The organism is Streptomyces achromogenes subsp. achromogenes (assembly GCF_000720835.1).
GTDB classification, from domain to species: domain Bacteria; phylum Actinomycetota; class Actinomycetes; order Streptomycetales; family Streptomycetaceae; genus Streptomyces; species Streptomyces achromogenes.
The window spans coordinates 57,672-112,319 of sequence record NZ_JODT01000012.1; the positions used below are offsets into that span (position 1 = coordinate 57,672).

Annotated in this window: 56 protein-coding genes and 1 tRNA gene (2 of these 57 running past the window's edge); 29 read left to right on the forward strand and 28 right to left on the reverse strand. The window is 73.6% G+C overall.

Annotated elements, in window-relative coordinates; translation table 11 throughout:
* Together IH25_RS0113890 and IH25_RS0113895 are read right to left on the reverse strand one after the other, a co-directional pair.
* On the reverse strand, positions 1-11 hold the start of the coding sequence (locus IH25_RS0113890; protein ID WP_030608397.1) for a chaplin. The gene continues 223 nt to the left of window position 1, outside the view; the window shows 11 of its 234 coding nt (coding positions 1-11); the start codon lies at positions 9-11; the stop codon falls past the left edge of the window.
* A gap of 188 nt (positions 12-199) precedes the next feature.
* Positions 200-1,525, reverse strand: a complete 1,326-nt coding sequence (locus IH25_RS0113895; protein WP_030608400.1) for a M20/M25/M40 family metallo-hydrolase — start codon at positions 1,523-1,525, stop codon at positions 200-202.
* 217 nt (positions 1,526-1,742) lie between these two features.
* On the opposite strand from IH25_RS0113895, the gene IH25_RS0113900 reads away from it, so the two are divergent.
* A tRNA-Leu gene (locus tag IH25_RS0113900) sits at positions 1,743-1,830 on the forward strand.
* A 157-nt stretch (positions 1,831-1,987) separates the two neighbouring features.
* Here the strand turns inward: IH25_RS0113900 and IH25_RS0113905 are convergent.
* Genes IH25_RS0113905 through IH25_RS0113915 form a run of 3 tightly spaced genes read right to left on the reverse strand, consistent with a single transcriptional unit; the run spans position 1,988 to position 4,757 of the window.
* Positions 1,988-3,127: a CapA family protein gene (locus IH25_RS0113905; RefSeq protein WP_030608403.1), complete on the reverse strand. Its 1,140-nt coding sequence runs from the start codon at positions 3,125-3,127 to the stop codon at positions 1,988-1,990.
* 9 nt (positions 3,128-3,136) lie between these two features.
* Positions 3,137-4,441: a phosphoribosyltransferase family protein gene (locus IH25_RS0113910; protein WP_030608406.1), complete on the reverse strand. Its 1,305-nt coding sequence runs from the start codon at positions 4,439-4,441 to the stop codon at positions 3,137-3,139.
* A 16-nt stretch (positions 4,442-4,457) separates the two neighbouring features.
* Entirely contained in the window at positions 4,458-4,757 is a 300-nt protein-coding gene (locus tag IH25_RS0113915; protein ID WP_387876169.1) for a dsRBD fold-containing protein, read from the reverse strand.
* 113 nt (positions 4,758-4,870) lie between these two features.
* Between IH25_RS0113915 and IH25_RS0113920 the strand changes: the two genes are divergently transcribed.
* Both IH25_RS0113920 and IH25_RS0113925 read left to right on the forward strand, forming a co-directional pair.
* A complete protein-coding gene (locus IH25_RS0113920; RefSeq protein ID WP_030608411.1) occupies positions 4,871-5,248 on the forward strand; it encodes a YchJ family protein in 378 nt (125 codons plus the stop codon).
* 156 nt (positions 5,249-5,404) lie between these two features.
* Positions 5,405-6,424 carry a hypothetical protein gene (locus IH25_RS0113925; protein WP_157846972.1) on the forward strand — a complete coding sequence of 340 codons (1,020 nt, stop codon included), beginning with the start codon at positions 5,405-5,407 and terminating at the stop codon, positions 6,422-6,424.
* 12 nt (positions 6,425-6,436) lie between these two features.
* On the opposite strand, the gene IH25_RS0113930 is transcribed toward IH25_RS0113925, so the two are convergent.
* Complete coding sequence (locus IH25_RS0113930; RefSeq protein ID WP_030608416.1) at positions 6,437-7,138, reverse strand: FadR/GntR family transcriptional regulator; 702 nt, start codon at positions 7,136-7,138, stop codon at positions 6,437-6,439.
* A gap of 140 nt (positions 7,139-7,278) precedes the next feature.
* Between IH25_RS0113930 and IH25_RS0113935 the strand changes: the two genes are divergently transcribed.
* Positions 7,279-7,806 carry a gluconokinase gene (locus IH25_RS0113935; RefSeq protein ID WP_030608419.1) on the forward strand — a complete coding sequence of 176 codons (528 nt, stop codon included), beginning with the start codon at positions 7,279-7,281 and terminating at the stop codon, positions 7,804-7,806.
* A gap of 36 nt (positions 7,807-7,842) precedes the next feature.
* Positions 7,843-9,240 carry a GntP family permease gene (locus IH25_RS0113940; protein ID WP_030608421.1) on the forward strand — a complete coding sequence of 466 codons (1,398 nt, stop codon included), beginning with the start codon at positions 7,843-7,845 and terminating at the stop codon, positions 9,238-9,240.
* Between the two features lie 133 nt (positions 9,241-9,373).
* On the opposite strand, the gene IH25_RS0113945 is transcribed toward IH25_RS0113940, so the two are convergent.
* Positions 9,374-10,351, reverse strand: coding sequence for a hypothetical protein (locus IH25_RS0113945; RefSeq protein WP_030608424.1), 978 nt, complete (start codon positions 10,349-10,351; stop codon positions 9,374-9,376).
* A gap of 394 nt (positions 10,352-10,745) precedes the next feature.
* On the opposite strand from IH25_RS0113945, the gene IH25_RS0113950 reads away from it, so the two are divergent.
* Genes IH25_RS0113950 through IH25_RS0113965 form a run of 4 tightly spaced genes read left to right on the forward strand, consistent with a single transcriptional unit; the run spans position 10,746 to position 12,942 of the window.
* Entirely contained in the window at positions 10,746-11,642 is an 897-nt protein-coding gene (locus tag IH25_RS0113950) for a DMT family transporter (RefSeq protein WP_037654932.1), read from the forward strand.
* A gap of 47 nt (positions 11,643-11,689) precedes the next feature.
* Positions 11,690-12,205: an NUDIX hydrolase gene (locus tag IH25_RS0113955; protein WP_030608430.1), complete on the forward strand. Its 516-nt coding sequence runs from the start codon at positions 11,690-11,692 to the stop codon at positions 12,203-12,205.
* A gap of 21 nt (positions 12,206-12,226) precedes the next feature.
* On the forward strand, positions 12,227-12,619 hold the full coding sequence (locus IH25_RS0113960) for a YidH family protein (protein ID WP_030608433.1): 393 nt from the start codon (positions 12,227-12,229) through the stop codon (positions 12,617-12,619).
* Positions 12,616-12,942: a DUF202 domain-containing protein gene (locus IH25_RS0113965; protein ID WP_030608436.1), complete on the forward strand. Its 327-nt coding sequence runs from the start codon at positions 12,616-12,618 to the stop codon at positions 12,940-12,942. Before IH25_RS0113960 ends, IH25_RS0113965 begins: the two co-directional genes overlap by 4 nt.
* Positions 12,943-13,029: 87 nt before the next feature.
* On the opposite strand, the gene IH25_RS0113970 is transcribed toward IH25_RS0113965, so the two are convergent.
* Positions 13,030-14,196 (reverse strand): esterase-like activity of phytase family protein, encoded by a 1,167-nt coding sequence (locus IH25_RS0113970; protein ID WP_030608438.1) that lies wholly within the window; start codon positions 14,194-14,196, stop codon positions 13,030-13,032.
* A gap of 141 nt (positions 14,197-14,337) precedes the next feature.
* On the reverse strand, positions 14,338-15,288 hold the full coding sequence (locus IH25_RS0113975; RefSeq protein ID WP_030608442.1) for an NADP-dependent oxidoreductase: 951 nt from the start codon (positions 15,286-15,288) through the stop codon (positions 14,338-14,340).
* Positions 15,289-15,373: 85 nt separating this feature from the next.
* On the opposite strand from IH25_RS0113975, the gene IH25_RS0113980 reads away from it, so the two are divergent.
* The 6 genes from IH25_RS0113980 to IH25_RS37535 all read left to right on the forward strand — a co-directional run bounded on the left by IH25_RS0113980 (position 15,374) and on the right by IH25_RS37535 (position 21,627).
* Positions 15,374-15,673, forward strand: a complete 300-nt coding sequence (locus tag IH25_RS0113980; RefSeq protein WP_030608444.1) for a hypothetical protein — start codon at positions 15,374-15,376, stop codon at positions 15,671-15,673.
* A gap of 143 nt (positions 15,674-15,816) precedes the next feature.
* Complete coding sequence (locus IH25_RS0113985) at positions 15,817-16,839, forward strand: phosphotransferase family protein (protein ID WP_030608447.1); 1,023 nt, start codon at positions 15,817-15,819, stop codon at positions 16,837-16,839.
* Positions 16,840-16,845: 6 nt separating this feature from the next.
* A complete protein-coding gene (locus tag IH25_RS0113990; RefSeq protein WP_030608449.1) occupies positions 16,846-18,060 on the forward strand; it encodes an acyl-CoA dehydrogenase in 1,215 nt (404 codons plus the stop codon).
* 111 nt (positions 18,061-18,171) lie between these two features.
* A complete protein-coding gene (locus IH25_RS0113995) occupies positions 18,172-19,839 on the forward strand; it encodes a PucR family transcriptional regulator (RefSeq protein WP_037654919.1) in 1,668 nt (555 codons plus the stop codon).
* A gap of 214 nt (positions 19,840-20,053) precedes the next feature.
* The gene (locus IH25_RS0114000) at positions 20,054-21,409 is read left to right on the forward strand and encodes a type III PLP-dependent enzyme domain-containing protein (protein ID WP_051753920.1); all 1,356 of its coding nucleotides are present in this window, start codon (positions 20,054-20,056) and stop codon (positions 21,407-21,409) included.
* An 11-nt stretch (positions 21,410-21,420) separates the two neighbouring features.
* Positions 21,421-21,627 (forward strand): hypothetical protein, encoded by a 207-nt coding sequence (locus IH25_RS37535; RefSeq protein WP_037654920.1) that lies wholly within the window; start codon positions 21,421-21,423, stop codon positions 21,625-21,627.
* 19 nt (positions 21,628-21,646) lie between these two features.
* Here the strand turns inward: IH25_RS37535 and IH25_RS0114010 are convergent, their stop codons facing one another.
* From IH25_RS0114010 to IH25_RS0114020, 3 genes are read right to left on the reverse strand one after another with little or no spacing between them, the layout of a single operon-like run.
* Entirely contained in the window at positions 21,647-22,240 is a 594-nt protein-coding gene (locus tag IH25_RS0114010; RefSeq protein WP_030608457.1) for a TetR/AcrR family transcriptional regulator, read from the reverse strand.
* A 26-nt stretch (positions 22,241-22,266) separates the two neighbouring features.
* On the reverse strand, positions 22,267-23,928 hold the full coding sequence (locus IH25_RS0114015) for a class I adenylate-forming enzyme family protein (RefSeq protein WP_030608460.1): 1,662 nt from the start codon (positions 23,926-23,928) through the stop codon (positions 22,267-22,269).
* Positions 23,925-24,695: an SDR family oxidoreductase gene (locus tag IH25_RS0114020; RefSeq protein ID WP_030608462.1), complete on the reverse strand. Its 771-nt coding sequence runs from the start codon at positions 24,693-24,695 to the stop codon at positions 23,925-23,927. Before IH25_RS0114020 ends, IH25_RS0114015 begins: the two co-directional genes overlap by 4 nt.
* Positions 24,696-24,813: 118 nt before the next feature.
* On the opposite strand from IH25_RS0114020, the gene IH25_RS0114025 reads away from it, so the two are divergent.
* On the forward strand, positions 24,814-26,034 hold the full coding sequence (locus IH25_RS0114025; protein WP_030608465.1) for an exo-beta-N-acetylmuramidase NamZ family protein: 1,221 nt from the start codon (positions 24,814-24,816) through the stop codon (positions 26,032-26,034).
* Positions 26,035-26,063: 29 nt separating this feature from the next.
* On the forward strand, positions 26,064-27,365 hold the full coding sequence (locus tag IH25_RS0114030; protein WP_030608469.1) for a hypothetical protein: 1,302 nt from the start codon (positions 26,064-26,066) through the stop codon (positions 27,363-27,365).
* 23 nt (positions 27,366-27,388) lie between these two features.
* Here the strand turns inward: IH25_RS0114030 and IH25_RS0114035 are convergent, their stop codons facing one another.
* On the reverse strand, positions 27,389-30,178 hold the full coding sequence (locus IH25_RS0114035; RefSeq protein WP_030608473.1) for a penicillin acylase family protein: 2,790 nt from the start codon (positions 30,176-30,178) through the stop codon (positions 27,389-27,391).
* Between the two features lie 208 nt (positions 30,179-30,386).
* Here IH25_RS0114035 and IH25_RS0114040 point away from each other — a divergent pair, with 208 nt between their 5' ends.
* Positions 30,387-30,989 (forward strand): hypothetical protein, encoded by a 603-nt coding sequence (locus IH25_RS0114040; RefSeq protein WP_030608476.1) that lies wholly within the window; start codon positions 30,387-30,389, stop codon positions 30,987-30,989.
* A 111-nt stretch (positions 30,990-31,100) separates the two neighbouring features.
* Positions 31,101-31,853: a 3-keto-5-aminohexanoate cleavage protein gene (locus IH25_RS0114045; RefSeq protein ID WP_051753921.1), complete on the forward strand. Its 753-nt coding sequence runs from the start codon at positions 31,101-31,103 to the stop codon at positions 31,851-31,853.
* Positions 31,854-31,859: 6 nt separating this feature from the next.
* Here the strand turns inward: IH25_RS0114045 and soxR are convergent, their stop codons facing one another.
* The gene (gene soxR / locus IH25_RS0114050) at positions 31,860-32,318 is read right to left on the reverse strand and encodes a redox-sensitive transcriptional activator SoxR (RefSeq protein ID WP_030608482.1); all 459 of its coding nucleotides are present in this window, start codon (positions 32,316-32,318) and stop codon (positions 31,860-31,862) included.
* A gap of 113 nt (positions 32,319-32,431) precedes the next feature.
* On the opposite strand from soxR, the gene IH25_RS0114055 reads away from it, so the two are divergent.
* On the forward strand, positions 32,432-32,893 hold the full coding sequence (locus IH25_RS0114055) for a MaoC family dehydratase (RefSeq protein WP_030608485.1): 462 nt from the start codon (positions 32,432-32,434) through the stop codon (positions 32,891-32,893).
* A 45-nt stretch (positions 32,894-32,938) separates the two neighbouring features.
* Here the strand turns inward: IH25_RS0114055 and IH25_RS0114060 are convergent, their stop codons facing one another.
* The 3 genes from IH25_RS0114060 to IH25_RS0114070 all read right to left on the reverse strand — a co-directional run bounded on the left by IH25_RS0114060 (position 32,939) and on the right by IH25_RS0114070 (position 35,133).
* On the reverse strand, positions 32,939-33,562 hold the full coding sequence (locus tag IH25_RS0114060; protein WP_030608488.1) for a TetR/AcrR family transcriptional regulator: 624 nt from the start codon (positions 33,560-33,562) through the stop codon (positions 32,939-32,941).
* Positions 33,563-33,635: 73 nt separating this feature from the next.
* Complete coding sequence (locus tag IH25_RS0114065; RefSeq protein ID WP_030608491.1) at positions 33,636-33,923, reverse strand: YiaA/YiaB family inner membrane protein; 288 nt, start codon at positions 33,921-33,923, stop codon at positions 33,636-33,638.
* A gap of 58 nt (positions 33,924-33,981) precedes the next feature.
* Positions 33,982-35,133: an acyl-CoA dehydrogenase family protein gene (locus IH25_RS0114070; RefSeq protein ID WP_030608493.1), complete on the reverse strand. Its 1,152-nt coding sequence runs from the start codon at positions 35,131-35,133 to the stop codon at positions 33,982-33,984.
* Positions 35,134-35,236: 103 nt separating this feature from the next.
* On the opposite strand from IH25_RS0114070, the gene IH25_RS0114075 reads away from it, so the two are divergent.
* On the forward strand, positions 35,237-35,872 hold the full coding sequence (locus IH25_RS0114075) for a TetR/AcrR family transcriptional regulator (RefSeq protein ID WP_030608495.1): 636 nt from the start codon (positions 35,237-35,239) through the stop codon (positions 35,870-35,872).
* Positions 35,873-35,915: 43 nt separating this feature from the next.
* Positions 35,916-36,629: an ArsR/SmtB family transcription factor gene (locus IH25_RS0114080; RefSeq protein ID WP_030608498.1), complete on the forward strand. Its 714-nt coding sequence runs from the start codon at positions 35,916-35,918 to the stop codon at positions 36,627-36,629.
* 9 nt (positions 36,630-36,638) lie between these two features.
* Here the strand turns inward: IH25_RS0114080 and IH25_RS0114085 are convergent, their stop codons facing one another.
* The 8 genes from IH25_RS0114085 to IH25_RS0114120 all read right to left on the reverse strand — a co-directional run bounded on the left by IH25_RS0114085 (position 36,639) and on the right by IH25_RS0114120 (position 45,029).
* Positions 36,639-37,721, reverse strand: coding sequence for a Zn-dependent alcohol dehydrogenase (locus IH25_RS0114085; RefSeq protein WP_030608499.1), 1,083 nt, complete (start codon positions 37,719-37,721; stop codon positions 36,639-36,641).
* 13 nt (positions 37,722-37,734) lie between these two features.
* The gene (locus IH25_RS0114090; protein ID WP_030608501.1) at positions 37,735-39,123 is read right to left on the reverse strand and encodes an aldehyde dehydrogenase family protein; all 1,389 of its coding nucleotides are present in this window, start codon (positions 39,121-39,123) and stop codon (positions 37,735-37,737) included.
* A 221-nt stretch (positions 39,124-39,344) separates the two neighbouring features.
* The gene (locus IH25_RS0114095) at positions 39,345-40,001 is read right to left on the reverse strand and encodes a class F sortase (RefSeq protein WP_030608503.1); all 657 of its coding nucleotides are present in this window, start codon (positions 39,999-40,001) and stop codon (positions 39,345-39,347) included.
* A complete protein-coding gene (locus tag IH25_RS0114100) occupies positions 39,988-40,680 on the reverse strand; it encodes a hypothetical protein (RefSeq protein WP_030608506.1) in 693 nt (230 codons plus the stop codon). The genes IH25_RS0114095 and IH25_RS0114100 overlap by 14 nt, the downstream gene beginning before the upstream one ends.
* Before the next feature lie 101 nt (positions 40,681-40,781).
* Positions 40,782-42,020 (reverse strand): MFS transporter, encoded by a 1,239-nt coding sequence (locus tag IH25_RS0114105; protein WP_030608507.1) that lies wholly within the window; start codon positions 42,018-42,020, stop codon positions 40,782-40,784.
* A gap of 23 nt (positions 42,021-42,043) precedes the next feature.
* Complete coding sequence (locus tag IH25_RS0114110) at positions 42,044-43,423, reverse strand: CitMHS family transporter (protein ID WP_030608509.1); 1,380 nt, start codon at positions 43,421-43,423, stop codon at positions 42,044-42,046.
* Positions 43,424-43,564: 141 nt separating this feature from the next.
* A complete protein-coding gene (locus IH25_RS0114115; protein WP_030608511.1) occupies positions 43,565-44,182 on the reverse strand; it encodes a TetR/AcrR family transcriptional regulator in 618 nt (205 codons plus the stop codon).
* A gap of 295 nt (positions 44,183-44,477) precedes the next feature.
* Positions 44,478-45,029, reverse strand: a complete 552-nt coding sequence (locus IH25_RS0114120; RefSeq protein ID WP_030608514.1) for a hypothetical protein — start codon at positions 45,027-45,029, stop codon at positions 44,478-44,480.
* Positions 45,030-45,179: 150 nt separating this feature from the next.
* Here IH25_RS0114120 and hmgA point away from each other — a divergent pair, with 150 nt between their 5' ends.
* From hmgA to IH25_RS0114135, 3 genes are read left to right on the forward strand one after another with little or no spacing between them, the layout of a single operon-like run.
* Positions 45,180-46,526: a homogentisate 1,2-dioxygenase gene (gene hmgA / locus IH25_RS0114125; RefSeq protein ID WP_051753922.1), complete on the forward strand. Its 1,347-nt coding sequence runs from the start codon at positions 45,180-45,182 to the stop codon at positions 46,524-46,526.
* Positions 46,527-46,572: 46 nt separating this feature from the next.
* On the forward strand, positions 46,573-47,322 hold the full coding sequence (locus tag IH25_RS0114130; protein ID WP_030608520.1) for a GntR family transcriptional regulator: 750 nt from the start codon (positions 46,573-46,575) through the stop codon (positions 47,320-47,322).
* Positions 47,323-47,346: 24 nt separating this feature from the next.
* On the forward strand, positions 47,347-48,501 hold the full coding sequence (locus tag IH25_RS0114135; RefSeq protein ID WP_030608523.1) for a type ISP restriction/modification enzyme: 1,155 nt from the start codon (positions 47,347-47,349) through the stop codon (positions 48,499-48,501).
* Here IH25_RS0114135 and IH25_RS0114140 read toward each other — a convergent pair.
* The gene (locus IH25_RS0114140; RefSeq protein WP_030608527.1) at positions 48,498-49,037 is read right to left on the reverse strand and encodes a nucleotidyltransferase domain-containing protein; all 540 of its coding nucleotides are present in this window, start codon (positions 49,035-49,037) and stop codon (positions 48,498-48,500) included. The two genes, IH25_RS0114135 and IH25_RS0114140, sit on opposite strands and share 4 nt — an antisense overlap.
* A gap of 124 nt (positions 49,038-49,161) precedes the next feature.
* Between IH25_RS0114140 and IH25_RS0114145 the strand changes: the two genes are divergently transcribed.
* Positions 49,162-50,358 carry a CaiB/BaiF CoA transferase family protein gene (locus IH25_RS0114145; protein WP_030608528.1) on the forward strand — a complete coding sequence of 399 codons (1,197 nt, stop codon included), beginning with the start codon at positions 49,162-49,164 and terminating at the stop codon, positions 50,356-50,358.
* Between the two features lie 41 nt (positions 50,359-50,399).
* Here IH25_RS0114145 and IH25_RS0114150 read toward each other — a convergent pair whose 3' ends face one another.
* Together IH25_RS0114150 and IH25_RS0114155 are read right to left on the reverse strand one after the other, a co-directional pair.
* Positions 50,400-50,669, reverse strand: a complete 270-nt coding sequence (locus tag IH25_RS0114150) for a hypothetical protein (protein ID WP_030608531.1) — start codon at positions 50,667-50,669, stop codon at positions 50,400-50,402.
* Positions 50,670-51,295: 626 nt separating this feature from the next.
* Positions 51,296-52,102: an SGNH/GDSL hydrolase family protein gene (locus IH25_RS0114155; RefSeq protein ID WP_030608535.1), complete on the reverse strand. Its 807-nt coding sequence runs from the start codon at positions 52,100-52,102 to the stop codon at positions 51,296-51,298.
* A gap of 305 nt (positions 52,103-52,407) precedes the next feature.
* Between IH25_RS0114155 and IH25_RS0114160 the strand changes: the two genes are divergently transcribed.
* From IH25_RS0114160 to IH25_RS0114170, 3 genes are all read left to right on the forward strand, one after another.
* Positions 52,408-52,839: a hypothetical protein gene (locus IH25_RS0114160; protein ID WP_037654925.1), complete on the forward strand. Its 432-nt coding sequence runs from the start codon at positions 52,408-52,410 to the stop codon at positions 52,837-52,839.
* Positions 52,840-53,065: 226 nt separating this feature from the next.
* Positions 53,066-54,160, forward strand: coding sequence for a DUF5925 domain-containing protein (locus IH25_RS0114165; protein ID WP_030608540.1), 1,095 nt, complete (start codon positions 53,066-53,068; stop codon positions 54,158-54,160).
* Between the two features lie 46 nt (positions 54,161-54,206).
* Positions 54,207-54,648: the 5' portion of a DUF72 domain-containing protein gene (locus IH25_RS0114170; protein ID WP_030608542.1), read on the forward strand. The gene runs 329 nt beyond the window's last position; the window shows 442 of its 771 coding nt (coding positions 1-442); the start codon lies at positions 54,207-54,209; the stop codon falls past the right edge of the window.

Consider the following 54,648-nt stretch of genomic DNA (forward strand, 5'->3'; position numbering starts at 1 on the left):
TTCTTGATCATTCTTCCTCCTAGTTGGCAATGCGACCCCAAGGCGCGGGATCACATCAGATGCAACGAGGAGGAACTAATGAAGCTACGAACTGATCGTCGCATTCACCCGTCTCAGCGCGTCTCGTACGATTGCCCGAATTACGACTGCCCGAAGAGCGCAGCGCCCTCCCCGGCCGGGGAGGGCACGGGGCGCGGCCTCAGGACGCGTCGATGAAGCGGTCGAGCACCCGCACGCCGAACTGGAGCCCGTCGACCGGCACCCGCTCGTCCACGCCGTGGAACATGCCGGCGAAGTCCAGCTCCGGGGGCAGCTTCAGCGGGGCGAAGCCGAAGCCGCGGATACCGAGGTCGTCGAAGGACTTGGCGTCGGTGCCGCCGGAGAGCATGTACGGGATCGCCTTGGCGGTCGGGTCCTCGGCGAGCAGCGCGGACTGCATGGCCGCCACCAGGGGGCCGTCGAAGCTGGTCTCCAGGGCCTTGTCGGAGTGCACGTCCTCGCGGCGGACGTTCGGGCCGAGCAGCCGGTCGAGGTCGGCGAGGAACTCCTCCTCGTGACCGGGCAGGAACCGACCGTCGACGTGGGCGGTGGCCTCGCCGGGGATGACGTTGACCTTGTAGCCGGCGTCGAGCTGGGTGGGGTTGGCGGTGTTGCTCAGGGTCGCGCCGATCAGCTTGGCGATGCCGCCGAGCTTGGCGATGGTGGCCTCCATGTCCTCCGGGTCCAGCTCGGTGCCGAGCGCGTCGCCCAGCTCGTCGAGGAAGGCCCGCGTGGTCTTGGTGACCCGCACCGGGAACTTGTGCCGGCCGACCCGGGCCACCGCCTCCGACAGCTCGGTGATGGCGTTGTCACGGTGGATCATCGAACCGTGCCCGGCGGTGCCGGCCACGGTCAGCTTCATCCAGTGCATGCCCTTCTCGGCCGTCTGGATCAGATAGAGCCGCCGCTGGTCGTTCACGGTGAAGGAGAAGCCGCCGACCTCGCTGATGGCCTCGGTGACGCCCTCGAACAGCTCGGGGTGGTGGTCGACCAGGTAGCGGGCGCCGTAGGTGCCGCCCGCCTCCTCGTCGGCGAGGAAGGCGACCACGATGTCCCGCGGGGGCCGGCGCCCGCTGCGCAGCCGGTCGCGGACGACCGCCAGCGTCATGGCGTCCATGTCCTTCATGTCGACGGCGCCGCGTCCCCATACGCAGCCGTCGGCGATCTCCCCGGAGAAGGGGTCGTGGGTCCAGTCGACGGCGTTGGCCGGTACGACGTCCAGATGGCCGTGGATGAGCAGCGCGGGCCGGGACGGGTCCTCGCCCTCGATCCGGGCCACCGTGGAGGCGCGGCCGGGGTGCGACTCGTAGATCTTCGGCTCCAGCCCGACCTCGGCGAGCTTCTCGGCGACCCATTCGGCGGCCTTGCGCTCGCCGGGGCCGGAGTGGTCGCCGTAGTTGCTGGTGTCGAACCGGATCAGCTCGCGGCAGAGGTCCACGACCTCGTCCTCGCCGGTGACGGTCCTGGCCGTGCCCGTCTCGCTCACGATGCTTCCTCCCGCTGTCACTGCTGGTGGTCCCCCTCATCCTCTCTCCGGCCCCGCCCCGGGCCCAAGACCGGGCCCCGCCTGTGACACGCCGTTCACGCGCGACCGGGGCCGGGACCTGGGGGTGATCGGACACCCCCGAAAGCCTGGTAATGTTTCCTTCGTCGCCGCGAGGGAAACCCCGCCGAAAGGCAAGATCTCGCACGACAGACACCTTGTCCGGGTGGCGGAATGGCAGACGCGCTAGCTTGAGGTGCTAGTGCCCTTTATCGGGCGTGGGGGTTCAAGTCCCCCCTCGGACACCAGCGAAAGACCCCAGTTCACCTGGGGTCTTTCTGCTTCTCCGGCTGCGGCGTGACCAAGCACGTGACCAACAGCCGAGCGAACTTCCTGGCTGGCCCGGCTGCGTGTCTTTCTGCGCAAGGGCGGGCGGCGGTTCTGAGGGGTCCGGCACGGCCCGTTTCAGCGCAGTGGCCGTACGGTGAGCGTGCCGTCGGGGCCGTGGGCGACTCGGGTGGCGTGGCGGCGGGCGTGGGTGTCCAGGACGGTGCGCAGCCAGGCGGTGTCGGCGGCGGTGGCATGCTCCAGGCGCATCCGGCGGGCCCGCAGCGGCACCAGCCGCACTCCGGTCAGCCGGCCGGTGCCGGGCTCGGCCGACACCAGATACAGCAGCCGCAGGTCGTCGCGGTAGCTCTCGTAGCCGCCGATGCCCTCGTAGTCGTCGACGAGGTCGCCGCAGCCGTACAGGACGAGCCGGTCCCGGTAGATCTCCGGCGGGCGCGGGTGGTGCGAGGAGTGGCCGTGGACGATGTCGGCGCCCGCGTCGACGAGCGCGTGGGCGAAGCGGACCTCGTCGCGGGTGACGGTGTAGCCCCAGTTGGGCCCCCAGTGGACGGAGGCGACGACGATGTCCCCGGGCCGCCGGTGGTGCCGCAGGCGGTCGGCGAAGTCGAGGGCGGCGGCCGTGGTCGGCCCGGCGGCGAGGGCGACGCCGGGGCGGTCGGCGGTGGCGGCCCAGTCGTGCGGGATGCCGCTGGAGGGCATGCCGAAGGCGAGGACCAGGACGCGTCCGCCGGTGCGCAGCGGGACGGCCGCGGGCCGCCAGGCGGCGGTCGCGTCGGGGCCGGCGCCGGCGGTGCGCAGTCCGGCGGCGGCGAGGGAGTCCAGGGTGTCGGCGAGGCCGGCGGGGCCGAAGTCGAGGACGTGGTTGTTGGCGAGGACGCAGACGTCGGGACGGGCGGCGGCGAGGCAGGGCAGGTTGGCCGGGTGCATCCGGTAGTGGACGGCCTTGCCGGGGACGAAGCCGCCGTCGGCGGTGACGGCGGTCTCCAGGTTGATCAGCCGGACGTCGGGCGCGGCGCGCGCCAGGACGGGCAGGGCCTCTCCCCAGGGCCAGGCGGGGTCCACGGGCCGGGGCACCGGGCCGTTCACGGCCTCGGCCAGGGCGATGTAGTCCCGGGCGTCGTGGACGTAGTCCTCCCGCAGGGCCGGATCGCCCGGGTGCGACAGGATCTGGTCGATGCCCCGGCCGAGCATGACGTCCCCGGCCAGGAAGAGGGTGACGGGTCCCTCGGGCTTGGTCGGCGGCCGGCCGTCCGGCATGGTCGCCGCCTAGACGTGCGCGGGCGCCATGTGGTCGGTGAACCAGGCGCACGCCAGCTCGGTGACCCGCTCCAGGGTGCCGGGCTCCTCGAAGAGGTGGGTGGCGCGGGGGACGACCGCCAGCCGGTTCTCGCAGCGCAGCCGGGCCTGGGCGTCCCGGTTGAGGTCGAGCACCATCGGGTCGGCGCCGCCGACGATGAGCAGGGTGGGTGCCGTCACCTCGGGCAGCCGGGCCCCGGCGAGGTCGGGGCGGCCGCCGCGAGAGACGACGGCGGCGGGCCGCGCGGCGGGGTCGGCGGCGGCCCACAGGGCTGCCGCGGCGCCGGTGCTGGCGCCGAAGTAGCCGAGGGCGAGTCCCTCGGCGTCGGGTTCCTCGCGCAGCCAGGCGGTGGCGTCCAGCAGCCGGCCGGCCAGCAGCCCGATGTCGAAGACGTTGCCCCGGTCGGCTTCTTCCGCGTCGGTGAGCAGGTCGAACAGCAGGGTGCCGAGCCCGGCGCGGTGCAGTCCTTCGGCGACGAACCGGTTGCGTGGGCTGTGCCGGCTGCTGCCGCTGCCGTGGGCGAAGAGCACGACGCCGGTGGCGCCGTCGGGCACGGTGAGCCGTCCGCCGAGCCGGACGGCGCCGGCGGTCACCGTGACCTCCCGGGCGCCGGAGGCGGCGCCCACGGTGTGCCGGTGGCGTTCGGCGGCCCGCCGCAGGCAGGCGGTGACCTCGTCGTCCTCGACCTGGGTGAAGTCGGTGTAGAACTGGCCGACGGCGGCGAAGTCCCAAGGGGTGTCCAGGCACACCAGGTCGTCGGCGTCCTCGCCGAGGCGGCGGGCGAAGTCGCGGGGGGCGACCGGGACGGCCAGCACGATGCGGGCCGCGCCCCGGGCGCGGGCGAGACGGCAGGCGACCCGGGCGGTGGAGCCGGTGGCGACGCCGTCGTCCACCACCACGGCGGTCCGGCCGGCGACCGGGGCCGGGGGTGCCGCGCCCCGGTAGCGCGCGCCGCGCTCCGCGAGGACGCGGCGCTCGCGTTCCTCGACCGCCGCGAGGTCGTCCGGTCCGACGCCGGTGGCGCGCAGCACCTCCTGGTTGATCACGCGGACGCCGTCCTCGCCGATCGCGCCCATGCCCAGCTCGGGCTGGTAGGGCACGCCGAGCTTGCGCACCAGCAGGACGTCCAGGGGCGCGTCCAGTGCCTCGGCGACGGCCGCGGCGACCGGTACGCCGCCCCGGGGCAGTCCGAGCACCACCACGTCCTGGCCCCTGAGGTACTCCAGTCGCTCCCCCAGCCGCCGTCCGGCTTGCGGACGGTTCGCGAAACGCACGGCGGCGCTCCTTCCTTCACTCGCGGGGCAGCCAGAGCGGGGCCGGGCCGTCCGTGTCGGCCGCCCCGGTGGCCTTCATGTCGCCGTCGGCGGCGCGCAGCAGCAAGCGGCCCATGGCGATCAGGGCGCGCCCGGCGGCCAGTTCGTCGCCGATCTCCGGCATCGCCCGGTCGCTGGGGCTGCGGCGGGCCCCGGCGTGGCTTTCCAGGACGTTGTCCCCGGTGTCCAGGACGATCCGGGCCGTGGTGTCCGGATCGTGCTCGGACAGGTACACGTTCAGCCGCCACTCCTTGACGGCGGGAGGCCGGCTGCTCACGGGTCCGGTCATCCTCGACCTCACCTCCCTGGGCGCCGGTGTGCGGTCCGGCTCTTCCACTGTGCACCCGGCCCCTGCCGGGCGCCTCCCCTGCCCCGGGCACAATGGGCGCCATGACCTCGCGCACCTGCCCCTGCGGGCTCCCCCAGCCGTACGACGCCTGCTGCGGCCGCTTCCACACGGGGCGGGCCGCCGCGCCGACCGCGGAGCTGCTGATGCGCTCGCGGTACAGCGCGTTCGTCAAGGGGGACGCCGCGTATCTGCTGCGCACCTGGCATCCGCGGACCCGGCCGGAGCGGCTGGACCTCGACCCGGGGATGAAGTGGACGGGGCTGGAGATCCTGGACACGGCCGACGGGTCGGCGTTCCACGCCACGGGCACGGTGGAGTTCCGCGCCTCCTACCGGGGCGGCGCGCTGCGTGAGCGGAGCCGGTTCGAGCGGGTGGCCGGCGCGTGGGTGTACGTGGACGGGGAGTTCCCGCAGGACTGAGGCGCGGGAGGACTGGGGTACGGGAGACCGTGGCGGAAGCGGATCGTGTCCGTCCGTGGCCGGGACTCCGCCCGCCCCTCTCCCCCTTCCGCCGTCGTCGGCGGAACGGTGTGTGATTCCCGCCCCCTGGGGGCATGAACACGCCAGACTGGGGTCATGTCAGCGGATTTAGCGACCATGGCGATCACGGCCATGACGACCAGCATCGCTTCCGGCGCCGGCAGCGCCGTCGTCGACGAGGTGCGGCAGCTCGTCCGGTCCCGGCTGGGCCAGTCCGACGAGGGACGCGGCGCGCTGGACCGGTTCGAGGCCGAGCCCGGCGCCGGTGACGCGGCGAACGCCGTGCGGGACCGGCTGGCCCTCGCCCTGGAGGCCGACCCGGAGTTCGCCGACCGGCTGTGGACCGCCCTGCGGCCCGCCGCGGCTCCGTCCCGGAGCCCCGGTGCGGTGCACCAGTCGATCCACATCGGCGGCAACGCGCAGCGCAGCACGATCGTCATCGGGCCGGTGCAGCTGCCCCGGACCCAGGGGGTGATGGTCGCTCTCGTGGCGGGCGTGGTGGTCCTGGCCGTGCTGCTCGTCATCGGGTTCCGCACCGTGCTGCACAGCGTCACCGGCGACGACGACGGCGGTGGAGGGGGGTCCGGTGACGCCAGGAGGGTCACCGCGCTGAAGGACTCCGCCACCGCCGAGGCGGTGCTGCCGGACTCCGGGAGCCTTCCCGCGGGCTGGGAGGTGACCCAGGCCGCCAAGGTCACCGAGGGGACCCCGGACGACTGCAGCACCGCGTGCGAGGGGGCCGCCTTCACCGCCACGGTGCGGTACGAGAAGGAGCAGCCGCTCGCGGGAGCCTTCTTCTACGTCCAGGCGTACGACACCGCGGCCCACGCCGAGCGGCGCTTCGAGGACTACCGGGCGACCATCGACACGAGCGTCTACTCGTCCATGTCCCTGCCCGCGATGGGGGACCGGAGCGCCGCCTACCGGAAGGGGATCGTCAACGGGGAGCACGCGGAGGCGGGGGTGCTCGTCGGGACGGTCGTCACCTGGGTGACCTATCGGACGGACAGCGGAGAACTCAGTCCGCCGGCGCTCGTCTCCCTCGCCCGCATGCTGTCCGACCGTGCCCAGCAGGCCCAGAACGGCACCGCGCCGTTCGCCAGGGCCGAGTTCTGAGTCCCGGCGCGCTCAGGGGGCGAGGATGTCCAGTTCCTGGAGGGCGCCCGCGGTGATCTCCCGGGTCAGTTCCTCGGCGCGGACCGCGTCACGGGCGCGGACCGCCTCGGCGAGCCGCACGTGCAGGGTGACGGCGGCCGGGTCGGGGTCCTCGAACATGACCTCGTGCCGGGTGCGGCCGGACAGCACCTCCGCGACGACATCGCCGAGGCGGGCGAACATCTCGTTGCCGGAGGCGTTGAGGATGACCCGGTGGAAGGCCACGTCGTGGAACAGGTACTGCTGGAGCCGGTGGCCGCGTGAGTTGGCCACCATGCCGAGCGCGCACTCGGTGAGTTCGGCGCACTGCTCGGCCGTGGCGTGCCGGGCGGCCAGGCCCGCCGCGACGGGCTCGACGGCGGAGCGCAGCACGGTGAGCGAGCGCAGCTGGTGCGGGCGGTCGGCACCGGCCAGCCGCCAGCGGATGACCTGCGGGTCGTAGACGTTCCACTCGGCCTTGGGGCGGACCGTGACGCCCACCCGGCGGCGGGACTCGACCAGGTGCATGGACTCCAGCACGCGGACCGCCTCGCGCATCACGGAGCGGGACACCTCGAAGTGCTGGGCCAGCTCGTCGGTCCGCAGGACGCTGCCCGGCGGGTACTCGCCGGACGTGATGGCGGGGCCGAGGGTGTCCAGTACATGGCCGTGCAGCCCCCGGCCCCGTGTGCTCATGCACTCAGCGTACGACCTGGATCACAGCCATAAAAAGTCAGACTTATATGTCACAGTCTCTTGAATTCGTCGTACCTAATGGGTTTCAGTGTGGCGACGCCGCAGTGGCGTCGGATGTCGAGGAAGACAGCGAGGCAGTAATGCGAACCCCCCAGGTCGTCGTCGTGATGGGCGTCGCGGGGACGGGCAAGACCACCATCGGTCCCTTGCTCGCCGCGCGGCTGGGCGTCCCGTACGCCGAGGGCGACGACTTCCACCCGCAGGCCAACATCGCCAAGATGTCGGCCGGGATCCCGCTCGACGACGCCGACCGGTGGCCGTGGCTGGACGCCATCGGGCACTGGGCGCACGGCAGGGCCGGACTGGGCGGGGTGGTCAGCAGCTCCGCGCTGAAGCGGGTCTACCGCGACCGGCTGCGGGCCGTGGCGCCCGGGATCGTGTTCCTGCACCTGACGGGCGACCGCCGGCTGATCGAGGAGCGGATGTCCCAGCGGCAGGGCCACTTCATGCCGACCGCGCTGCTGGACTCCCAGTTCGCCACCCTCCAGCCGCTCCAGCCGGACGAGGCGGGAGTCGCCGTGGACGTCAGCGGCGGCCCCGAGGAGATCACCGAGCGTGCCGTGCAGGCCCTCGCGGCGCTTCCCGACACCGCGGGCAGCTCTCACTAGCGCCCCAGTAATCCCCCGTAACCGCAAGGAACCCCCGTGACCAGACTCAGCGTCGAGATGCTGGCAGCGGACGCCCCTCCGCCGATCACCTCCGCCGGGCACGCCCAGCTGGGCATCGCCGTCCTGGTGGGCATCGCCGTCATCGTTCTGCTCATCACCAAGTTCAAGCTCCATGCCTTCCTGGCGCTGACCATCGGGTCGCTGGCGCTCGGGGCGGTCGCCGGGGCGCCGCTCGACAAGGCCATCACCAGCTTCACCAGCGGGCTCGGATCCACCGTGGCCGGCGTGGGCGTCCTGATCGCGCTCGGGGCGATCCTGGGCAAGCTGCTCGCCGACTCCGGTGGCGCGGACCAGATCGTCGACACGATCCTGGCCAAGGCCGGCGGGCGGGCGATGCCGTGGGCGATGGTGCTGATCGCCTCCGTGGTCGGCCTGCCCCTCTTCTTCGAGGTCGGCATCGTGCTGCTGATCCCGGTCGTGCTGATGGTCGCCAAGCGCGGCAACTACTCCCTGATGCGCATCGGCATCCCGGCGCTGGCCGGTCTGTCCGTGATGCACGGCCTGATCCCGCCGCACCCCGGCCCGCTGGTCGCCATCGACGCGGTCAAGGCCAACCTGGGCGTGACCCTGGCCCTCGGCATCGTGGTCGCCGTCCCGACCGTGATCATCGCCGGGCCGCTGTTCTCCAAGGTCGCGGCGCGCTGGGTGGACGTGCCCGCCCCCGACCGGATGCTGCCGCAGCGCGCCTCGGAGCAGCTCGAGCGCCGCCCGGGCTTCGGCCCGACGCTCGCCACCGTGCTGCTGCCGGTGGTGCTGATGCTGGCCAAGGCCCTGGTGGACATCGTCGTCGACGACCCCGCGGACCACACCCAGCGCGTCTTCGACGTCATCGGCTCCCCGCTGATCGCCCTGCTCGCCGCGGTGATCGTCGGTTTCTTCACGCTGGGCCGGCCCGCCGGGTTCACCCGGGACCGGCTCCAGCAGACCGTGGAGAAGGGCCTCATGCCCATCGCCGGCATCCTGCTGATCGTCGGCGCGGGCGGCGGCTTCAAGCAGACGCTGATCGACTCGGGTGTGGGCCAGATGATCCTGGACATCTCCAAGGACTGGTCGATCCCGGCGCTGCTGCTGGCCTGGCTGATCGCGGTGGCGATCCGGCTGGCGACCGGCTCGGCGACGGTGGCGACGGTCTCGGCGGCCGGTCTGGTGGCGCCGCTCGCGGCCGACATGTCGACCACCCACACGGCCCTGCTGGTCCTCGCCATCGGCGCGGGTTCGCTCTTCTTCAGCCACGTCAACGACGCCGGTTTCTGGCTGGTGAAGGAGTACTTCGGGCTGAAGGTCGGGCAGACCGTCAAGACCTGGTCGCTGATGGAGACGATCATCTCGGTGGTCGCGGGCGGCCTGGTGCTGCTGCTGTCGCTGATCGTCTAGGGCCGCGGCGAGCGGCCGTACTACGGCGTGCCGGTCCGTCCGGCCGAGGGGTTCCCCTCGGCGGGGCGGGCCGGTTTCGCCGTTCCAGGTGCCGGTTGGCCGCTGTCGGTGCCGGTTCGCCGTTCCGGTGCCGTCATCCCTGCCCGAGCGCGCGGGCCCGGGCCGTGCGGAAGGCCGCCAGCGGGTCGCGGTGGGCGTAGGCCCAGGGCTCCGGGGTGGCGTGGTCGCCGATGCGCTGGAACAGGGACGCCGCCTCGGCCGGGCGGCCGGCGCAGGTCAGGGCGAACGCCAGGTGGTTGAGGTCGATCAGGCGGCGCGGGTGTTCGTCGTGCTCCCACTCCAGCCACCAGTCGAAGGAGGCGCCCAGCACGCGCCGGGCCCGGGGGCCGGACCAGTGCCGGGAGGCGGCCGGGTCGGCGGGGCCCAGGCCGGTGGCGGCGAGGACCCGGTACCGCTCGGCGTAGGCGACCACCGGCAGCACGGCCAGCGGGGAGTCGGCGGGGGCCTCGGCGGCGGCCCGTTCGGCGGCGTCGTACACCTCGTGGGCCTCGGCGCGGCCGCACCCGGGCCGTTCGGCGAGGCAGGCGATCATCAGGTGGTGGGCGTGGTGGTGCTCGGGGTGGCGGCGGCGCAGCTCGGCGAAGGCGTCGAGCAGGGCGCTCTCCGGGCCGTGGGCGCGGGCCAGCAGGAGCAGGCCGAGCCAGGGCGTGGGGTCGGCCGGGGCGAGCGCGGCGGCCGTGGCGCAGGAGTCGCGGGCCCGGCCGGGGTCCTCATCGCCGCGTACGGCCCGGTGGACCAGGGCCAGGGCCAGCAGGGTGGCGGCCTCGGCGGATCCGGGCTCGGCGGCCAGCCAGTCGCCCGCCCACGCGGTGGCGCGGGCGTCCCGCGCGAGGACGGTGAGGCGGTGGCCACGGCGGTCCCAGTCGTCGCCGGTGTGCACCAGCAGGGAGCGGGCGGCCTGCCGCCGGCCCTGGGCCAGCGCCGCGCGGGCGGTGCGCAGTTCGGCGTCGTCGAGAGCGGCGTCGAAGGCGTCGCGGGCGTCGGACGCGGGGGCGTCGGACGGGTCCGTTGCGGCCCGGCGCGTGCCGAGCAGAGGCGGGGAAGGGGGCACCGCGGGGCTTCCTGTTTCTCGGGCTGCCATCGACCGATCACGCACAGCAAACCCCCCGCCAAGGGTGGCGTCAAGCCGAACAAGGCTGTTCATCTCTTCAACTTCCCTGTCCACAAGGGCATTTGAGTTCTCCCGGCGCAGGTGGGGCCCGTCGCGGATGTGAACGCGGGGACATTCCTGTGGCGTATGCCATGCCCGTCTGTCCCGCGGTACCGGGCCGTACACCCCGGGATCGCGGTGCGGATGTGGCGCACGCCATGGCGCGCCGCGCCCGGGTTGCGGACCATGGCGGCAACCGCCCGGTTCCGGGTACTTCCGGGGCATTGCCGTTCCGGTAGCGCTACAGTCGGCCACTACACGCCCGTGGTCCGGCCGGATGATCGAGGTACACAGCGTGTCCGTTCTGGTTCTGCTTCTCGCCGTGGGCGCGGCCTGCTGCCTCGGCTTCGGCTTCGTCCTCCAGCAGAACGCGGCGCAGAACGCGCCGCTCGGGGACTTCCTTTCCTTCCGGCTGCTGCTCGACCTGATGCGGATCCCGCGCTGGCTGGGCGGCCTCGCGCTGATGGTGGCCGGCATGGTGCTGGGCGCCGTCGCCCTCGGCAAGGGCGAGATCTCGCTGGTGGAGCCGCTGCTCGCGACCAACCTGCTGTTCGCCCTCGCCCTCTCCCGGCACCAGACCGGACAGCCGCTCGGCCGGCAGGGCTGGGCCGGGCTGCTGCTGCTCGCGGGCGGGGTGAGCGCGTTCATCACGGCGGGCGAGCCGCGCGCCGGCACGGCCGTCACCGATCCGCTGCGGCACTGGCTGATCATCGGCGCGGTGGTGGGCGCGGCCCTGCTGATGACGACGTACGCCAAGCGTTCCCGGCTGAGCGGCGGCCCGGTGCTGCTGGCTCTGGCAGCCGGGCTGCTGTACGGCGTGCAGGACGCGCTGACCCGGGTGAGCGGCACCCGCTTCTCCGACGGCGGTCTGACCGGACTGCTCACGGGTTGGCAGCCGTACGGCGTGGTGGCCTGCGGGGTCACCGGACTGGTGCTGGTGCAGAGCGCGTTCGAGACGGCGCCGCTGCGCATGTCGCTGCCCGCGCTGACCGCCGCCGAGCCGCTCGCCGGAATCCTGTGCGGGGTGGGCTTCCTCGGGGACCGGCTGCGCACCGACACCGGCGCGCTGGCCGGGGAGGCGGCCGGCCTCGCGGCCGTGGTGGGGGGCATCGTGCTGCTCGGGCTGCACCCGGCGATGCCGTGCGGCGCGGGCGAGGCGGAGCGGGGCACGCCGGACCTCCAGCGGCGCTGATCCGGTGCCCGGTCCTGCCCGGCGGAGGGCCTGCTTGGATGGCGGGCATGAATCCTGCTGACGAGATCCTCGACATCGTCGACGAGCACGACCGGGTCGTCGGCCGGCGCCCGCGCGGCGAGGTGTACGCCCGCGGGCTGCGCCACCGCTGTGTGTTCGTCCAGGCCCGGGACGCGGCCGGCCGGCTCTTCGTGCACCGGCGCACCGCGACCAAGCTGGTCTTCCCCTCCCTGTACGACATGTTCGTCGGCGGTGTCGTCGGCGCGGGCGAGTCCTACGACGACGCGGCGCTGCGCGAGGCCGAGGAGGAGCTGGGCGTGAGCGGACTGCCGCGACCCTCGTACCTGTTCAAGTTCCTCTACGACGACGGCGCCGGGAACAGCTGGTGGTCGGCGGTGTACGAGGTGCGCTGCGACCTGCCCGTGCGTCCGCAGGCGGAGGAGGTGCAGTGGCACGCCTTCCTGCCCGAGGAGGAGGTCGAGCGGCGGCTCGGCACCTGGGAGTGGGTGCCGGACGGGCTGGCGGCGTACGAGCGGCTGCGGGCGTTCCGGGCGGGGAGGTGACCGCCCGGTAGGGTCGGCGGGATGAGCGACTTCGTGCGGAACATCCGGCTGTGGTTCGCGCCGGAGCGGGTGCGGGAGGAGGGCGGCACGCCCGACTACCGGTTCTCGCTGGCGAACGAGCGCACCTTCCTCGCCTGGCTGCGCACCGCGCTGGCGCTGATCGGCGGCGGGTTCGCGGTGGACCAGTTCCTGCCCGACCTGCGCTGGGCCTGGCGGGTCGGGCTGGCGCTCGCGCTGCTCGCGGCCGGGGTGCTGTGCTCCCTGCGGGCGGTGAACCACTGGGTGCGCTGCGAGCGGGCGATGCGGCGCGGCGAGGACCTGCCCGCCTCCCGGTTCCCGGTGCTGCTGAGCCTGGTCGTGGCGGTGGTGGCCGTCGCGATGGTCGTGGTCGTGCTGGTGGGGTGGGAGGGGTGACGGCCGGGTCCCGGCCCGCGGACCGGGACCCCGGCCTGCAGCCCGAGCGGACCCGGCTGGCCTGGCGGCGTACGACGCTGTCGGCCGCCGTGGCCACCGTGCTGGCCCTGAAGGCCGCGCTGCACGGGACACCGTCGGCGGCCGGCGTCCTCGCGGGCGCGGTGTGCTGCGCGCTGTGGCTGGCCTTCCTCGGGATCGCCCACTCCCGGGTCCGCGCCCTGACCACGACGCCCCGCCCGCCGGCGCTAGCCCCCCGCCGGGCGACGGCGGCGGTGCTGTGCGCCGTCGCGCTGGCGGTGTGCGCGGCGGTGCTGGTGCTGTAGCCCCGCGAGCGCCGGCGGCGCCGGAACTCCGGCCTCACCCGCGTCGGCGCCCCGGGGCAGCGCCCCGCCCCGGTCCGCCCCCGCGCGTCAGCGGTCGCGGAAGGCGAGGGCGACGAACTGGGTGGCCTCGTCCTCGGCGAAGTTGTCGTCGCTGACCAGGAGCAGGGTCCGTTCGCCGCTCGACAGCCTGGGTCCCCAGGTCAGGCCCTCGGTGTTGACGACGGTGCTCAGCCCCAGGTCGTGGAAGTCGGCGACCAGCTTCTTGCGCATCGGCACGACCGCCCGGCCGGCCAGGGAGGACATGCGCCGCACGTCGGTCGCGCCGCGCGTGGTGGCGTCGAAGACACGGATCCGGTAACCGGCTCCCGCCACCCAGGTGCGTTCGAGGACCAGGTAGCGGTCGGGGTCGTCGGGGAACGCGAGGATCGCGGGCACACCGGTGTCCGGGGCCCACGGGCTGGACGGGTCGGACGCGGCGAAGATCTTCTCCAGCGGGTAGGCGAACTGGCGGAGCACCGCGCCGGCCCGGTCCTGCCGGGTCACCCGGACCAGGGCGCCGTGCCGCAGGTCGGGTTCCGGGCCGTCCTGGATCAGCGGGCCCTCCAGGGCGCTGGTGAACGTGGCGCCCCGGGAGCCGAACGTGATGGCCTCCACCCCCTTGTTCCGCCGCGGCCCCCGGTCCTCCCGGGTGTACCGGTAGTCGGCCGGCAGGCTGAACCGGCCGCGGTAGGCGCCCGTGGGGCCGGCGATCCGGACGGACTGCTGGATCAGCGGGTCGGCCGCCGACGCCGGCCGGTCGCCCTCCTGCGACCACCAGTACCGGCAGCTTCGCGGGTCGACCCGCAGTTCCTCCGGGTCCACGGCCTTGCCGTCGCGGGCGCTCGCCGGCGGGTGGACCGAGCCGTCCGGCTGCCGCAGCGGGTGCGTACCGGTGAAGTCGACGGAGCGCACGCCGGTGCCGTCCACGGCGATCCTGGCGGTGTAGAAGCGGGCGGGCTGGAGCACCGAGCGGTCGTCGCTGATCATGACGTACTCGCCGGTGCAGGGGTTGCGGTCGATGCCGGACAGACCGCCGACGGTGGTGCCGCGGAAGGCGAGTTTGTGGGGGATGATCCGCTCCCCCAGCAGCCGCGCGTGCCCGCCGATCCCGGGTGCCTTGGTGTCACCGGCGGGCCGGGCCGCCGCCGCGGGCGCCATCGTCGTGACCATCATGAGCGCCACGACGCATGCGCGGCGGATCAGGGAAGTTCGCATGGTCGATCTTGGACCGGCGCACGCTCCCGGCGCAGTTACCCGTTCGTGTGAACGTCGGTCACGCCGGCCCCTGCGACCGGGCGGACATTCCGTTCAACTCTTCAGTTTTCGCACCGCGGTTATCGCCCTGTGGCGCACGTCCTACGCACGGCCCTCCCCGGCCTCCCGGTCCACCGTCACCACGATCTTGCCGCGGGTGTGGCCCTCCTGGTTGAGCCGGTGGGCGTCCGCCGTGTGCTCCAGCGGGAAGGTCCGCTGCACGTGGACGGAGAGGACGCCCTGGTCGGCCCACTCCGACAGGCGCGTCAGGTCGTCGGCGTCCGGGCGGACGAAGACGTACCGGCCGCCGTACTCGCGTACCTCCGGGTCGGTGATCGAGGCCAGCCGGCCCTCCGGGGCGAGGAGGTTCGCGGAGACCGTGAGGGTGTCGCCGCCGACGGTGTCGAAGACCGCGTCCACCCCCTCGGGGGCGAGCCCGCGCACCCGTTCCGCCAGTCCCTCGCCGTAGGCCACGGGCTCGCCGCCCAGGGTGCGGACGTAGTCGTGGTTGGCCTCGCCGGCCGTGCCGAGGACGCGGGCGCCGAGGTGGGCGGCGATCTGGACGGCGAGCGAGCCGACGCCGCCGGCCGCCGCGTGCACCAGGACGGTCTCGCCCCGCTTGACCTGGAGCGCCTTGACCAGCACCTGGTAGGCGGTGAGGCCGGCCAGCGGGAGTCCGGCGGCCTCCTCGAAGGACAGGGTGCGCGGCTTGCGGGCCAGGGTGCGCACCGGCGCGGCCACGTACTCGGCGCAGGTGCCCCGGGAGAGGAAGTCCTCGCGGACGTAGCCGATGACCTCGTCCCCGGGGGAGAACTCGGTGACGGCGGCACCGGGACGCACGACCACTCCGCTGACGTCCCAGCCGGGGACCACCGGGAAGACGGCGTCCAGCAGCCCGTCCAGGTGGCCCTCGCGGCACTTCCAGTCGACCGGGTTGACCGCCGTCGCGCGCACCTCGACCAGCACCTGGTCGGGACCCACCTTGGGGTCCGGCAGCTCGCCGTACTCCAGCACCTCGGGTCCGCCGTAGCGGCGGTAGCTGATGCCCTTCATGTCCTCGACCCTCCGGGGTACCCGGGCGCCACGCAACCGGGGCGCCCCCTCGTATCAGCACCCCGTACCCCCGGAGGTGAGCGCCATGACCACCCTCCACCAGGAACACACCGCCCACGGGACGCACCGTCACGGGCCGGACTGCGGGCACTGCGCGGTGCCGCACGGCGATCACGTGGACTACGTCCACGACGGGCATCTGCACCGGGAGCACGCGGGCCACTGGGACGAGTGCGAGCCGGCCGGGCACTCGGTCCACCGGGACCACGCGCACGTGCACCACGAGGAGTGCGGGCACGCGCAGGTGCCGCACGGCGACCACGTCGACTACCTGCACGGCGGGCACCGGCACGCCGAGCACGGGGACCACTGGGACGACCACTGACGCACGGGACCGATCCCGCCCGGCCCGCGGGCTTATCGTGGGCCGCGTCACGTTCGGCGCGATCTTCGCTCCCGCACTGGACGGCATACCGACCGGTCGGCATCATGAGTCGGGTCCTGTTCACCCGTCCCTAGGAGTGATGTATGAGCACCGACCACCCGCCCGGGCTGGACCTGGACCGGCTGCGCGCCCTGCTCGAGCGCGAGCGCCCCGGCCTGGTGCACGGTCCGCTGACCGGACGGCTGATCGAGGGCGGACGGTCGAACCTCACCTACGCACTCTGCGACGACCGCTCCAAGTGGGTCGTCCGCCGGCCCCCGCTCGGCCATGTGCTGGCCACCGCGCACGACATGAGACGCGAACACCGGGTCATCAGCGCCCTGCACCCGACCCGGGTGCCGGTCCCGCGCCCGGTGCTGCTGTGCGAGGACGAGGAGGTGCTCGGGGCCCCGTTCTACGTGATGGAGTTCGTCGAGGGCACCCCGTACCGCACCGCCGGGCAGCTCGCCCCGCTCGGCCCGGAGCGCACCCGGGACGCGGTGCTGTCCCTGGTGGACACGCTGGTCGAGCTGCACGCCGTGGACCCGGCTCAGGTGGGCCTCGCGGACTTCGGCCGCCCGGAGGGCTTCCTGGACCGGCAGCTGCGCCGCTGGGGCAAGCAGCTGGACGCCTCCCGCAACCGCGACCTGGCCGGCATCGACGAGCTGCACGCGGCGCTCGGCCGCGCCCTGCCCGCCTCCCCCGCCCCGGCCGTCGTGCACGGCGACTACCGCCTGGACAACGTCCTGATCGGCGACGACGACAGGATCCGGGCGATCCTCGACTGGGAGATGTCCACGCTCGGCGACCCGCTGACCGACCTCGGCCTGCTGGTGATGTACAGCCGGCCGCTGGGCATGCCCGACTCCCCCGTCTCCACGACCGCCGAGGCACCCGGGCACCCCTCGCCCCGCGAGCTGATCGAGCGGTACGCCGAGCGCTCGGGACGGGACGTGTCGGCCGTCTCCTGGTACGAGGCGTTCGCCTGGTTCAAGCTCGCCGTGATCCTGGAGGGCATCCACTACCGCTACACGCTCGGCCAGACGGTCGGCCGCGGCTTCGACCGCATCGGCGACCTCGTTCCCGTCTTCATCCACCACGGACTGACCACCCTTCAGGAAGGCTGACCGCACATGGACTTCGCGTTCGACGCGCGTACGGAAGAGCTGCGCGCCCGGCTGCTCGCCTTCATGGACGAGCACGTCTACCCCGCCGAGACGGTCGCCGAGGAGCAGCGGGCCGCGCTCGCCTCGCCGTGGGACACCCCGGCCGTGGTGGAGGAGCTGAAGGCCGAGGCCCGCCGGCAGGGCCTGTGGAACCTCTTCCTGCCGGACGCCGAGTACGGCGCCGGGCTGACCAACCTCCAGTACGCGCCGCTCGCCGAGATCACCGGCCGCTCCCCGCACCTCGCGCCCACCGCGACCAACTGCGCGGCGCCCGACACCGGGAACATGGAGGTGCTGGCGCAGTTCGGCACCGAGGAGCAGAAGAAGCGGTGGCTGGAGCCGCTGCTGGCCGGGGAGATCCGCTCGGCGTTCGCGATGACCGAGCCGGAGGTGGCCTCCTCGGACGCCACCAACATCACCACGCACATCGAGCGGGACGGCGACGAGTACGTCATCACCGGCCGCAAGTGGTACATCTCCGGCGCGATGAACCCGGACTGCGCGATCTTCATCGTGATGGGCAAGACGGACCCGGACGGCGCCGACATCCGCCGCCAGCAGTCGATGGTCCTGGTCCCCCGCGACACCCCCGGCGTCACGGTGAAGCGGGCCATGCAGGTGTTCGGCTACGAGGACCACTCGCACGGCGGCCACGCCGAGGTGGTCTTCGACCGGGTGCGGGTGCCGGTGGGCAACCTGGTCGGCGAGGAGGGCGGCGGCTTCGCCATCGCCCAGGCCCGGCTCGGCCCCGGCCGGATCCACCACTGCATGCGGCTGATCGGCATGGCCGAGCGGGCGATCGAGCTGATGTGCCGGCGGGCGGTGTCCCGTACCGCGTTCGGCAAGGCGCTGGCCCAGCAGGGCGTCGTGCAGAACTGGATCGCCGACGCCCGGGTCACCGTGGAGCAGCTGCGGCTGCTGGTGCTGAAGACGGCCTGGCTGATGGACACCGTCGGCAACAAGGGCGCGCACACCGAGATCCAGGCCATCAAGATCGCCACTCCGCGCGCGGTGGTGGGCATTCTGGACCGGGCGATCCAACTGCACGGAGCGGGCGGGGTGAGCCAGGACTTCCCGCTGGCCGAGCTGTACGCGAGCGCCCGCACGCTGATGCTCGCCGACGGCCCGGACGAGGTGCACCAGCGGTCGCTGGCGCGCCGGGAGCTGAAGAAGTACCTCTGACCCCGCCACCGGACGCGTGGTGCCGTGACCCATTGAGCGCGCGTCCGGTATGTGGTGTCGTACCTCTTCCGAGGTGGCCGGGACCGGCCGCCGGCGTGTCGAGGGGGAAGCGTGACCGAGTCACGGGACCACGCGGAGTGGGGTACGGCCGCCGGGCCCGGGGTGACCCTGGAGCGGCTGCTGTCGGTCGTGGGCCCGGGGGCCCTGGAGCTGGACACGGCGCCCGGCGGCCTGGCCGTGGCCGTCGGCGGCGCCACCGTGCTCGATGTGCTGGCCCCCGAGGTCCGGCCCGGGGAGCTGGTGCTCGCCGTCGGTGTCGCGGCCGGGTCGGCCCAGGCGGTGGACGTCGTACGCCGGGCCGGTGCCGCCGGGGCCTGCGGGGTGGTCTTCGGCCCGGAACGCCCCGAGGGGACCCTCGGTGTCCTGCGCTCGGCGGCCCACGAGGCCGGTACGGCGGTGCTGTTCCGCACCTGGTACCGGTGGGAGGAACTGGTGGCGGTGCTCCGGGCCGGGCTCGCCGCGGCGGGGGCACCGCCGTTACCCGCCGCCGGGGGCCTGGTGCTGGGCGATCTCGACGGGCTGGCCGACGCGGTGGCCGCCCTGGTCGGCGGCTCGGTGACCATCGAGGACACCGAGTCGCGGGTGCTGGCGTACTCCTCGACGGAGGAGAACGTGGACGAGATGCGCCGGCTGACCATCCTCGGGCGGCGCGTGCCCGCCTGGCGGGTGGCCGCGATGCGCGACGCCGGGTTCTTCCGCGCCCTGTGGACCACGGACGACGTGCTGCACCGGCGCGCCCAGGGAGACAACCCCGAGCGGCTGGTGTGCGCCGTCCGGGCGGGCGGCGAGGTGCTGGGCTCCGTCTGGGTGGCGGCGGTCGCGGGCCGGCCGCTGTCCCCGAACGCGGCCCAGGCGCTGCGCGCCGCGGCCCGGGCCGCCGCCCCGCACCTGCTGCACCACCGCACACGCGGCGCGGACAGCCGGCTGGTGGAGGACGCGGCGCGCGCCCTGCTGGAGGGGCGCGGCTCGGCCGAGGTGCTGGCCGAGCGGGCCGCGCTGCCGGCCCGGGAGCCCTGCGCGGTCCTGGCGGTGGGCACGGGGACCGGGGTGCGGGGGCCGGCCGGTGAGCCGTCCCGGCTGTACGCGCTGCTCGCCCTGCACTGCGCGGCCCTCGGCCACCGGATCGTGGTGGTACCGGCGGGCGGCCGCGCGCTGGTGCTGGTCAGCGCGCTGGAGCAGGACGCGGACCGGGCCCGGGAGCAGGTGACGGCGCTCGGCACCTCGCTGACCGCCCGTCTGTCGGCGGCCACCGGCGCGCCGGTGCGGGCCGGGCTGGGCGAGGTGGTGCCGGGGCTGGCGGAGGCGGCGCGGTCGCGCCGCAGCGCCGAACAGGCGCTGAAGGCCCTCGACCGGACCGGGGACGCACGGCCCGTGGCACGGGTGGAGGACGTGGCCGACACCATCGGCGTCCTGCACGTACTGGAGGCGCTGCGGGACCTGGAGCTGCCCCCGGGGACCTCGGTGGCGCGGCTGGCCGCGGTCGACGCCGAGCACGCCGGCAGCCGCCTGGTGGAGTCCCTGCGGGCCTACCTGTACCACTTCGGCGATGTGCGGGCCGCCGCGCGCAGCCTCTCGCTGCACCCCAACACCATGCGGTACTGGCTGGGCCGGATCACGGCCGTGTCGGGGCTGGATCTCGGCAGTCCGGACGCCCGGCTGCTGGCGCAGCTGCAACTGCGCCTCGGCGACGGACAGGGGCGGGGCGCCCCGGGGCCCTGAGGCGCCGTTCGTGCGCCCGCACCACCGAAGCGGCCGTTCCTCGTCGCCACGCACGAAGGCGGCGCGCGCCGGGGTGCGACCCCCCGGTGCGAACCTGGTCGCGGCGGGTAACGCTGTGCGGGACCGACGATGGACGCCCCCGGGTGCGGCGAGCAGCCTGGTCACGTGCCCGGGGAAGCGCCCCGGGCCGCCGTCCCACACCGGAGGGTGCACCATGACCGCTGTGTCCCGTGCCGCCGAGCGCCGCGAACACGTCCTGAGGGAAGCCGTGCGGCAGGGCCTGCTCGACCCCGAACTCTCCCCGCTGGCCGCCTTCGTGGACCTCGACGGGGTCGCCGCCACGGTCCGGGCCCTGCGGGAGGCGTTTCCCGGCGCTCCCGAACTGCCCGCCGTCACCCATGCGTTCGCCGCGAAGGCCAACTGCCTGGTGCCCGTGCTGCGGGAGCTGGAGCGGCTCGGGATGGGCTGCGAGGTCGCGACCGGGGGCGAGCTGGCCCGGGCGCTGGCGGCCGGGTTCCCGGCCGACCGGATCGTCTTCGACTCCCCGGCCAAGACGCGTGCCGAGCTGGCGCGGGCCCTGGAGCTGGGGGTGGCCGTCAACGCCGACAGTTTCCAGGAGCTGGAGCGGATCGACGCGCTGCTGGCGGGCCGCCCGTCCGCGTCCCGGATCGGGGTGCGGCTGAACTGCCAGGTCGGCGGCGGGGCCATCGCCGCGATGAGTACCGCCACGAGCACCTCGAAGTTCGGCATCCCGCTGACGGACCCGGGCAACCGGGAGCGGCTGCTGCGGGCGTTCGCCGCCTACCCGTGGCTGACCTGGGTGCACACCCACACCGGGTCGCAGGGCTGCCCCCTGGACCTGATGGCGCGCGGGGTGGCGCAGGCGGTGGAGTTCGCCGGCCAGGTGACGGCGGCGTTCGGCGCGGGCCGGGTGGAGGGCATCGACATCGGCGGCGGGCTTCCGGTGAACTTCGCCGACGACGAGGTCACGCCGACGTTCGCCGACTACGCCGGACAGTTGCGGGCGCACGCCCCGGGGCTGTTCGAGGGCCGGTACCGGGTCGTCACCGAGTTCGGCCGCTCGGTGCTGGCGAAGAACGGGTTCCTGGCGGCGTACGTCGAGTACACCAAGAGCGCCGGGGGCCGGCCGATCGCCGTGACACACGCGGGAGTGCAGGTCGCCACCCGGACGGTGTTCAGCCCCGACGCCTGGCCGCTGCGGATCGAGGCGTACGGCCCGGACGGAGCCGCCCTGCGGGCCCGGCCCGTGCGGCAGGACATCGCGGGCCCGGCGTGCTTCGCCGGCGATCTGCTGGCCCGCGACCGGGCGCTGCCCCCGCTGCGGCCGGGCGATCTGGTGGTGGTGCCGGACACCGGCGCCTACTACTTCTCCACGCCGTTCCGCTACAACAGCCTGCCGGAGCCCGCCGTGCACGGGGTCCGGACGGACGCGGCCGGCCGGGTGGAGTTCACGCTCGTGCGGCCCGCCGAGGACCCGTGGCTGCTGACGGACCGGGACGGCGTGCCGGAGCCGGTGCCGGTGCCGGTCCCGGCCGGCGAAGACCGGTGAGGAGCGCCGCGGTGTCCCGGTCCGGTTCCGGGCGGCCCGGCGGGGGCGGGCCGCTGCTCACCCAGCGCGCCGCCCTCGTGTTCCTGCTGGCCGCGCTGGCCGGCGCCGGGGCGGGCGTGCTGGCGGCGCTGGCCGGCAGTGCCTGGCCGGTCGCGGTGAGCGCGGGCGCCGGCACCGCCGCCTCGGGGGTGCTGTTCTTCAAGGAGATCATCGGCTAGGCGGCGGACGCTCCCGGGCTCAGGGCCGCAGGGCCCGCAGCAGCAGGTCGGCGAGGTGGTCGGCGACCTGCTGGGGGGTGAGCGGGCCGTCGGGGCGGTACCACGTGGACAGGTGGTGGACGGAGCCGAAGTGGTAGTCCACCACCAGGTCGGCCGGGGTCGCCGTGGAGAAGACGCCCTCCTTCTGGCCCTCCTCCACCAGCGCGCGGAAGCGTTCGTGGTAGCGCCGGCGCTCGGCGCGGACCTGCTTGTTCTTCTCCGGGCTGAGGTGGTGCATGGACCGGAAGAAGATCGACGCGTCGTCGAGGTTCTCGATCGTGGTGACGACGACGTCGGCCGCCGCGTCCCGGAGCCGCTTCTCCACCGGCTCGTCGGCGTTCGCGTACGTGTCCAGCCGCTCCTGCTGGAGGCGCAGCACCCGCGCGTACACCTCGTGCAGCAGGTCGTCCTTGGAGCCGAAGTAGTGGTACAGCGCGCCCTTGGTGACGCCGGCCGCCTCCACGATCTCCTGCACGGAGGTGCGGTCGTAGCCCTGCTCGGCGAAGAGCCGGGTGGCGGCGGCCAGCAGCCGCTGCGGTACGGGCGTGCCGTCTCCGTCCGTGGTCCTGGGCACTGCCGCCACCTGCCTTTCCGTGGTCTTCAGTCGGTGTTCCGGGAACGCAGTTCCCGACGGAGGATCTTCCCACTCGCCGTCTTGGGCAGCTCGGGCAGGATCTCCACCTGGCGCGGGTATTTGTACGCGGCCAGTCTCTCCTTGCAGTACGCGGCCAGTTCACCGGGGGCCGCCTCGGCGCCGGGACGGAGGCTGATATAGGCCTTGACGGTCTCGCCCCGGTACCCGTCGGGCACCCCGACGACGGCCGCCTCGCGCACCGCCGGGTGGGTGTAGAGGACGTCCTCGACCTCGCGCGGCCACACCTTGAAGCCGGACGCGTTGATCATGTCCTTCTTGCGGTCCACGACGTACAGCCAGCCCCGCTCGTCCATGAACCCGATGTCGCCGGTGCGCAGCTCGCCGTCCGGGAAGGTCTCGGCGGTGGCGTCGGGCCGCCGCCAGTAGCCGGGCACCACCTGCGGTCCGCGTACGGCGATCTCCCCGTGCTCCCCGAAGGGCACCTCCGCGCCCTGGTCGTCCAGGATGCGCACGACCGTGTCGGCGCCGGGCAGGCCGACGGACAGGGTGCCGGAGACCGGGTCCACGGGCGCCTCCAGGTGGGGCGGGACGGAGGCGCAGGGGGCGGTGCACTCGGTGAGGCCGTAGCCGACCCGGATGTACGGCCCGAAGCGCTCGCGGAACCGCTCCACCAGGACCGGCGGCACGGGCGCGCCGCCGGAGGAGATGTTCACGAAGGAGGTGAAGTGCTCGCGGGTGGCGCCGGGGTGGGCGGCGAGCGCCATGAAGGCGGTGGAGGGGCCGACGGTGTAGTGCGGGCGGTGCTCGGCGAAGGCGTCCAGGACGGCACCGGGCTCGAAGCGGTAGGTGAGCACCAGGGTGCCCGCGCTGTTCAGGCAGGCGCCGAACTGGCAGACCATGCCGGTGATGTGGAACAGCGGGGCGAGCGCGTAGTAGACGGGTGCCTCGGGCAGGCCGAGTCCGGTGCTCTGCCGCTCGGCGTTGTACATGATGTTGGCGTGGGTGTTGGTGGCGCCCTTGGGGGTGCCGCTGGTGCCCGAGGTGTAGCTGATCAGCGCGATGTCCTCGGGGCGGGGCAGGCGGCCCTCGGGGGGCCGGCCGCCCTGCCGGGCGACGGCCGTCAGGTCGTCGGCGTCCGGGGCCTGGGGCAGCCGCTCGAAGGTCAGCACGCGCGGGTCGTCGCGGGTCTGGAGGTCCCGTTCGCAGGCGGTGAGCACGATCCGCACCGGGGAGTCGGCGGCGGTCTGCCGCAGGTACGTCTCCCAGGCCCGGTCGGAGCAGATCAGCGCGGTCACCTCACCGTCCCGCAGGACGTGCGCGACCTCGCCCGACTTGTACATGGGGTTGACCGGGACGACGGTCGCGCCCGCCTTCCAGGCGCCGAGCACGGCCAGCACGAAGTGCGGCGAGTTCTGCAGCAGTACGGCCACCCGGTCGCCGCGCCGCAGTCCCCGCCCGGCGAGGTGGGCGGCGACGGAGTCGGTCAGCTCGTCGGTCTCCCGGTAGCTCAGCCGGGCGTCGAAGTAGGTGAGGCAGGTGCGGTCGGGGTGGTCGGCGACGGCGGTGCGCAGGGCGTGCACCAGGGAGTCGGCGGGGTCGAGCGGGGCGCGCTGGGCGTCGGTCAGCAGCGCGATCCAGGGGCGGTCGGCGTAGCGTACGGCGGTCACCGGGCGGCCTCCCACTTCTGCTGGACGCGGTTCATGGTGGCGAGCCAGCGGTCGGGCTCGCCGGCCCGCGCCTGGTAGAAGCCGGCGACCTCGGGGTGCGGCAGGATCAGGAAGCGGTCCTCCTCGATGCCCTTCAGCAGCGCGTCGGCCACGGCCTCGGGTTCGATCGCGGTGGGCCGCAGCACCAGGTCGCCGGCGCTGCCGGTGGCGGCCAGCATGTCGGTGCGCACGCCCTGCGGGCAGATGGCGTGCACCTTGACGCCCCGGTGGCGGTAGGTCAGGGACAGCCACTCGGCGAAGGCGTAGGCGCCGTGCTTGGTCACGCTGTAGGAGGGCGCGCCGATCATGGTGAGCAGTCCGGCGGCGGAGACGGTGGAGACGAACCGCCCGGCGCCCCGCTCGAGCCAGCCGGGCAGCAGCGCGTGGGCGGCGCGGACGTGGGCCATCAGGTTGACGTCCCAGGACGTCTCCCAGGTGCGCTCGTCCAGCGCGGTGAGGTCGCCGTCCTCGAAGGCGACGCCGGCGTTGGCGCAGTAGACGTCCACCGTGCCGCCGAGGGCGTCGCGCGCGGCGTCGACGACGCGGGAGGCGTCGCCGGGCACGGCGGTCCCGCCGATCTCCTCGGCCACCGCCTCCGCCTTCCCGGCGTCCAGGTCGTTCACCACGACCCGGGCCCCCTCGGCGGCGAACCGCCGGGCCAGCGCGGCCCCGATCCCCCCGCCCGCTCCGGTGACGACCACTCCCGCATCCCGCACGGCTTCCACCATCGGTCTCCTTCGACACGACACGACACGACGCGACTCGGCTCAGCGAGCGTCAGACTAACCAGTCGGTATGTGTAAAAGGAAGGGCGGTCGCGTCAACCTCTAGGGGACTGGAGGACTCATGGACCTGTCCCGAAGAAACCTGCTCGCCTCGACCGCACTGGCGGCGACTCCCATGTCACACCACCACCGCGAGCCGCTCCGCACCGGCTTCGAGAACCTCGCCGCCCACGACTACGCGGCCCTCGCCGGCCAGAAGACCGGCGTGGTCACCAATCCCACCGGCGTCACCAGGGCCACCGAGCACATCGTCGACGTGATGCACCGCGACCCCCGGGTCGAGCTGACCGCGGTCTTCGGCCCGGAGCACGGCTTTCGCGGCACCGCCCAGGCCGGCGGCTCCGAGGGGCGCTACGACGACCCGGCGACCGGCCTGCCGGTGTACGACACGTACCTGAAGAGCGGCCGGCCGCTCGCCGACGTCTTCACCGCGTCCGGCGTGGACACGGTCGTCTTCGACATCCAGGACGTGGGCGCCCGCTTCTACACCTACATCTGGACCCTGTACGACTGTATGGAGGCGGCGGCGCTCGCCGGGAAGCGCTTCGTCGTGCTGGACCGCCCCAACCCGGTGACCGGCCGCGCGGCGCAGGGGCCGGTGCTGCGCGAGGAGTTCGCCAGCTTCGTCGGCCGCAAGCCGATCGCGCAGGCGCACGGCATGACGGTCGCGGAGCTGGCCGGCCTGTTCAACGGGGAGTTCCTGGGCACGCCGGCCGACCTGGAGACCGTACGCATGTCGGGCTGGAGGCGGAGCGCGTTCTACGACGCCTCGGGCCTGCCCTGGGTGCCGCCGAGCCCCAACATGCCCACGCCGGACACGGCGCTGGTGTACTCCGGGACCTGCCTGTTCGAGGGCACCAACCTCTCCGAGGGGCGCGGCACGACCCGGCCCTTCGAGCTCCTCGGCGCCGAGGGCGTGGACGGGCGCTGGGCCGCCGCCGTGAACGGGCTGGCGCTGCCGGGCGTGCGGTTCCGGGAGGCGTACTTCGCGCCCACGTTCTCCAAGTTCCAGGGGAAGACCGTGGGCGGTGTGCAGGTGCATGTGACCGACCGGGCCGCCTTCGATCCCGTGCGGACCGGGATCGCGCTGCTGGTGACGGCGCGGAAGGTGTGGGACGGGTTCGCGTGGCGGCCAGACCACTGGATCGACAAGCTCACCGGTTCGGACCGGGTGCGCACGATGATCGACGCGGGCGCGGACACCGACGAGGTGACGGGCGCCTGGGAGGAGGAGCTGGCCGCGTTCCGACGGGTGCGAAAGGGGTATCTCCTGTACAAGTAGCGCGTCTTTCGGGGGCGAGGGGGCCCGGCATGACGGATGCCGCGATGAGCGTGAGTCCTTACTGGGAGCTGACCTTCGACGCGGACGGGGACATGGACGGCCCCGAACGCGACCGGCTGCTGGCGCAGGTCACCGAGCGCGGCGTCCGTGACCTGGTCGTCTTCGCGCACGGCTGGAACAACGACCGTTCGGATGCGACCTCGCTGTACCGGCGCTTCCTCGCCCCCGTGCCCAAGCTCGCGCCGAAGGCCCGGATCGGGTACGTCGGGGTGATCTGGCCGTCGATGCGGTTCAGCGACGAGCCGATCCCCGACTTCCCGAGGTCCGTGGCGGCCGAGGAGGTCCGGGCGGCGCCGCGCCCGGTGCTGGACAAGGACACCCGGCGGGCACTGCTGCAGACCTTCCCGGGCCGGGCGACCGTGCTGGACCGGCTGGCCCGGCTGCTGGACGAGCGGCCGGCCGGCACCGAGGGGTGGGCCGAGTTCGCACGGCTGGTGCGGCTGCTGCTGGAGAGCGAGGGTCGGCGGTCGGCGGCCGACACCGACGAGGAGGGCGAGCCGGCCGTGTTCACCGGCGACCCGGTGACCGCCTGCGAGCAGTTCGCCGAGGCCCTGGCCGCGCTCGGACCGGCCGCCGACACGGCCGGGTTCGGCCTGCCGAACCCGTGGGACGGCGCGAAGGAACTGCTGCGGCAGGCGGCGTACTACCAGATGAAGCGGCGGTCCGGAACGGTCGGCGAGCACGGACTCGGGCCGCTGCTCGGGCGGTTGGCGAAGGCGGCGCCCGGGGTGCGGGTGCATCTGGTGGGGCACAGCTTCGGCGGCCGGCTGGTGGCGTTCGCGCTGCGCGGGCTGCCGGAGCCGGTGCGCACGGTGAAGTCGGTGACCCTGCTGCAAGGGGCGTTCTCGCACTACGCGTTCGCGGCCCGGCTGCCGCACGCGGCGGACCGGTCGGGGGCGCTCAAGGACGTCCGGCGGCGCGTCGACGGCCCCCTGGTGTGCTGTCACTCGCACTTCGACACGGCACTCGGCACGATTTATCCGCTGGCCGCACGGCTCGCCGGTGACGACCGCTCCTGCGCCGGGAACGAGATCGCGGCCGTGCTGGGCCCGCGCTGGGGCGCCCTGGGGCACGACGGGGCGCAGGCGGTGCCGGGCACCGCCCGGCTGGACCTGGCGGCGGCGCTCGGCGGCGGGCTGCCGGCGGCGGGCTTGGTGAACGTGGACGCGGCGGCCGTGGTCCGGCGCGGGGGCGCGCCGGCCGGGGCGCACAGCGACATCGTGCACCCCGAGCTGGCGCGGCTGGTGCTGGCGGCGGGCCGTATCACCTGACCCGCCGCCTGGACCCGGCCGGTTCAGCGGTGCGCGGCGAACTCCACGACCTGCTGGTAGGTCGGCCGGTTCTGCCAGCCGATCCGGCCGTGCTTGATGCCGCCGAGGGCGCGCTGGGCGATGGAGTCGGCGCACCACTGGTCGCCCGCCGCGCACTGGTCGTCGCCGGGGTAGACCTGGGCGGCGGTCAGCGCGGCCGCCTGCCTCAGGGTGCCGATCAGCTGGTCCCGGCAGGCGGTGAGGCTGCCGTCACCGCAGTACTTCCGGGCCAGCGGGCCCTGTACGGGCTCCCCGAGCACCGCCCGGATGTCCTTGTCGACGTAGGACCACCAGCCGTACTGGAAGGCGCTGCCGGCGTGGGAGCCGGTCGGGCCGTGTCCGGCGGACGGTGCCTCGTCGACGGGCAGGTTGCGGGTGAGGGCGGTGTACAGGCCGGTGCCGAGGCCGGGTTCGAACTCGGCCTTGACCAGCAGCGGCCACCAGGCGTCCAGGATGCGGATGGCGTCCGCGTCGGCGTAGGTCTTCGAACCGGCGCCGGTCTCGGTGCGCTTGGCGCCCGCGGTCACCCACGCCTGGAGCCTGGCCACCGCCGCGGCGGCCGTGGGGTCGGTCACCGGCTGGGCGGTGACGACCTTGAGCAGCCTGGGCAGCACGTCCTCGGCGCGCAGGTCGGCGAGGCCCGCGTCGGCCATGGCCTGGGTCAGCTTGCCCCGGGTCACGCCGCCGGCCGCGACGAGCCTCTTCACCCGGTCCTCCAGCAGGTTGCCGCGGTGCACCGGGCCCTCGCCCCAGGGCGCGGCGGCGTAGTCCTTCGCCTGCTTGTTGTTCCAGGAGATGTAGTAGTCCTGGTCGACGGAGTTCGGGTGGGCGGAGGCCGGGGTGTAGTCGGCGGTGTTCCCGGCCGGGTCCCAGCCCCGCCACTCGTAGGCGGGGGCCGCCCACACCGGGAAGTCCGCGTCGACCCCGGTCGCGCGGACCGGGTTGTCGCCGCTGTTGTAGTACGCGGTGTGCCGGGAGTCGGCGTAGAACCAGTTGAAGGTGTAGTTGATGTGCCGGGCCGCGCTCTGGAAGTCCTGCGGGCCCTTGACGTAGTCGGGGTCGTTCAGCATCTGGAAGCCGATGATGGAGTCGGCCTCGTGCAGGTAGGAGGAGCGCAGGGTGGTGTAGGCGACCTTCTTGCCGCCGACGGTCGCCCGGTAGGCCACCGGTCCGTACGCGGTGCGCCAGACGCGCATGGTGTACGAGCCCGCGGCGGTGCCGTCGGCCACGGCGGGCTTCCAGGCGTTCTTCTGCTCGACCTTCTCCATGGCGGTGCAGGTGCCGTGGAAGAGGTAGTGGTAGTCGTCCTGGCACAGTTCGACCGCGTAGGTGTCGATGATGTCCTGGCCGGAGGTGGTGGCGCTCCACGCGTAGTCCTGGCCGCGGCCGAGTTCGACGTACATGCTCAGGCCGGCGAAGGAGGCGCCGCGGGCGCTGATGCCGGGGCCCTGGATCTCCTGGAGCAGCAGCAGCTGCGGGGCGAAGTAGCCGGTCTGCGGCCCGAAGACGGCGATCGGGTTCCCGCTCGCGGTGTGCTTGCCGCTCACCACGAGGGCGTTGGACATGCCGCGCCGGGCGGAGCCGAGGGCGGTCCCGGCCGCGGTGGCCGCGGTCTTCGCGGCGCTCGCGGTGGCGGCGCTGCCGGTGCGGTCGTACAGCAGCGGTTCGGGGGTCACCGAGCCGGCGTCGGGCAGGGCCGCGCCCTGGGGGTCGGCGGGCCTGGCGCCGTAGGGGAAGCTCTCGCCGTTGTGCAGGGTGAGGACGGCCTCGGGGTCGTTGCGCTCGCGGAAGGACTCCCAGACCTTCGTGCCCTCGGCCACGCCGTACCTGTCCTGGGCGGCCAGCAGGGACAGCGCGTTGTCGACCTCTCCGCCGCCGCCGGAGCCGAACAGCGAGCCGATGACGGAGGCCAGCGCGACCAGGTCGGTGACCTTGAAGTGGTCGATGGTGCCGGCGTTGGTGATCGAGTCCTTGTGGCCGGTGAGGACGTACTCGCCGGGGAAGTAACGGCCGCTGTCGGAGGCGTCTATGTAGGCGTTGATGCCGTCGAGGTAGGCCCTGACGTCGGCGAGGGCCTGCTGGCCGCGGGCGCCGTTGTGGGCCACCGCGTTGTCGATCTGCGCCTGGAGGTCGGCCTCGGTGTAGGGCGCGTTGCGGTAGAACTGCTGCTCCAGGCCCTGGTTGGCGGGCGCGCCGCCCGCGAAGCCGGTCAGTTGGCCGCGTCCGACGTGCCGGAAGACGTCCATCAGCCAGAGCCGGTCCTGGGCCGCCGCGTATCCGGCGCCGAACTCGGTGCCGTAGCGGGTGGTGCCGGTGATGTGCGGCACGCCGGTCTTCTTGTCCCGGACGATGGTGACGTCCGTGCGGCCGGCCGGCTTCTCGGTGGAGGCGACCTGGTCGGCGGGGACGCCGAAGGAGGCGTCGTTGAAGAAGGTGTTGACGGTGGCGTCGGTCAGCGTCTTGTAGCCGGTGGCCAGGTTCGCGTACGGGCCGAGCTGGTCCTCGGCGTGCGCGGGCTGGGTGCCGAAGGCCTGGTTGAGCAGGATCTGCGCGAGGGTGGCGTTGCCGTTCTCGCCGGGCGGCAGGATGTCCGAACACCGGCCGCCGCAGTAGTCGTTGGGCGCCGCCGCGTCGGTCGCCGCCACCGCGGTCCGTGTGAGGGGTGTGAGGAGACCGGCGACGAGGAGGCATACGGACGCCGTCTTCAGGAACCCGGGAAGTCGGCGGGACGTTCTCAGTCTGTCAGGGGCGGTACGTGGGGTTCGCCGTGGCATGGCGGCTCCTAGCGACTGGGGTGGCCGAACGTTACCGCCGGTTATCCCCACGTTTAAAGGTGAACATGCGTCACTTTCTGGAGTCCGCAAGGAGAACCGGAGAAGAGATGGAGCCGAATCGCCTGTCGATACGTCTATTCGGCGACGTCCGTGCGACGACGCCGAAGTGACCGCGGTGCAGGTACAGGTGTGACGGAGGTGCAGGGCGATGGCCGGTTTCCGGAGTCTGGCGAGACAGGTACGCGACCCGGACTGCGATCTGGCACTGCGGCGGTACTCGCTGCGCAAGTGCCTGGAGAAGTTCGCCCCTTACGGGCACAGGGCGACCTGGGACCATCTGTGCTCCCGGGCGGGGTTCGGCCCCGAGGACCGCTCACCCGATCCGGCGCGGCTGGTGGCCGCGCTGGAGGAGCTGGAGGAGGCGCGTGACGTCTGGCTCGCCTACGAGACGGACTTCACCGAGCGGCGCAAGCGGGAGAAGCACGACGGGCTGCGCCGGCCGGGCAGCGTGGACGACTGGCACCGGCTGACCTGGGGCGGTTTCGGGGTCGCCTGGTGCGACGATCCGCGGGTGCACCCCCGGGCACCGCTCGCGGAGGTGCTGCGCCGGCTGATCGCCGCGCTGGAACGGGAGCCGGGGACGTCGTGCCCGGTGTGCGACGGCGAGCGGCTGGTCTGGAGGTACGGCCTGGACCACGAGCCGTCGTCCGGACCGGTGTGCACGGACTGCGGCATCCTGGTCCCGCGCCCCGTGCTCAGCCCCCAAGCCCTCCGGCACGCGGGGCGGGACCGCCAGCTGACACCCGCCTGACCACCGGTCGACGGCGGGACGCGGGGGTGCGCAGGGGATGCCGCACCCCTTCCGCGGGAGGCCCGCCGGAAGGCGGGTGGTGAGACCGGTGGCGGCGGGCACCCTCAAGGCATGGTGCAGGTGTGTCTCAACGGAAGCCGCTCGGCCGCCGACGACGCGGGTGTCCCGATGTCCCCGCGGGAGCTGGCCCGTTCCGCCGCCGAGGCGGTGGCGGCCGGTGCCACCTCGGTGCACGTCCATCCCCGGACACCGTGCGGGCGCGAGAGTCTCTCCCCGCGCGTGGTCGGCCCGGCGCTGGAGGCGATACGGGCGCGGGTGCCGGTACCGGTCGGCGTGACCACCGGTGCCTGGACGGAGCCCGGCCCGGCGGCCCGGCTCGACCGGGTGCGCTCCTGGACGGTGCTGCCCGACTTCGCCTCGGTCAACTGGCACGAGGCCGGGGCCGAGGAGGTCGCGGCGGAACTGCTGGCCCGGGGCGTGGGTGTGGAGGCGGGCGTCTGGTCCGGCACGCGGGGAGCGGCCCGGTTCGCGGCCTCGCCGCTCGGGCCGGGGGTGCTGAGGGTCCTGGCCGAGGTGACCGATCCGGATCCGGCGACCGCCGGGGCATCGGCGCGGACACTGCTGGCCGAGCTGGGCACGGCGCACGGCCGCCCGGTGCTGCTGCACGGCGAGGAGGGCGGCACCTGGCCGGTGCTCCGGCTGGCGGTCCGGCTGGGTCTGGCCACCCGGGTCGGCCTGGAGGACACCCTGCTGCTGCCGGACGGCCGGCGCGCCGGGTCGAACGCCCGGCTGGTGGCGGAGGCGGTGGCCGAGCGGGCCCGGTTCCCGTATCGGGCCGGACCGACCGGCAAAGGGCGACGGTAGGGTCGCTCAGCGGCGTTCCGCCATGAGCCGGGAGCCCGTCAGGCGGTCGCCGAAGACGTCGTCCGGGTTGGACAGGGCACAGGTCTTCAGGGACAGGCAGCCGCACCCGATGCAGTCGGTGAGCTGGTCGCGCAGCCGGTTCAACTGCTGGATGCGCTCCTCCAGTTCCGAGCGCCACATCTCCGACAGCCGCGCCCAGTCCTCCCTGGTCGGCGTGCGCCCCTCCGGCAGTTCGCCCAGGGCCTCGCGGATCGTGGCCAGGGGGATGCCGACGCGCTGGGCGGCGCGGATGAAGGCGACCCGGCGCAGGGTGTCGCGGGTGTACCGGCGCTGGTTGCCGGAGGTGCGCCGGCTGGAGATCAGGCCTTTGGACTCGTAGAAGTGCAGGGCGGACACCGCGGCTCCGCTGCGCGCGGACAACTGGCCGACGGTCAGCTCGTGGATCTTCTCGGGAAGCTGGGGCACCCCTCAGAGATTACAGAGACCCCCGGCCCCACCGGCCCCGCGTCCGTTGACATCGCCCCGCCACCCGACCATGCTAAGCAGTTGCTTAGAGATGCGAGCGAGAGGCCGGGAACATGGCAGAACCGAGGACCTTCACCTCCCCCGACGAGCTGAGGGCGGCCGTGGGCGAACAGCTGGGGTACACCGACTGGCTGGAGGTCGACCAGAAGCGGATCGATCTGTTCGCCGAGGCGACCGGCGACCACCAGTGGATCCACGTGGACCCGGAGAAGGCCGCCGCCGGGCCGTTCGGGACCACCATCGCGCACGGCTATCTCACCCTGTCGCTGCTGCCCCTCTTCGGGCCGCAGCTCATCCGGGTGGAGGGCGTGAAGATGGGCGTCAACTACGGGACGAACAAGGTCCGCTTCCCCTCCCCCGTCCCCGTCGGCTCCCGGCTGCGCGCCACCGCGACGATCACCGACGTGGCGGACGTCACCGGCGGTGTGCAGGTGACGGTCGCCTTCACCGTGGAGCGCGAGGGCGGCGACAAGCCGGTGTGCGTCGCGGAGTCGGTGTCCCGGTACTACCTGTAGGCCCGTACGGCCCGTGGCCCCGTACTCCCTGTAGCCCCGCGGGGCTCAGCGGGCCCCGACCATCCGCAGGACGAGGTCGGCGTAGAGCGCGCCGACCTCCTCGGGGGTGCGGGGGCCGTCCACGTTGAACCAGCGGGCCACGTCGATGCACAGCGACAGCACGGCGAGCGTGGTGCCCCGCACGTCCAGGACGTCGAACTCGCCGGCGGCCACGCCGTCCTCGATGATCCGGCGCACCTCGGCGTCCACCTGGCGGCGCAGCGCGACGATCTCCGCGCGGGCGTCGGGGCCGAGGGCGTCCAGCTCGTACTGCACGACCCGCGCGGTGGTGCGCCGGCCCGCGTGCCAGCGGACGAAGGAGCTGACCGCGTCGGCCAGCCGCTCCTTGGCGGTGCCCTCGCGGCGGGCCGCGGTGCGCAGGATGCCGAGGGCCTTGTCGTGGCCGATCCGGCTGATGCGGTGGAGCAGCTCTTCCTTGGTCTTGTAGTGGATGTACAGCGCGGCCGGGCTCATGCCGGCGCGGCCCGCGATGTCCCGGGTCGTCGTGGCGTGGTAGCCGCGCTCGGCGAAGGCCTCCACGGCGGCGACGAGCAGCCGCCGGGCCGCGTCCGGGGTGACCTCTTCCCACGGCTCCACTTCGCCGCCGGTCGTCTCCTCCGCCGTACTCATCGCTCGCTCGCCCCTCTCGGTGACAGGAGCACCACCATACCGCCGACGGTGAGCGGGCGCTTAGCGTGGCCGCTCAGACCTTGTCGAAGGGGTCGTGCTCGGCGAGCAGCTTCTCCAGCCGGGCCTGGTCGACCCGGCTGACCAGCTGCCCGGCCTCCTGCCGGTCGCGGATCACCTTGGCGAGGGTGAAGGCGGAGGTGACGAGGTACAGCACGGCGATGGCCAGGAAGCCGCGGATCCAGGCACTCGCCTCCAGCCGGAGGATGCCGATGCCGGTGGCCGCCAGGGCGACCGAGAAGGAGGCCACGGCCTGGCCGTAGAAGGCGGTCGTGCTCTGCTGTCTGACCGGTGCGTCGTTCATGGCCCCAGCATCGGCGCCCGCGGCGTCCGGGACATCCGCCGGAATACTCAGGTGGTACTCAGAACGCCGAGACCCCGGTCAGGGCGCGTCCGATGAGCAGCTTCTGGATCTGGCTGGTGCCCTCGTAGAGCGTCATCACGCGGGCGTCGCGCAGGAGTTTGCCGACCGGGTACTCGTCGATGTAGCCGTAGCCGCCGAAGACCTGGAGGGCGTTGTTCGCGGCGCGGACGGCGGCCTCGGAGGCGAACAGCTTGGCCTTGGAGGACTCCACGGCGAACGGCTCGCCGCGGTCGATCAGATCGGCGACCCGCCAGGTCAGCAGCCGGGCCGCGTCGACGTCCACGGCGATGTCGCTGAGCAGCTCCTGCACCAGCTGGTGGTGGGCGATGGGGGTGCCGAACTGCTCGCGCTCCCCCGCGTACGCGACGGCCGCGTCCAGTGCGGCCTGGGCTATGCCGACACAGCCGGCGGCCACCGACATCCGGCCCTTGGCGAGCGCGGACATGGCGACGTTGAAGCCCTTGCCCTCCGCGCCGACCATGGCGGAGGCGGGCACCCGCACGTCCTGGAGGACCAGTTCGGCGGTGGCCTGGCCGCGCAGGCCCAGCTTGCCGTGGATGGTGCGGCGGGTCAGGCCGGGCGTGTCGGTGGGGATCAGGAAGGCGGACACGCCCTTGTGGCCGGGGGCGTCGGTGGAGCGGGCGAAGAGCAGGACGACGTCCGCCCAGGTGCCGTTGGTGATGAACATCTTGCTGCCGTTGACCACGTACCCGTCGCCGTCGCGCACGGCGCGGGTGGTGAGGCTGCCCGCGTCGGAGCCGGTGCCGGGCTCGGTCAGCCCGAAGCAGCCGACGTACTCGCCCGCGGTGAGCCCGGGCAGCCAGCGCCGCTTCTGCTCCTCGCTGCCCCAGGCGGCGATCGTCTTGGCGACGAGCCCGAGGGAGACGGACACGATGCCGCGCACGGAGGAGTCGCCGCGGCCCAGTTCCTCGGTGACCAGGCAGTACGCGAGGTGGTCGCCGCCCGAGCCGCCGTACTCCTCGTCGATGGTCAGGCCGAGGAAGCCGACGTCGCCGAGCTTCTTGACGATGCCCCGGTCCACCTCCTCGGCGCGGTCCCAGGCGACCACGTGCGGGGCGATCTCGCGCTCCACGAAGTCCCGGGCCAGCTGCCGTACGGCCGCCTGCTCCTCGCCGAGCCCCAGATTCACCACGAGATCACCCCACACCGAACGCATCCGTCGACGGCCCTTGAAAGCCGTACATTTAAATTAGCACTGCTAGTTTCCGGCTCGCAGCCCTACTATGTGCGCCATGGCCCGACCGCGCAAGCCCCTCCTCAGCCCCGACCGGATCGTCGAAACGGCCCGGGACCTCGTGGACCGGGAGGGCCTGGCGGCCGTCTCCACCCGGCGCCTGGCCGCCGAGCTGGGAGTGAGCGGGCCCTCGCTGTACAACCACTTCCGCACCAAGGACGAGATCCTGGAGGCCGTCGCGGACTCGGTGAGCGCACAGGTCGACCTGTCGATGTTCGAGGACGGCCGGGACTGGCGGACCGCGCTGCACGACTGGGCCGTCTCCTACCGGGCCGCGCTGCGCGACCACCCGAACATCGTCCCGGTCCTCGCCCGGGGCCCCGGCCGCCGCCCGGCCGCACTGCGGCTGGCCGACGCGGTCTACGGCGCGATGGTCGACGCGGGCTGGCCGCCCGCCCAGGCGACCTCCATCGGCGCGCTGATGCGGTACTTCATCATGGGCTCGGCGCTCGGTTCGTTCGCCGGCGGCTTCGTGGACGACGCGAGCGCGTACGACCCGGCCGACTATCCCCACCTCGGGCAGGCCCATCTGCTCGCCGAGCAGCAGGAGAAGATCGACGAGCGGGCCTTCGAGGCGGGGCTCGGCGCGCTGCTGGACGGGCTGGCGCAGCAGTACGAGCGGGTACGGGCGTGACGCTTCGGCGACCGCCGAAGTACCGGTGTTCCATGCTGGGGGCATGAGTACCGAGGACCCACAGGCCGCCGGCCTCGCCGCGCTGGCCGGGCTGATCGCCGACCGGACGCGGGCCGCGTGCCTGCTGGCACTGCTGGACGGGCGGGCGTGGACGGCCGGTGAGCTGGCCCGGCACGCCGGAGTGGCCCCCTCCACGGTGAGCGAGCACCTGGACCGGCTGGTGTCCGGCGGGCTGCTCGTCCAGGAGCGGCAGGGGCGGCACCGGTACGTACGGCTGGCCGGCGCGCGGGTGGCGCAGCTGGTGGAGGATCTCGCCGCCCAGGTGTCCCCGGCGGAGGTACGGCGCCCGCCCCGGGGGCTGCGCGAGGCGAGCGCCGGGGCGGCCATGGCCCGGGGGCGCACCTGTTACGACCATCTCGCCGGGCGGCTGGGCATCACGGTCACCGACGCGCTGACCGGGCGGGGGCTGCTGCGGCAGGACACCGGGTTCGCGCTGACCGAGGCGGGGGTGGAGTGGTTCGCCTCGGCCGGCATCCCGCTCGACCTCTCCGGGCGCCGCCCGCTGGCCCGCGCGTGCCTGGACTGGACCGAGCGCCGGCCGCACCTCGCGGGGGCGTCGGGGGCGGCGCTGTGCCGGCGGGCGCTGGAGGCGGGGTGGTGCGAGCGGGTGGGCAGCGGGCGGGCCGTGCGGATCACTCCGGTGGGCGAGCAGGTCCTGTCCGACCTGCTCGGCATCCCGTCCGGTGCGCTGCGGTGAGGACCGGTGTCAGAACACCACCACCGCCCGGCCCCCCTTCCCCGCGAGCATGTTGTCGAAGGCCGCCGGGATGTCCTCCAGGGTGATGCGGTCGGTGACCAGGGTGGACAGGTCGAGGCGGCCCTGCCGGACGTGGTCCGCGAGGATCGGCACGTCGCGGGCGGGGTCCGTGTTGCCGTAGACGCAGCCCGACAGGGTGCGGCCCCAGTGGAAGAGCTCCAGGGCGTTGAAGGTGACCTGCTGGTCCTTGCCGCCGATGCCGACGACCGTGGTCCGGCCGCCCCGGCGGGTGGACTCCCAGGCCGCGCGGATGGAGACCGCGCGGCCCACGCACTCCACGGCCACGTCGACGCCCTGCTTTCCGGTGAGGGCGCGGATCTCGCGGGGCGTGGTGTCGGAGGCGAGGACGTAGTCGGTCGCGCCGGCCGCGCGGGCCAGTTCCTCCTTCGCGGGCGAGACGTCGACGGCGACGATCCGGGACGCGCCCGCGATCCGGGCCGACTGGAGCGCGGCGAGCCCCACCCCGCCGACGCCGAACACGGCGACCGTCTCGCCGGGCCGGACCCCCGCCGAGTAGTGGACGGCGCCGTAGCCGGTGAGCACCGCGCAGCCCAGGAGGGCGGCGTCGACGGGGTCCACCCCGTCCGGCACCGGCAGCACACAGGACGCGGAGACCACCGTCTCCTCGGCGAACGCGGCCACATTCAGCCCGGGGTGCAGTTCGGTGCCGTCGGCGGTGCGGGCGTAGACGTCGGCGGAGCCGCTGAGCGCGTTGGCGCACAGCCACACCTCGCCGAGCCCGCAGGCGTGGCAGCTTCCGCAGGCGGGCGCCCAGTTGAGCACCACGAGGCTGCCGGGCGCGACATGGGTGACGCCCTCGCCGACGGCGATCACCGTGCCGGCGCCCTCGTGGCCGAGGACGGCCGGGACCGGCACCCGCATGGTGCCGTTGGACAGGGACAGGTCGGAGTGGCAGACGCCGGCGGCGGCGAGGCGGACCCGGACCTGCCCGGGACCGGGGTCGGGCAGCTCGATGCCGGTGATCTCCAGCGGGGCGCCGACGGCGGGCAGGACGGCGGCTCGTACGGCCATGGTCGCGGACTCCTCAGAACTGGAGGGACTTGGTCTGGAGGTACTCGGCGAGTCCGTGGCTGCCGAGTTCCCGGCCGATGCCGGACTGCTTGTAACCGCCGAAGGGCGCGAGGGGGTTGAACCGGCCGCCGTTGATGTCGACCTGCCCGGTGTCCATGCGGCGCGCGAAGGCCACCGCCTCGGCCTCCTCGGCGGCCCAGACGGCGCCCGCGAGGCCGTACACCGTGCCGTTGGCGATGCGCAGGGCGTCCTCCTCGTCCTCGTAGCGCAGGATCGTCAGGACCGGGCCGAAGATCTCCTCCTGGGCGATCGTCATCTCCGGGGTGACGTCGGCGAAGACGGTCGGGCTGACGAAGTAGCCGCGCTCGCGGGGGGCTTCGGGGCCGCCGGCGACCAGCCGGGCGCCCTCGGCGATGCCCTTCTCGATGTAACCGCGCACCCGCGCCTGCTGCCTGGCGCTGACCACCGGGCCGATCCGGTCGCCGTACTTGGCGGCGGCGGTGGCGGCCAGTTCGACGGCCTCGGCGTACTGGTCGCGGTGGACCAGCATGCGGGTCCAGGCGCTGCACGTCTGGCCGGAGTTGGACATCACGTTGGCGACGCCGACGTTCACGGCGCGGGCGAGGTCGGCGCTCGGCAGGATGACGTTGGCGGACTTGCCGCCGAGTTCCAGGGCGACCTTCTTCACGGCGGCGCCGGCCACCGCGGCGACCTGCCGGCCGATGGCGGTGGAGCCGGTGAAGGAGACCAGGTCGACGCCGGGGTGTTCGGCGAGGGCCTGCCCGGCGACCGGGCCGAGGCCGGTGACCAGGTTGAACACGCCCGCGGGCACGCCCGCCTCGTGCACCGCCTCGGCGAACAGCTGGGCCACGAGCGGGGTGTCCTCGGCGGGCTTGAGGACGATCGCGCAGCCGGCGGCGAGGGCCGGGGCGACCTTGGCGACGATCTGGTGCAGCGGGTAGTTCCAGGGGGTGATCGCGCCGACCACGCCGATGGGCTCGTGCAGGACCGTTGAGTTGCCGACCTTCTCCTCGAAGGAGTGCCGCGCGGCCAGTTCGGCGAAGGAGGCGACGACCGCGAGGGGCACGGCCGCGTGCACGGCCTCGGAGAACTTCGGCGGTGAGCCCAGTTCGGCGGTGACCGTCCCGGCGATCTCGTCCTTGCGCGCGGCCAGGGCCTGGTGCAGGGCGGCGAGGCGGGCGGCGCGTTCGGCCGGGGGTGTGGCGGCCCAGGCGGGCAGGGCGGCGCGCGCGGCCCGTACGGCGGTGTCGACGTCCCAAGCGCCGCCCGCCGGGACCTTGCCGATGACCTGCTCGTCGGCGGGGTTGACGACCTCGATCACGTCCCCGCTCTCGGCGGGGCGCCAGGCGCCGTCGATGTACAGGGCGTCATGTGCCTTCATGCTGTGTCCTCCCGGCGGGTCCACGTCGTCCGGCACACAAACTAGCGGTGATAGTTTTGGCGCGCCAGACATTCCCGGGCCACGGGCCCACCGGGACATCATCGCGGACGGCCCGGCCGGCGCGGACGCCGCGTCCGCCGCACGACCGGGCCGCCGCTCGCTGGACACCGGTTGGCTTGATGCCGCTTCACCGGTTGCCGGTCCGCTTCACCGGTTGCCGGTCACTTCGCCGCGGTCAGATGGGCGAAGACCACCACGTTGCTGGTGTAGCCGGTGCGCCGGCTGAACAGGCCGCCGCAGGTCATGATCCGCAGCTCCGGGCGCCCGGTCGCGCCGTAGACCTCCCGGTCGGGGAAGCCCGCCTTGTCGTAGACCTTCACCCGGTCCACGGAGTAGACGGCGGTGCGTCCGTCCGCCCGCCGCACCTCGACCGCCTTGCCCGGTTTCACCGAGGCGAGCCCGGCGAACACCGCGGGTCCGCTGCGGGTGTCGCGGTGGCCGACGGCGACCGCGGTGCCCGCCTCGCCCGGCGTGGGGCCGCCCTCGTACCAGCCGACCAGCCGGGCCTGGTCCACCGGCGGCGTCTCCAGTTCCCGGTGGGCGTCCAGGCGCAGCGGCACGATCGGGGCGTCGATCCCCAGGGAGGGCACGCGGAAGGAGGTCGGCCGGGACCGGGGCAGCGGGCGGGGCGGCGGGGCGGGCGGGGCGGCCGGGGCCGCCGCCTCGTCCGCGCCGCCCGCCCGGCCGGCCGTGGCCGGTCCGTCCTGTCCCGTGCAGCGCGAGCCGACCGTCACCAGGACGGTCACCAGCACGGCCGTACGTGCGAGGCGGTAGGCGCGGGTCCGGTACCAGGGCCTGCGCCGTCTACGCGGCGCCATGGGGCCGGCGGCGGATCAGCCGGACGTACACGGCGGCGCTGACCGCGACCAGGCCCACGGCCGCCGCGGCGGCCACCGGGGAGTACGCGGCGGCCGTGTCGATGAGGCCGCCGCCGCCCGCGTGCACACCGCCCTTGGGGCCGTCGTGGTCGTTCTGGCCCCAAGACCCGTTGTCCTGGTGCTCCCCGTCGTGCTGCTGGTGGTCCTCGATCTGGCCGCCGGGCGCGCCCTCCACCTTGCCGTCGTGGCAGTTGACGCGGAAGACCTTCTCCTTCAGGGCCGGGGGCGCCCCCACCGTCCAGCTGATCTTGTACTGTCCGTCGGCCAGCCCCAGCGGGTCGGTGTGCCCGGCGCCGCCGGCCAGCTGGATGATCCCGGTCACGGTGGCGGCGGTGGGCAGCGGGGGCTGGGGCGTGATCGTGTACGCGATGCTGGTCAGGGTGTCGAAGTTGACGGCCTCCAGGAAGAACTTGCAGACCACCGGGTCGTCCTTGGCCGAGCCGATGAACGAGGGGGGGTTGGTCGAGCGGGCGTTGTGGATCCTGATGTCGCCGTTCTCCCCCTGGGCCGCCGCGTTCGGCGCCGCCACCCACGACGCACCCGCCGCGGCGAGGGCGGTGAGGACGACGGTGGCGCCCGCGCGGGAGCCGACTGCACGGGGGAGTGTCAGGGTGGGCATGCGCAATCCTCCGGTTCAGACGATTTTCATACAAATCGCTCTTTCGCCAGGACACTGCCCCATGGCCCGCGCGAGGCCCGGCAACGGCGCCGGGCACGCCGTCAGATATCGCTCGTGCGGCGCAGTCCCCGGCCCTCGCGCCGCTTGCGCGCCACCCGTCCGGCCCCCTCCCGGGGCCGCCCGGCCGAGCGCAGCGCCACCCCGGAGGAGGCCAGCAGCAGCCCGCCCAGCATCAGGAACGGCGCCGCCACCCCCGCCAGCCCGGCGACCAGGCCCGCGGCGGCCGGGGCGGCGACCTGGCCCAGCCGGTTGCCGGTCAGCCGCAGGGCGAGCGCGGTGGAGCGGGCCTCCTCGGGCGCCGCCTGCACCACCGTCGTCATCGACAGCGGCTGGCCCACGCCCAGGCAGAAGCCGAGCAGCGCGAGCATCACGCCGAGCGCCCACACCGGCACCGGCAGCGCGACCCCCGCGCACAGCAGGGCCGCCAGCAGACAGGTCCCGGTGAGCAGCGCGGTCCTGCCGAGCAGCCGCAGCAGCGGGGTGAGGACGAGCCGGCAGGCGATGGTGGCGCCGGCCCGCAGGGCGAGCAGGACGCCGATCACCGCGGGGGCGATGCCCCGGTGCTCGCCGACCACCGGCAGGTAGGCGGTGAGGATGTCGGTCGCGGACAGCACCGAGAGGCTGATCAGCATGCCCGCGGGCACGCCCCGGGCGCGCAGGATGGCCGCGACCGGCACCCGGGCGCCGCGCGGCGCGCGCGCCGGGCCGGCCGTACGGTCCTCGATCCGCCACAGCGCGGTGAACGCGACGGCGGCGCCCGCGCCCGCCGTGACGAGGGCGAGCGCGCTGCTGTGCGCCAGGTCGGGGCCGCCGACGAGGGCGCCCGCGGCGAGCGGGCCGACGAGCTGGCCGAGGGAGGCGCCGATGGTGAAGTGGCCGAAGTTGCGGTCCTGTTCCCGCGGCGCGGACTGGCGGGCCACCAGCGACTGGGCGCCGATCACGAAGCACAGGTGGCCGAGGCCCATCACCCCGCTCCACAGGGCCATCGCCCACAGGGAGCCGGCCAGTCCGCTCAGGGCGCAGCCGCCCGCGATGAGGACCACGCCCGCGGGCAGCAGGGGCGCGCAGCGGCCGTGGTCGGTGCGGCGGCCGAGCGGGACGGCCGCGAACAGCGGCAGCAGCGCGTAGACGCCGGCGATGACGCCGACCGCCCGTTCGTCGGCGCCCAGCGCGAGGGCCCGGTAGGAGACGGCGGGGCGGGCCATGGACACCGCCCCCTGCGCGCAGCCGAAGGCGATGACGAGGCGGAGCAGCCAGCCGCGGTGTCCACCGGGCGCCATGGGTACGGTCCTTCCCCGGGTGATCAGACGATGCCGAACAGGAGCGCCGAGCCGAGCACCACCAGCGAGGTGAGCGCGGCCCACTTCACCACGAACCGGGTGTGGTCGCCGAACTCCACCTTGGCCATGCCGACCAGGACGTAGACGGCCGGGACGAGCGGGCTGGACATGTGCAGCGGCTGGCCGGCGATCGAGGCGCGGGCGATCTCCAGCGAGGAGACGCCGTGCGCGTGGCCCGCCTCGGCGAGCACCGGCAGGACGCCGAAGTAGAAGCCGTCGTTGGACATGAAGTAGGTGAGCGGGACGCTCAGCACGCCGGTGACCAGGGCCATGTGCGGGCCCATGCCGTCGGGGATGTTTCCGACCAGCCAGTTCGCCATGTGGTCGACCATGCCGGTGCCCTGGAGGACGCCGGTGAAGACGGCGGCGGCGAACACCATGCCGGAGACGTTGAGGACGTTCTCCGCGTGCGCGGCGATCCGGGCCTTCTGGTCCGGCATGTGCGGGAAGTTGACGGTCAGCGCGAGGGCGGCGCCGAGCAGGAACAGCACCGGGATCGGCAGCCACTCCATGATCATGGCGGTGAGCAGGACGACCGTGAGCAGCGCGTTGAACCAGTACAGCTTCGGGCGCAGGGTGGGGCGGTCCGGGTCCAGGCCCTGGAGGCCGTCCTCGGCGGGCTCCTCGGGCAGGTCGGCGCCGCCGCCGGAACCACCAGCCTTCGCGCCGGAGGCGGCACCGACCAGCACCGTCTCGCTCTCCTCCACCCGCACCTCGTCCAGCGTGAGCACGCCGAGCCGCCCGCGCTCGCGGCGGCCGAGGACGTAGGCGAGGACGAGGACGAACAGCAGGCCCACGGCGAGGGCCGGGATCATCGGGACGAAGATGTCGCTCGCGTCCACCTTCAGCGCGGTGGCGGCGCGGGCGGTGGGGCCGCCCCAGGGGAGCGTGTTCATCACACCGTTGGCCATGGCGGCGACGCCGGTCATCACGACCAGGGACATCTTCAGCCGCTTGTAGAGCGGGTACATCGCCGAGACGGTGATCATGAAGGTGGTGGAGCCGTCGCCGTCCAGGGAGACGATCGCGGCGAGGACCGCCGTGCCGACCACGATCCGCAGCGGGTCGGCCTTGCAGAACCTCAGGATGCCCCGCACGACCGGGTCGAAGAGGCCGACGTCGATCATCACACCGAAGTAGACGATCGCGAACATGAGCATCGCCGCGGTGGGGGCGAGGCTGGTGACGCCGTCGATGACGTAGTCACCGAGTTTGCCGCCCTTGCCCACGAACACGCAGAACAGCGCGGGGACGAGCACGAGCGCCGCGATCGGCGACATCTTCTTCAGCATGATCAGGACCAGGAAGGTCGCGATCATGGCGAAGCCGAGGATGGTCAGCATGAAATGGATACCTAACGTTCGCCCTTGAACATCCCACCTGGGGGTCGGCGGTGCGATGACGTTAGGTCCGTTCAACCGGCGTTAACAAGATGTTGACGTGCGAGCAATAAGCGCAAAAGTCCAGGTCAGACGCGGGGCCGTTCAGTCGAGTACGCGTGCCAGGTAGGCCCGCAGCAGCTCCCGGGTCTCGGTGATGATCGCCTCGTCCCCCTGCGGGTCGATCCGGAAGGCGAGGTGCACGAGGGTGTCGGCGCTCTCCACGGCGACCAGGAAGACCCGCCGCAGATCCGGGTCGGGAGTGCGGCCGAGGTAGCCGGCGAGCAGTTCGGTGAGCCGGTCGGAGACGCGGGTGTTGGGCTCGTCGTGGCGGGAGCCGACCGGGATCTGGTTGCCGAAGTCGACCAGCGAGAAGCCGGGCGCGGTGCGCTTCATGGCGAGGTACTCGTCCAGTACGGCGTCCATGGCGGCCCGCCAGTCGCCGGTGCGGGCCCGGTCCAGCCGCTCGCCGACGCGCTCGACGTACCGCTCCAGGTTGCGCTGGGCGAGGGCGTCGGCCATCTCCCGCTTGTTGCCGAAGAACCGGTAGACCGAGCCGATCGGGACGCCGGCGCGCTGGGCGACGGCACGGGTGCTCAGGGCGTCGTAGCCGACCTCGTCGAGCAGGCCGGCGCAGGCGTCGAGGATCCGGGTGAGCCGCTCGGCGCTGCGCCGCTGGACGGGCGCGCGACGGAGCGATGTCGCGTGGGGCACGGGCTTCATGATGCCTTTCCGCCGGAGTTAGGTAAACCTTCCTCAGAGTACGGAGAGGATGGCCCCGGCACTCATCCGCCGACGCGAGCGGATACGGGGACGGCGCTCGTCCGGTGCGTCACGGGGCCCGGCGGCCGGACAACCGGCGCTCCCCCACCGAGCCGGCCGCCCTCTCCGGAGCGGCGCGGCCGGCCCCCGTCCTCATGGGCGCCCCGTCCTCGTACGCGCCCCCGTCCTCCTACGCGCCCCCACCCCCGCCGCCGCGCGCTCGCGCACCCCCTCGCCCCTCGCCCCTCCGGCAGGCTCACGCGTCCGGCGTCGCGGGCGTCGTTCCGTCCTGCGGGCGGTGGGTGCGCGTCTCCGCGTCGGAGACCGTGATGTCGGCGGTGTTCTCGATCGGCTTGCCGTTGACCGCCCACACCGTGCCGTCGTCGGCGTAGAGCCGGGCCGTGAGCTGGTGGGTGCCGTGCGGAACCCGGTCGGCGGCCAGGTGGTAGGCGGGGGTGTGCAGCCGGGCGACCGGGCGGCCGTCGACGTAGAGCTGGACGAGCCCGCGCCCGAGGGCGGCGGCCGGCCGGGTGCCGGGCGCGGAGCAGCGGAAGTGCCGCAGGCGCAGCCGGACGTCCCAGCCGCCGGCCGCGTCCGGGGTGACCTCGACGGCGACGGCGGGCGCGTTCCTCGCGGGCACCTCGCGCAGGTTGCGGCCCGTCTCGTCGGTGCTGTCCAGCACGGAACCCACGGGGGAGGGCGAGCCCTCGTGCGCCTCACCGGTTGCGCAGGCCGCCGCTCCCCACGGCAGCAGGACGCACACCACGAGCGCGGTGAGCCGCCCGCGCGTCCACTTCTTCCACGACATGATCCGGAGCGTAGAACAGCGCCCTGGTGCCCCGGATCCGCCTCAGGTCTGGTTCGCGCCCTACCTCGGAGGGAGGACCGGGAACCCTCTTGCGCGCACCCCCGCTCATTCCTACGGTGTCGCATAGGAATCGGAGCACAAGGAGCGACCATGAGCGATGGGGGCACTTCCCGCGCGAGCGTGTTCGAGCGCGGGGAAGCACGGAAGGCCGCCGAGGGGCTGTCGTACCTGACCGGGTTCGGCAATGAACACGCCTCGGAGGCGGTACCGGGCGCCCTGCCCGAGGGCCGCAACTCGCCCCAGCGCGCACCGCTCGGCCTGTACGCGGAGCAGCTGAGCGGTACGGCGTTCACCGAGCCGCGCGCGCACAACCGGCGCTCGTGGCTCTACCGCATCCGCCCCTCGGCCGCCCACCCGCCGTTCACCCGCACCGGCAACGGCGCGCTGCGCACGGCCCCCTTCACCGAGGCGGTGCCCGACCCCAACCGGCTGCGCTGGAACCCGCTGCCGGAGCCCCCGGCCGGCACCGACTTCCTCGGCGGTCTGTGGACGCTGGGCGGCAACGGCGACGCCACGCAGCGCACGGGCATGGCCGTGCACCTGTACCACGCCGACTCCTCGATGGAGCGCGTCTTCTCCGACGCCGACGGGGAGCTGCTGATCGTGCCGGAGCGCGGCGGGCTGCTGCTGCACACCGAGTTCGGCCGGCTGCATGTGGAACCGGCCCATGTGGCGCTGATCCCCCGTGGGGTGCGCTTCCGTGTGGAGCTGCTGGACGACTCCGCGCGCGGCTATGTGTGCGAGAACTACGGGGCACCGTTCCGGCTGCCCGACCTCGGCCCCATCGGCGCCAACGGCCTCGCCAACCCCCGGGACTTCCAGGCGCCGGTCGCCGCGTACGAGGAGGTCGAGGGCCCGGTGGAGGTGGTGAACAAGTTCTGCGGCAACCTGTGGACGGCCACCTACGACCACAGCCCCCTGGATGTGGTCGCCTGGCACGGCAACCATGTGCCGTACGTCTATGACCTGCGCCGGTTCAATGTGATCGGCACCATCTCCTACGACCACCCGGACCCGTCGATCTTCACGGTGCTGACCTCCCCGTCGGACACCCCGGGCCTGGCCGGCGTGGACTTCGTGGTCTTCGCGCCGCGCTGGCTGGTGGGCGAGGACACCTTCCGGCCGCCGTACTTCCACCGGAACGTGATGAGCGAGTACATGGGCCTGATCGAGGGCGCCTACGACGCCAAGGCGGAGGGCTTCGTGCCCGGCGGCGGCTCGCTGCACAACATGATGTCGGCACACGGACCGGACCGGGAGACGTTCGACCGGGCGAGCGCGGCCGAGCTGCGGCCGCACAAGATCGACGACGGGCTGGCCTTCATGTTCGAGACCCGCTGGCCGGTGACCCTCACCCCGCAGGCGGCCGGGGCGGACCACCTCCAGCAGCGCTACGACGATGTGTGGCAAGGACTCCAGCGGCACTTCCGGGGGTGACGTCCGCCGTTGCGCGGGAGGTTCCCCGCCGGGTACGGATAGCGGGGTGACCTCCTTCGCCCCGGACTCCATCGTCCTGAACCGCAAGCTGCCGCTGTGGTACCAGGTGTCGCAGTCGCTGCGCGCCTCGATACTGGGCCGCTCCCCCGAGGATCCGCTGCGGCTGCCCACCGAGGAGCGGCTGGCGGAGCACTACGGCGTGAGCGTGCTGACCATGCGGCAGGCGTTGAAGGAACTGGAGGACGAGGGGCTGATCAGCCGGCACCGGCGGCGCGGCACGTTCATCGAGCCCGGGGTGCGGCGCGGGGCGCCGGTGCGGCTGCTGGGCTCGGTGGACGCCATCGTGGCCCAGCAGTCCGGGATGACGACCAAGTTGCTGGAGCACGGGCGGGTGCCGGTGCCGGCCGCGCTCGCCGAGTACTTCCCGGACCTCGCGGAGGTGGCGGCGTACCACCGGCTGCGCGGCGACGAGAAGACCGGGGAGCCGACCAACCACGCCGTCAACCACATCCGTCCCGACCTGGCCGACCGGATCGACCCGGACGACCTGGTGCGCTGGCCGATGACCAAGGTGCTGCGGGACGTGGTGAAGGCGGACATCAGCCGGATCACCGACACGGTGCAGGCGCGGCTCGCCGATCCGGAGACGGCGCGGCTGCTCGATGTGCCGTTGCTCAGCCCGATCCTGCACTACACGGGGGTGACGTACGACAGCGAGGGGCGGGTGCTGGACGTGGCCGTCATCCACTACCGGGGGGACCGGTTCTCGTTCACGGTCACTCTCGACGCCACCTGAACCGGGGGCGGGTGAGGCCGTACCATGCCCACCGTGACGCACGACGACGCTCCGCTGCTGGCGGACCTCATGCCGTGGTCCGTCGCACCGTTGCGGCTTGGCCGCCACTGGCCGACGGCGCCCGATCCGGGCTCGCTGCGGGCCCGCTGGGAGGCCCTGCTGAGGGCCGAGGGGCCGGACCGGGAGGCCCTGTTCGAGCCGACCCGGGCGCGTGCGCTCACCTCGGCGGTGGGCCAGTTGCCCGGTCAGTCCACCGGTACCGGACGGCTCGCCCGGGCCGGGGGTCCCTGCGCGGAGCCGGTGCGGGTGCTGGCCGCGCCGTTCGACGAGCGGTGGCTGATCCCGGACCACCGGCTGATCGACACGGCCCGCCCGGAGCTGTGGCGGGTCGCGGACGCGCGGCAGGTGTTCACGGCCCCGACGGGCGACCCGGACCTCCCGCTGCTGGCGACCCCGCTGCTGCCCACGCTGCGCACCGGCCGGATCCGCCCGCTGTACCGCCGCCCCGGCGCCGCCGAACCGAACCTGGCCCCGGGCCTGACGGACCTGCTGTCCGTCCGCTTGGGCGCACACCCCTCGGCGACGGACGTGCTGGCCTGGATCGTGGCGGCGGTCCGCCCGGACCTGACCGTGCCGCTCACCGACGACGCCGGCCTGTGGGCGGCCGGGGTGGAGCTGGGCCGCCGGATGCTGTGGCTGATGTGCCGGGACGGGGAGCGGCCCCGGCTGCCCGGTGGCCGCCGGCCGTACGTCCGGGCGCCGCTGCCGGGCCGTCCGGGGACTTTGCGGTACGACCCGGACGAGGAGGCCCTGTACCTGGACGAGGGCCGGATCTCCCCCGTCCCCGCCGAGGCGTGGGAGTTCGAGGTGGCCGGCATCCGGGTGCTGGAGTCCTGGTTCGCGGCCCGTACCGCGCCGGCCGAGCCGGGCACGCTCGCCGCGATCCGTCCGGCGGCCTGGCCGCAGAGCTGGACCTCTGAGCTGCTGGAGCTGATCACGGTCCTCACGCTGCTGGCCGAACTGCGGGCGCCGCGTGCCCGGTTGCGCCCGGTGCCGGCGGTGACGGCGGGCGACCTGCGCCGGGCGGGCGTCCTGCCGGTCGCGGAGTCCGCCCGGCGTCCGGCATCGGTGCTGGACCACCAGGAGGAGGGCCCGGAGGGGCAGTTCGCGCTCATCTAGCCCGCCGTACGAGCGCGCAGCGCGGCCTCCAGGCGGGCGATGTCCTCGGCGTCCTTGGCCCGGCGCGGCCGGGAGGGGTCCCAGACCGGCATCATGCGCTTGATCTCGATCTGGACGCGCGGAGCGACGATGGGCGCCCGGAGCGCGCCGATCCGCCCGGGCTCGGCCGCGAGCAGCCCGTCCGGCCAGGGGGTGCCGGCCCAGGGCCCGCCCGCCACGGTCACCCGGCCCGCCGAGTCCCGGTCGATCAGGGTGAAGCTGCTGTCCAGGCCGTCCTTGACGAAGTCGAGCTGAAGGCCGGCGGGCGGCCCCGGCACCGGTGTGTGACCGAGCCGGGCGAGGAGGGCGGCGAGGGCCGGGGCGTCCCGCGCCCAGGCGAACCAGTCGACGTCCCCGTGGTCCCGGGTGACCTCGCCGAGGAAGAAGTCCATGGCCCAGCCGCCGCGCAGCCACAGCGGGATCCCGGCGTCCCGGGCCGCCCGAAGCACCCGGGCGATCAACCCGAGCTGGCGCCGGGCACGTTCCTGGTCCCTCACGGCTGGTCTCAAGGATCGATCCCCCCGGCCTCGTCCTGGTCACGTCCAGCGTACGCGGTGCGCTATGGCCCCGGCATGGGCGTACTGCTGACAAGGCCGCCGGTCAGGGGAGATCATCCACCGCATGGATCAACTCCCGCTGCCCTTGGAGGGCATCACCGTCGTCGCCGTCGAACAGGCCGTGTCCGCGCCCTTCGCGACCCGGCAGCTCGCCGACCTGGGTGCCCGGGTCATCAAGGTGGAGCGGGTCGACGGCGGCGACTTCGCGCGCGGCTACGACACGGCGGCCCGCGGTCTGGCCTCGCACTTCGTGTGGTGCAACCGCGGCAAGGAGTCCCTGGCGCTGGACCTGAAGGACCCGCGCGGCCTGGCCGTCGTACGGCGGCTGATCGCGGACGCGGACGTGTTCGTGCAGAACCTCGCGCACGGCGCGGCGGCCCGGCTCGGCCTGGACGCGGCCACGCTGTGCGCGGCCCACCCGCGGCTGATCGCCGTGGACATCTCGGGCTACGGCGGCTCGGGACCGTACGCGGACAAGCGGGCCTACGACATGCTCGTGCAGTGCGAGGCGGGGCTGGTGTCGGTGACCGGGACGCCGGAGCAGCCGGTGAAGGCGGGCATCCCGGCGGCGGACATCGCGGCGGCCATGTACGCGTTCTCCGGTGTGCTGGCCGCGCTGGTGCGCCGCGGCACGACCGGGCGGGGCGGGCCGGTGGAGGTGTCCATGCTGGAGGCGCTCGCCGAGTGGCTGGGCCATCCGCTGCACCACACGATGCACGACGGCGAGCCGCCCGCCCGCACCGGGCTGGCGCACGCGGTGATCGCGCCGTACGACGCCTATCCGACCGCGGACGGCGGCCGGGTGCTGCTGTCGGTGCAGAACGACCGGGAGTGGCGGCGGCTGGCCGAACACGTCATGGGCCGGCCGGAGCTGGGCACGGACCCGGCGTACGCGACGAACGCCGCCCGGGTGGCGCACCGGGAGCGGACCGACGCGCTGGTGGCGGCGGCGCTGCGGGTGCTGGACACCGAGGCGGCGCTGGACCGGCTGGAGCGGGCGGGCATCGCCTGCGCCCGGCTGCGGGACGTACGCGAACTGGCGGAGCATCCGCAGCTGGCGGCCCGGGAGCGGTGGCGTGAGGTGGGAACGCCGGCCGGGCCGCTGAAGGCGCTGCTGCCGCCCATCACGCTGCCGGGCGGGGGCGAGGCGCGGATGGGTGAGGTGCCCGCGCTCGGGCAGCACACCGGAGCGCTGCTGCGCGCCGTGGGGATGACGGACGACGAGATCGCAGCGCTGCGCCGGGACGGTGTGGCGGCCTGAGCGCGGCGCCCCCGCTCGGAGGCCGGGGCCCTGCGCTGCGGTCAGTGACCGCCGAACAGCGAACGGCGCAGCCGGCGCAGCGGCGCGAAGAGGGATACCCGGCTGACCCGCGCACCCCGGTCGCTGCGCGTGTGCGCCGAGCGGCGTGCCGTCAGCTCACGCATCAGCGAGGTCGCCTCGACCGTCTCCCGCTGCGGTATGGCGGGTCCCGCCAGCACCGACAGATGGCGGTCCAGGCGCGAACTGGTCGCGCTGCTCCCGCAGGTGATCGCAGGGACCCTGGCCCTGCTGCGCACTGTTATCTGTTCCATGTCACTCCCCACCCGTACGAGTCACCCGGCCCGGGCAGGCTAACCCTATCGCCCCACTGGGGCACCCGGGTATCTCGGCCACAGGATTCACCATCGCCGTAAGGGGGTTGACCATCCCCCTTTGACTACTCTCCGAATCAGACCGATTTCAGGGTGAGTTGGACAGGCGGCCGGGCAACGGGACGCGCTGAGCGAGCGTCAGGCCCAGTGGTTACGGTGAGTGATCGCACGGCGGGGCCGAGGCCCTCCACGATCAAGGGCGTGTCGCCCGCCGGGGCGTGTCGTATCGGCCGAGGGTGACGACGGCCCCCCGCGCGGAGGCGGAAGCGGTTACTCCGCCGCCCCGGTCGCCCGTCCTTCCCTGCCGCTGACCGCGCGGGCGTGCGCGGCGCGTGGAACGTGGGCGATCTCACCTTGCGAGAAGTCGCGCGAGAGGCCGTTGGGGGGCGCCCGTGTCCGCGGAGCCGGGTCGTGAACGTGTGATCGCGGGCCGCTACCGCCTGCTGTCCGCGCTGGGCACGGCTTCCTCGGGCTCTCCCCCGGTGCCGGTGTCGCCGTCGGGCTCGCCCTGACCGGACTCCCGGGGAGCGCCCGGAAGTTCACCCGGCGGGGCGAGCCCGCCCGGGTCACGCGTTGTTCGTGAGCACCGGCAGGTAGCCGCCGGAGTGACCGGCCGCGGTCGGGTGGTAGGACTCGCCGATGTCGAGCCAGTCGACGCTGTGCAGCCAGGAGGAGCCGGAGCAGATCTCGTGGCCGGTGAAGGTGGTGCGGACGTCACCGAAGACGAAGTTGTGGGCGGTGGCGCGGGCCTTGATGGCGGTGTCGATGTAGTCGGCGGCGCCGTTGATGGCCGCCCGCTTGGTCTCGGAGAGGCCGAGGCAGGACTGGCCGAGCTGGTAGAAGCGGGGGTAGCCGATGACGACGACCCGGGCGGACGGGGCCTTGGCCCTGATCGCGTTGTAGAGGGTGTCCAGCTTGCCGGGGAGCGTGTTGGCGACGTACGCCTTGGCGGTGTCGATCCGGGAGAGACAGGCGCTGTCGGACTGGAGCACACACGTCGTCATGACGTCGGCGAAGCCCGCGTCGTTGCCGCCGGCGGTGACGGACACCAGCGAGGTGGAGGAGCCGAGCGAGCCGAGCTGGTTCGCGCGCACGTCGTCCGTCGTGGCGCCCGAGCAGGCGTTGAAGGCGAACGACGAGGGGCTGTGGGCGGCGTTCCACAGGTACGGGTACGCCTTGGTGCTGCGCTTGCAGCTGCCGCTGGTGCTGATGTAGCTGTCGGCGCCCACGCCGGAGGAGTAGGAGTCGCCGAGGGCCACGTAGCCGCCGGCCGCGGCCGTCGGGGACGCCTGTGCCGAAGCGGCCCCGGTGAGACCGAGGCCGGCGGCGAGGAGGAGCGAGGTAACGAGTCCGGTAAGTCGGGAACGTCTCATGGAACCTCCCTTTAGCAGGATCTCTGCCTCAACGTTGGTAGCAGCTACGCGTGTTGACAGGAAGTGTTCATGCCAAAACTTTCGCGGTCTCAACAAGGTCGACCCGAGACATTCACCGCTCGTGTATTGCGCGTACGGGCGGTGTCTGTTGACACCGCGCCAAGTCCCTGGCGGCGCAGGGGAAACAGCCGCCGGGCACGCTTCGGGGGAACGGCCGTTCCGCCCGTGCCGCCGTCTTGACGCCCCGCCGACGGCTGCGCCACATTGAAACCCGGCATCAGGCGCGTCGGGGGGCAAAGTCGCCAATGCGGAACTTACGTATCAAGCCACCTTCGTCAAACGGCACCGGGACGGACGCCGACGGCGCCCGGCCGGGACCCGGGAGGGGCTCGGCGCCGCTGCTTGTCGGGGCCGCAGCCGCCGCCGCGACGGCCGGCGCGCTGCTCGCGCTGATCGACTCCGGTTCGCCCCTGCGCGCCCCGTGCACGCTCTTCTTCCTGCTCGCGGCGCCGGCCGGGGCGATCGCCGCGGCGCTGCGCGGGCCGGATCCGCTCGGCCGCGCGGTCACCGCCCTCGCGGGCGCGATCGCCGTCGACCTGCTGGTCGCCCAGTGCATGCTGGCCGCGCACCGCTGGTCGGCCGGGGGCGGGGTGGTCGTGGTGACCGGATTCAGCCTGCTGGTCCTGCTGGTCGCGCTGGTGCGGGGGCGGGGTTCCGGGAACGGCCAGTACGACTGACGTTTCCGGAGGAGGGGCGGCCCTTCGGCGGATGGTCGGACTTCCGGCAGGCGGATGGACGGTGGGCCTCCGGAGCACGGTGGGACGGCGGGCCTCCGGAGCACGGTCGGACTCCCGGCGGAGCACGGCCCAGGTTCTTCCGGCGGAGCACGGTCCGGGCCCTTCCGGTGGAGCGTTGGCCGGAAATGCCGTGCGGGCGGGGCATCCGTGGCGGATCATGGCGGACATGTCCGCGAACCCACACGACGCCCTGCCGATCCGGCTCCACGTCGACGATTCCGACTCCCCGTCCGACGTCGTCGACGCGCTGTTCCTCGGCCGCTTCGCGACGGGCGAGCAACCGTACTCGCACGCGGTGAACATCGACCGCGTCCGCTCCGGAGCGACCCTGCTGCCGGAGGGCGCCCGAGTGCTGCGGGTGGCCCGCGACGACGACCGCAGCGCGACCCTCGCCGAGGGGGACGGCTGGACCCTGCTGGTCTCCCGCTGGAACCGGGGCGCGGACGTGACGGTCACCGCGACCAGCGCCGACCTGGCCGAGCGGATCCTCGACCAGGCCACGGACGGCGCGGCCGACGAGCCGGAACCGCAGCCGGAGAACGTGACGATGGGGTTCTGGTACGTCTCCCCGCGGCGCGGCCCGCACCGCACCACCCGGCAGATCTCCGCGGGCACCTGGGAGGAGGTCCGGGCCAACTACACGGCACCGGTGGCGGATGCCATGGACCGGCTGATGCGGACGACGCCCGACGACATCGCCGGCCGGCTGCTGCTGCTCCACGGCCCGCCGGGCACCGGCAAGACCTCCGCGCTGCGCACGCTGGCCCGTTCCTGGCGGGACTGGTGCCAGGTCGACTGCGTCCTGGACCCCGAGCGGCTCTTCTCCGACGTCGGCTATCTGATGGACATCGCGATCGGCGAGGACGACGGCGCGGGCAAGGGCCGCTGGCGGCTGCTGCTGCTGGAGGACTGCGACGAGCTGATCCGCGGCGAGGCCCGGCACACCGCGGGCCAGGCCCTGTCCCGGCTGCTGAACCTCACCGACGGCCTGCTCGGCCAGGGCCGCAACGTACTGGTCGGCGTCACCACCAACGAGGACCTGGAGCGGCTGCACCCGGCCGTGGTCCGCCCCGGCCGCTGTCTGGCCCGGATCGAGGTGGGCCCGCTGACCCACCGGGAGGCGGTGGACTGGCTCGGCACCGAGCAGGGCATCGGCCGGGAGGGCGCGACCCTGGCCGAGCTGTACGCGCTGCGCCGGGGCACCACGCCGACGTCGGTGCCGGGGGCCCGGGAAGGGGCGGACGCGGGGCTGTACCTGTGAGCACCGCTCGGGTGAAGGCCGTCACGGCGGGTGCTTTCATGGGGGTATGACCCTGTATGTCGGCACGTCGGGGTGGCAGTACAAGGACTGGCGGGACCTCGTCTATCCGGCCGGGGTGCCGGCGCGGCGGTGGCTGGAGGAGTACACCCGGCTGTTCGCGACCGTGGAGATCAACAACGCCTTCTACCGGCTGCCGTCGTACGACACCTTCGCCGGCTGGCGGGAGCGGGTGCCGCCGGACTTCGTGGTCGCGGTCAAGGCCAGCCGGTTCCTGACCCACGTCAAGCGGCTGAAGGAGCCCGAGGAGCCGGTGCACCGGCTGCTGACCCACGCGACGGGGCTCGGCGACCGCCTGGGCCCCGTCCTCCTCCAGCTCCCGCCCACCCTGCGCGCCGACCCGGCCCTGCTGGACGCCTGCCTGGCCTGTTTCCCGCCCGGTACGAGGGTGGCGGTCGAGCCCCGGCACGACTCCTGGTGGACCGGGGAGG

Bases quoted from the DNA above. Each gene is read 5' to 3' on its own strand.
- IH25_RS0113905 (WP_030608403.1), bottom strand. From the start codon at position 3,127: ATGCCGGACGGCCGGCCGCCGACCAAGCCCGAGGGACCCGTCACCCTC.
- IH25_RS0113920 (WP_030608411.1), top strand. From the start codon at position 4,871: ATGACCTCGCGCACCTGCCCCTGCGGGCTCCCCCAGCCGTACGACGCC.
- IH25_RS0113925 (WP_157846972.1), top strand. From the start codon at position 5,405: ATGTCAGCGGATTTAGCGACCATGGCGATCACGGCCATGACGACCAGC.
- IH25_RS0113930 (WP_030608416.1), bottom strand. From the start codon at position 7,138: ATGAGCACACGGGGCCGGGGGCTGCACGGCCATGTACTGGACACCCTC.
- IH25_RS0113935 (WP_030608419.1), top strand. From the start codon at position 7,279: ATGCGAACCCCCCAGGTCGTCGTCGTGATGGGCGTCGCGGGGACGGGC.
- IH25_RS0113955 (WP_030608430.1), top strand. From the start codon at position 11,690: ATGAATCCTGCTGACGAGATCCTCGACATCGTCGACGAGCACGACCGG.
- IH25_RS0113960 (WP_030608433.1), top strand. From the start codon at position 12,227: ATGAGCGACTTCGTGCGGAACATCCGGCTGTGGTTCGCGCCGGAGCGG.
- IH25_RS0113970 (WP_030608438.1), bottom strand. From the start codon at position 14,196: ATGCGAACTTCCCTGATCCGCCGCGCATGCGTCGTGGCGCTCATGATG.
- IH25_RS0113975 (WP_030608442.1), bottom strand. From the start codon at position 15,288: ATGAAGGGCATCAGCTACCGCCGCTACGGCGGACCCGAGGTGCTGGAG.
- IH25_RS0113980 (WP_030608444.1), top strand. From the start codon at position 15,374: ATGACCACCCTCCACCAGGAACACACCGCCCACGGGACGCACCGTCAC.
- IH25_RS0113985 (WP_030608447.1), top strand. From the start codon at position 15,817: ATGAGCACCGACCACCCGCCCGGGCTGGACCTGGACCGGCTGCGCGCC.
- IH25_RS0113990 (WP_030608449.1), top strand. From the start codon at position 16,846: ATGGACTTCGCGTTCGACGCGCGTACGGAAGAGCTGCGCGCCCGGCTG.
- IH25_RS0114000 (WP_051753920.1), top strand. From the start codon at position 20,054: ATGACCGCTGTGTCCCGTGCCGCCGAGCGCCGCGAACACGTCCTGAGG.
- IH25_RS0114020 (WP_030608462.1), bottom strand. From the start codon at position 24,695: ATGGTGGAAGCCGTGCGGGATGCGGGAGTGGTCGTCACCGGAGCGGGC.
- IH25_RS0114025 (WP_030608465.1), top strand. From the start codon at position 24,814: ATGGACCTGTCCCGAAGAAACCTGCTCGCCTCGACCGCACTGGCGGCG.
- IH25_RS0114030 (WP_030608469.1), top strand. From the start codon at position 26,064: ATGACGGATGCCGCGATGAGCGTGAGTCCTTACTGGGAGCTGACCTTC.
- IH25_RS0114035 (WP_030608473.1), bottom strand. From the start codon at position 30,178: ATGCCACGGCGAACCCCACGTACCGCCCCTGACAGACTGAGAACGTCC.
- IH25_RS0114040 (WP_030608476.1), top strand. From the start codon at position 30,387: ATGGCCGGTTTCCGGAGTCTGGCGAGACAGGTACGCGACCCGGACTGC.
- IH25_RS0114045 (WP_051753921.1), top strand. From the start codon at position 31,101: ATGGTGCAGGTGTGTCTCAACGGAAGCCGCTCGGCCGCCGACGACGCG.
- IH25_RS0114055 (WP_030608485.1), top strand. From the start codon at position 32,432: ATGGCAGAACCGAGGACCTTCACCTCCCCCGACGAGCTGAGGGCGGCC.
- IH25_RS0114060 (WP_030608488.1), bottom strand. From the start codon at position 33,562: ATGAGTACGGCGGAGGAGACGACCGGCGGCGAAGTGGAGCCGTGGGAA.
- IH25_RS0114065 (WP_030608491.1), bottom strand. From the start codon at position 33,923: ATGAACGACGCACCGGTCAGACAGCAGAGCACGACCGCCTTCTACGGC.
- IH25_RS0114075 (WP_030608495.1), top strand. From the start codon at position 35,237: ATGGCCCGACCGCGCAAGCCCCTCCTCAGCCCCGACCGGATCGTCGAA.
- IH25_RS0114080 (WP_030608498.1), top strand. From the start codon at position 35,916: ATGAGTACCGAGGACCCACAGGCCGCCGGCCTCGCCGCGCTGGCCGGG.
- IH25_RS0114085 (WP_030608499.1), bottom strand. From the start codon at position 37,721: ATGGCCGTACGAGCCGCCGTCCTGCCCGCCGTCGGCGCCCCGCTGGAG.
- IH25_RS0114090 (WP_030608501.1), bottom strand. From the start codon at position 39,123: ATGAAGGCACATGACGCCCTGTACATCGACGGCGCCTGGCGCCCCGCC.
- IH25_RS0114095 (WP_030608503.1), bottom strand. From the start codon at position 40,001: ATGGCGCCGCGTAGACGGCGCAGGCCCTGGTACCGGACCCGCGCCTAC.
- IH25_RS0114100 (WP_030608506.1), bottom strand. From the start codon at position 40,680: ATGCCCACCCTGACACTCCCCCGTGCAGTCGGCTCCCGCGCGGGCGCC.
- IH25_RS0114105 (WP_030608507.1), bottom strand. From the start codon at position 42,020: ATGGCGCCCGGTGGACACCGCGGCTGGCTGCTCCGCCTCGTCATCGCC.
- IH25_RS0114110 (WP_030608509.1), bottom strand. From the start codon at position 43,423: ATGCTGACCATCCTCGGCTTCGCCATGATCGCGACCTTCCTGGTCCTG.
- IH25_RS0114115 (WP_030608511.1), bottom strand. From the start codon at position 44,182: ATGAAGCCCGTGCCCCACGCGACATCGCTCCGTCGCGCGCCCGTCCAG.
- IH25_RS0114120 (WP_030608514.1), bottom strand. From the start codon at position 45,029: ATGTCGTGGAAGAAGTGGACGCGCGGGCGGCTCACCGCGCTCGTGGTG.
- hmgA (WP_051753922.1), top strand. From the start codon at position 45,180: ATGAGCGATGGGGGCACTTCCCGCGCGAGCGTGTTCGAGCGCGGGGAA.
- IH25_RS0114135 (WP_030608523.1), top strand. From the start codon at position 47,347: ATGCCCACCGTGACGCACGACGACGCTCCGCTGCTGGCGGACCTCATG.
- IH25_RS0114145 (WP_030608528.1), top strand. From the start codon at position 49,162: ATGGATCAACTCCCGCTGCCCTTGGAGGGCATCACCGTCGTCGCCGTC.
- IH25_RS0114150 (WP_030608531.1), bottom strand. From the start codon at position 50,669: ATGGAACAGATAACAGTGCGCAGCAGGGCCAGGGTCCCTGCGATCACC.
- IH25_RS0114155 (WP_030608535.1), bottom strand. From the start codon at position 52,102: ATGAGACGTTCCCGACTTACCGGACTCGTTACCTCGCTCCTCCTCGCC.
- IH25_RS0114160 (WP_037654925.1), top strand. From the start codon at position 52,408: ATGCGGAACTTACGTATCAAGCCACCTTCGTCAAACGGCACCGGGACG.
- IH25_RS0114165 (WP_030608540.1), top strand. From the start codon at position 53,066: ATGTCCGCGAACCCACACGACGCCCTGCCGATCCGGCTCCACGTCGAC.